Raw genomic sequence first — 53,991 nt, forward strand, 5'->3', positions numbered from 1 at the left:
CGCCGGTACGGACATTCCGATCGGTACGCCGGTGGCGGGGCGTGCGGACGAGGCGTTGGACGAGCTGGTCGGGTTCTTCGTCAACACCCTGGTGCTGCGTACCGATCTGTCGGGGGACCCGGGGTTCACCGAGGTGCTGGCCCGGGTGCGGGAGGCGGACCTGGCCGCGTACGAGCACCAGGACGTGCCCTTCGAGCGCGTGGTGGAGGCGCTCAACCCCGAGCGCTCGCTCGCCCGCCACCCCCTCTTCCAGGTCATGCTCCAACTCCAGAACGGCGCCGACGCCACCCTCGCCCTGCCCGGGCTGGCCGCCAGCGCCCAGCCGGTCGCCTTCGACGCCGCCAAGTTCGACCTCACCCTCGACCTGGCCGAACGCCACGGCAGCGACGGAACCCCGGCCGGCCTGCACGGCGAACTCACCTACGCCACCGAGCTGTTCACCCCGGAGACTGCGCGGCAGCTGGCCGCCGGCCTCGAAACGCTGCTCGGCCGCGTCGCCGCCGAACCCACCCGGCCGCTCAGCACCGTCGACGGACTGCCGTCCCCGCGCCCGGCCGTCCGGGCCGCCGACCGGGCCGCCCCAGCAGCAGCGCCCGGGCCACGACCGGACGGGGCCGGCGGGGCCGCGACCGTGCAGGCCCTGTGCGCGCTCTTCGCCGAGGTCCTCGACGTCGAATCCGTCGCCCCCGACGACAACTTCTTCGTCCTCGGCGGGCACTCCCTGCAGGTCAGCAGGCTCGTCAGCCGGGTCCGGGCGGAGCTCGGCCTGGAGCTGCGCATCCGCCAGGTGTTCGAGAGCGCCACCCCGGCCGGCCTCGCCGCCCGCCTGACCACCGCCCCGAAGGCGCGCCCCGCGCTGCGCCGCTCGTCGGTCTGACCGGACGGTCCGACCCCGACGCCGAGTGCGCGCACCGCCGAGTGCGCGCACCTCTAGGAGATCCCGTGTTCCCCGTGTCATACGCCCAGCGCAGGCTGTGGTTCCTCAACCGCGTGATCGAGACCGGCCCGGCCTACAACTGCCCGCTGGCCGTAAGGCTGCGCGGCCCGCTCGACCGCACCGCCCTCGCGGCGGCGCTGGCCGACGTGGTCGACCGGCACGAGCAGCTGCGGACGGTGTTCCCCGAGGTCGGGGGCGAGCCCGTGCAGCGGCCGCTGGACCCCGGGCCCGGGACGCCGGAGCTGGCGGTCACCGGGATCGGCGAGGGCGAACTCGCCGCCGCCCTGGCCGCGCAGGCCGGACACGTCTTCGACCTGACGGCCGAGGCGCCGCTGCGCGCCGTGCTGTACGCGCTCGGCGAGGACGAGCACGTGCTCAGCCTCGTGGTGCACCACATCGCCTCCGACGGCGGGTCCTGGGCGCCGCTGCTCGGCGACCTGGCGCAGGCCTACGGGGCGCGCCGCACGGGCACGGCCCCGTCGTGGGAGCCGCTTCCGCTGCGCTACGCGGACTACGCGCTGTGGCAGCGCGAGCTGCTGGGTTCGGCGGACGATCCGGACAGTGTGATCGCCGAGGAACTGGGCTTCTGGCGGGAGGAGTTGGCGGGGATCCCGGGGGAGCTGGCGTTGCCCTTCGACCGGCCCCGGCCGGCGGTGGCGAGCTACGCGGGCGGTGCGGTGCCCCTCGCGCTGGACGCCGAACTGCACGCCCGGCTGGCGGGGTTGGCGGCGGAGCGCGGCTGCACGCTGTTCATGGTGCTGCAGGCGGGCCTGGCGGTGCTGCTGCACCGGCTCGGTGCCGGGGAGGACATCCCGCTGGGCACCCCGGTGGCGGGCCGGTCGGAGGAGGCGCTGGACGGGCTGGTTGGTTTCTTCGTGAACACCCTGGTGCTGCGCACCGACGTCTCCGGCGACCCGAGCTTCCTGGACCTGCTCGACCGCGTCCGGGAGGCCGACCTCGCCGCCTACGAGCACCAGGAAGTCCCCTTCGAGCGCGTGGTCGAGGAGCTCAACCCCGAGCGCTCGCTCGCCCGCCACCCCCTCTTCCAGGTCATGCTGACGCTGGAGAGCGGCCGGGCACCGGCCCTGGACCTGCCGGGCCTCGCCTGCGCCGAACACCCGGTCGACTGGGACATCGCGAAGTTCGACCTGACCGCGGACTTCCAGGAACGGCGGGACGCCGCCGGCCGGCCCGCGGGGATCGGCGGCACGCTGGAGTACGCCACGGACCTGTTCGACCGGGAGACGGCCGAGGCCGTCGCCGCCGCCCTGACGCGCGTGCTGGCGCAGCTCGCGGCCGACCCCGCGGCCCCGGTGGGCGCCGTGGACCCGCTGTCCGCCGAGGAGCGCCACCGGGTGCTGGTCGAGTGGAACGACACCGACCGGCCCGCCCCGCGCGGAACCTTCCCCGAGCTGTTCGAGGACCGGGCCGCGCGGACCCCGCGGGAGACGGCGGTGGTCTTCGAGGGCGCCGCGCTGACCTACGCCGAGCTGAACGCCCGCGCCAACCGGCTGGCCCGCCGGCTGCGGGCCCGGGGCGCCGCGCCGGAGCGGCTGGTGGCCCTGGCGCTGCCGAGGTCGGCGGACTCGGTGGTGGCGATGCTGGCCGTCCTCAAGGCCGGGGCGGCGTTCGTCCCCGTCGACGTCACCTATCCGGCCGAACGCGTCACCCGGCTGCTGCGGTCGGCCGACCCCGTCCTGGTGCTCACCGACCGCCCCACCGCGGCCCTGCTGCCGCTGGGCGACCTCCCCCGGGTCCTGGTGGACGAGGACGCGCACGGGGAGTCCGCGGACGACCTCGGCCTGCGGCCGCACCCCGCGAGCACGATGTACGTCATCCACACCTCGGGCTCGACCGGGGAGCCGAAGGGCGTGGTGACCGAGCACGCGGCGATGCGCAACCTCTACGCCTTCCACCGCGACGGCGTCATCGCCCAGGCCGAGGCGGCCGCCGGCGGCCGCCGGTTCCGGGTCGCCCTGACGGCGGCGCTGTCCTTCGACACCTCCTGGGAGGCGCTGCTCTGGATGGTGGCCGGCCACGAACTGCACGTCATCGGCGACGAGGTGCGCCGGGACGCGGGAGCGATGGCCCGGCACGTCGTCGAGGCCGGCATCGACGTGCTCGACGTGACGCCGACGTACGCCGAGCAGCTGGTCGAGGAGGGCATGCTCGACGACCCGGACCGCCGCCCGAGCGTCCTGCTGCTGGGCGGCGAGGCGGCCGGCGCCGCCCTGTGGAGCCGGCTCCGGGCGACGGAGGGTCTGATCTGCCACAACCTGTACGGCCCGACCGAGTGCACCCTGGACGCGCTGTGGTGGGACGCGGCGGACAGCGAGGCCCCGCTGGTCGGCCTGCCGATCGCCAACGCGCGGGCGTTCGTGCTGGACGGCCGGCTGCGGCCGGTGGCCCCCGGCGTCCGGGGCGAGCTGTACGTGGCCGGCGCCGGGCTGGCCCGCGGCTACCTGGACCGCCCGGGCCTGACGGCGCAGCGCTTCGTCGCCTGCCCCTTCGTCCCCGGCGCCCGGATGTACGCGACGGGGGACGTGGTCCGGTGGGACCGCGAGGGGCGGCTGGAGTACCTGGGCCGGGCCGACGACCAGGTGAAGATCCGAGGCTTCCGGGTGGAGCTGGGCGAGGTGGAGGCCGCGCTGGCCCGCTGCCCGGGCGTGGCGCAGGCCGTGGTGGCGGCGCGGGAGGACGGGCCGGGCGGCCGCCGGCTGGTCGGCTACGTGGTGGCGGCCGGCGAGGGCGGCGTCGACGCGGGCGCGCTGCGCCGGCGGCTCGCCGCGGTGCTGCCGGACCACATGGTCCCCTCGGCCTTCGTGGCCGTGGAGTCGTTCCCGGTGACCCGGCACGGGAAGCTGGACCGGGCCGCCCTGCCCCGGCCCGACTACGCGGCGGCGGCGGCGCCGGCCGGGCGCGGACCCCGGGGCCCGCAGGAGGAGATCCTGTGCGGGCTGTTCGCCGAGGTGCTGGACCTGCCGCGGGTCGGTGTCGACGACGACTTCTTCCACCTGGGCGGGCACTCGCTGCTCGCGACCCGGCTGATCTCCCGCATCCGGTCCGTGCTGGGCGTGCAGCTGGGGATCCGTGAGCTGTTCCGGACCCCCACCGTCGCCGGCCTCGCCGCCGGGCTCGGGCCCGCCGCCCGCGCGCTGCGCCCGGCCCTGCGGGCGGCCGCCCGCCCGGAGCTGGTGCCGCTGTCCTCCGCGCAGCGGCGGCTGTGGTTCCTGAGCGAGCTGGGGCAGGGTGCGGACTACAACTGCCCGGTCGCCGTACGGCTGTCCGGCCCGCTCGACCTCGACGCGCTGGCGGCGGCGCTGACCGACCTCGCCGCCCGGCACGAGGTGCTGCGGACGGTGTTCCCCGAGCGGGACGGCGAGCCGTACCAGCTGGTCCTGCCGCCGGAGGCCGCCGCGGTCGGGATCCGCGTCGGCGCCTGCGGACCGGCCGGACCGGCCGAGGCCCTGGCGGCCCTGGGCCGCGAGGAGTTCGACCTCGCCACCGAACCGCCGCTGCGCGTCGCGGTGTTCCCGCTGGGCGAGGACGAGCACGTGCTGGGGCTGGTGCTGCACCACATCGCCTGCGACGGCGGCTCGTGGGCGCCGCTGCTGGGCGACCTGGCGCGGGCGTACGCGGCGCGCCGCGCGGGCGGGGCGCCGCAGTGGCCGGACCTGCCGGTGCAGTACGCGGACTACGCGCTGTGGCAGCGCGAGCTGCTGGGTTCGGCGGACGATCCGGGCAGTGTGATCGCCGAGGAACTGGGCTTCTGGCGAGAGGAGTTGGCGGGGATCCCGGGGGAGCTGGCGCTGCCCTTCGACCGCCCCCGGCCGGCGGTGGCGAGCTACGCGGGTGGTGCGGTGCCCCTCGCGCTGGACGCCGAACTGCACGCCCGGCTGGTGGGGTTGGCGGCGGAGCGCGGCTGCACGCTGTTCATGGTGCTGCAGGCGGGCCTGGCGGTGTTGCTGCACCGGCTCGGTGCCGGGGAGGACATCCCGCTGGGCACCCCGGTGGCGGGCCGGTCGGAGGAGGCGCTGGACGGGCTGGTCGGTTTCTTCGTGAACACCCTGGTGCTGCGCACCGACGTCTCCGGCGACCCGAGCTTCCTGGACCTGCTGGACCGCGTCCGGGAGGCCGACCTCGCCGCCTACGAGCACCAGGAAGTCCCCTTCGAGCGCGTGGTGGAGGAGCTCAATCCGGACCGCTCGCTCGCCCGCCACCCCCTCTTCCAGGTCATGATCCAACTCGACGAGGACGTGGACGACGACCTGCGGCTGGCCGGCCTGGAGGTCCGCGACGAGCCCGTCGCCTTCGACGTGGCCAAGTTCGACCTCCGGCTGGAGCTGACGGACCGGCGGGGCGAGGGCCGGGCCCCGGCCGGGCTGGACGGTGTGCTGGAGTACGCCACCGACCTGTTCGACCGCGCCACCGTCGCCCGGCTCGCCGCCTACCTGTACCGGGTGCTGGAGCAGGTGGCGGCCGAGCCGACCCGGCCCGTCCGCGCCGTCGACCTGCTCTCCGCCGAGGAGACCCACCGGATCCTGGTCGAGTGGAACGCCACCGACACCGAGGTGTCCGAGCGGACGGTGCCCGAGCTCTTCGCGCTGCACGCGGCCCGCAGGCCGGCCGCCGTCGCCGTGGTCTGCGGCGAACTCGCGCTGACCTACAAGGAGTTGGACGAGCAGTCGGACCGCCTGGCACACCGGCTGCGGCAGCTGGGCGCCGGCCCCGAGCGGCTGGTCGCGCTCGCCCTGCCCCGCTCGCCCGCCCTCGTGGTCGCCCTGCTCGCCGTCCTCAAGGCCGGGGCCTGCTACCTGCCGCTGGACCCGGCGCAGCCGTCCGACCGGCTGGCCGGGATCCTGCGCGCCGCCGCCCCGCCCCTGCTGCTGACCGTGGACGCCCTCGCCGACCACCTGCCCCGGGACGTGCCGGGGACGACCACCGTGCTCCTCGACGGCACCTCGGCGGACGAGCCCCCGGCCGACCGGATCGCCCCGCCGCACCCGGGCACCCCCGCCTACGTCATCTACACCTCCGGATCGACCGGCGAGCCCAAGGGCGTGGTCATCGAACACCGCTCGCTCAGCCTCTACCTGGCCTGGGCCCGGCACGCGTACCCGGCGGTCGGCGGGCGGGCGCTGGTCCACTCCCCGGTGGCCTTCGACCTGACCGTCACCGGCATCTGGGCCCCGCTGACCTCGGGCGGCGAGGTGCACCTGGTGTCCCTGACCGACGACCCGGCGGCGGACGGCGCCGCACCCGCCGTCCGGCAGCCCACCTTCGTCAAGGCCACCCCCTCGCACCTCGGCCTGTTCGGCGTGCTGCCGCCCGAGTACGCGCCCACCGGCCAACTCGTCCTGGGCGGCGAGCTGTTGCTCGGCGCCGCACTGGACGAGTGGCGGGCCCGGCACCCCGGCGTCACCGTGGTCAACGAGTACGGCCCGACCGAGACCACGGTCGGCTGCGGCGAGTTCCGCATCGAGCCCGGCGACCGGCTGCCGGCCGGCGGCATCACCATCGGGCGGCCGGTCTGGAACACCCGGTGGTACGTGCTGGACACCGCGCTGCGGCCGGTGCCGCCCGGCGTCACCGGCGAGCTCTACATCGGCGGCGGGCTCCAGGCGCGCGGCTACCTCGGCCGACCGGGACTGACCGCGACGCGGTTCGTCGCCAACCCCTTCGGCACCCCCGGCGCGCGGATGTACCGCACCGGCGACCTGGTGCGCCGGCGCCCGGACGGGCAGGTGGACTTCGTCGCCCGGGTCGACGACCAGGTCAAGGTCCGCGGCTTCCGGGTGGAACTCGGCGAGGTCGAGTCACTGGTCGCCGGGCAGCCGGGCGTCGCGGGCGCGGCCGCGGTGGTGCTCGACGACGGCCGGCTGGTCGCCTACGCGGTACCGGCGGCGGGCCGCCGGCTCGACGGCGCCGACCTGCGCGGCAGGCTCGCCCGGACGGTGCCGGAGTACCTGGTGCCGTCCCGGATCACCGTGCTCGACCGGCTGCCGCTGACCAAGAACGGCAAGGTCGACCGCGCGGCGCTGCCCGCCCCCGAGCCACTGGCCGCCGCGGCCGGCCGCGCCCCCCGGACGGCGCGCGAGGGCGAGCTGTGCGCCCTGTTCGCCGAGATCCTCGGCCTGGAGCGGGTCGGCGTCGACGACGGCTTCTTCGACCTGGGCGGGCACTCGCTGCTGGCCGTGCGCCTGGTCTCCCGGGCGCGGACGGCACTCGGCGCGACGCTCGGCATCCAGGACCTGTTCCAGGCCCCCACCGTCGCCGAACTGGCCGCCCGCCTGGAGTCCGGCACCGAGGGCCAGGACGCCTTCCCGTGCCTGCTCCCGCTGCGCACCGGCGGCTCGCTGGCCCCGCTGTTCTGCGTGCACCCCGGGGCCGGGATCGGCTGGGTGTACTCGGGGCTGCGGGACCGGCTCGACCCGGAACTCCCCCTCTACGCCCTGCAGTCCAGGGGGCTCAACGCCGGGGCGGAGCGGCCGGGGAGCGTCGAGGAGATGGCCCGCGACTACGTCGACCGGATCCGCGAGGTCCAGCCGTCCGGGCCGTACCACCTGCTCGGCTGGTCGTTCGGCGCGGTCGTCGCCCACGCCATGGCGGCGCGCCTCCAGGCGCTCGGCGAGGAGGTCGCCCTGCTCGCCCTGCTGGACGGCTACCCCGTCGAGCCGGACGGCTTCGAGGACCGCCCCGGCCAGGGCGCGGACGACGACGCGGAGATGCTGGCCGAACTGCTGGAATCGCTCGGCTACGAGCCGCCCGGCGAGCCCGGCGACCGGCTGCGGATGGCCGACTTCGTCGCACGGCTGAGCGACGGGGACGGACCGCTGGCGGGCCTCGGCGCGGACACCGTCGAGGCGATGGGCGCGACCTTCGTCGGCAACGTCACCCTGGCGCACCGCCACCGGCCGCCGCGGTACCGGGGCGACGCGCTGTTCCTCACCGCCACCCTCGACACGGCGGACGGCGAATCCGGCCGGAAGGCCTGGGCCCCCTACGTGACGGGCCGGATCGACAACCACGACATCGCCTGCGCGCACGGCGACATGATGAGCGCCGACGCCCTCGCCGCGATCGGCCCGATCCTCGGCGCGGCCCTCGCCGGACCGCCGAGCGCCGGCACGACCGGGACCGTCTGACGCCCACTCGGCCGCGGGCCCCCTCGAACTCCCTTCGCACCCCTGACGAACGACTCCTTATCGAGCCCGGAGGAACCATGCCCCATTCCGTGCGCACCGCGCACCCGACACCAGGAGACGCCGTCTTCTCGATCCCCGAGGACGAGGCGGCGGACATCGGGCGCGTCGCCCGCCGACTGGCGGCCGCGCCGCAGGAGGTGGACAGCGAGGCCTGGGTGCTCGCCGCCCGCGCCGCCTGGGAGGAGCTGCCGGCGGCCCTGCGCCGCCGCGTCCGCGCCTTCCGCCGCGACTCCGGCCCCGGCGGCGCCCTGGTGGTCCGCGGCCTGCCGGTGGACGAGGCGGCCCTGCCGGGGACCCCGTCCGCGGGCGGCTCGGTGCAGCGCGCGGCCAGCGTCCCCGCCGCGCTGCTGCTGATGACGGCCTGCGGTCTCGGCGACCCGACGGCCTTCCTGGCGGAGAAGTCCGGCGCCCTGGTCCAGGACGTCGTACCGGTGCCGGGGCAGGAGGAGTTCCAGGGCAACGCCGGCTCGGTGACCCTGATGCTGCACACCGAGAACGCCTTCCACGAGCACCGCCCGGACTTCGTGCAGCTGCTGTGCCTGCGGCCGGACCACGAAGGCGTGGCCGGATCGGTGACCGCGTCCATCCGGGAGGCGCTGCCGCTGCTGCCCGGGCCGGTCCGCGACGCGCTGGCGACGCGGGACTTCACCACCCACCCGCCGCCCTCCTTCGGCCCCGGCGGCGGCCCGGTGCCCCGGCACGCGGTGCTGACCGGCGACCCGGCCGACCCGGACGTCCGGGTGGACTTCGCCGCCACCCACGGCCTGACGCCGGAGGCGAAGGCCGCGCTCCTCGACCTGGAGGCCGCCCTGCACCAGGTGGCGCGCACCGAGCGACTGCGCGCCGGCGACCTCGCGATCGTCGACAACCGGGTGACGCTGCACGGCCGGACGGCGTTCCGGCCCCGCTACGACGGCCGGGACCGCTGGCTCCAGCGCACCTTCGCCCAGGCCGACCTGCGGCGCTCGCGCGGGCTGCGGCCGCGCGACGGCTACGTCGTCGCCGGCTAGGCGGAGGTGGACATGCTCGGGCGGAGCACCGGCGCGCTGCGCCACCGGGACTTCAGACTGCTGTGGCTGGGCGAGTCCGTCAGCCAGACCGGCAGCGCGGCGACCAAGGTCATGCTCCCGCTGGTCGCGGTGACGACCCTGAACGCGGACTCGTTCACGATGGGCCTGCTGGGCGCGGCGGCCTGGGTGCCCTGGCTGGTGATCGGCCTGCCGGCCGGCGCCTGGATCGACCGGGTGCGCCGCCGCCCGGTGATGATCGGCTGCAACACGGCCTCGGCGGTGCTGCTCTTCTGGACCATGGCGGCGGCCTGGTGGGGCATGCTGACGATCGGTCAACTCCTCGCCGTGGCCCTGCTCTCCGGCGCCGCCAACGTGTTCTTCGTCGCCGCCTACAGCGCCTACATCCCCTCCCTGCTGCCGCCGGCCGACCTGACCGACGGCAACGCCAAGCTCCAGATGAGCGAGGCGGCGGCGGAGGTCGTCGCCCCGAGCGCGGGCGGCGCCCTCGCCCAGGCGGGCGGCGCCGTCCTCGGCTGCCTGGTGGACGGCCTGACCTTCCTGCTGTCGGTGCTGATGCTGACCAGGATCCGCTCGCGGGAGAGCCCGGTCGCCCGGCGCCCCCGGGGCGAGCGGTCCCTGGGCCGGGAGATCCGCGAGGGCATCGGGTTCCTCGCGGGGGACCCGTACCTGCGGACGATCCTGGCCTGCGACGCGGGCATGAACCTGTTCCTGGCCGGGACGCAGGCCGTGGAGATCGTGTTCCTCAGCCGCACGGTCGGGCTGAGCGGCGGCCTCATCGGCGCGCTGATGGCGGCCGTGGGCCTCGGCGGCGTCGCGGGCGCCCTGCTCTCCCCGTGGCTGGCCCGCACCGTGGGCACGGCCAGGGCGGTCCTGCTGTGCGCGTTCTGCGGCGGCCCCTTCGGCCTGCTCATCCCGCTGACCAGCGACGGCCCGGGCCTGCTCGTCTTCCTGGTGGGCCAGTTCTGCCTCACCGCCTGCATCGTCGCCGGGAACGTCGTCATCGTCAGCTTCCGGCAGTCGTACTGCCCGCCCGGGATGCTGGGCCGGGTCAGCGCCGGCATCCGCTTCCTGATGTACGGCACGCTGCCGATCGGCAGCCTGCTCGGCGGCGCGCTGGGCGGGGCCCTCGGCGACCGCGACGCCCTGTGGGTGCTCTACCTGGGCAACGCGCTGTGCGCGCTGCTGCTGCTCCGGGGCCCGCTCCGGACCGAGCGGGCGCTCCCGGTCTCCACCGGCTGAGCACCGGCCCGCATTCCATTCACCCGACGAGGGTCCACCGCGGACCCGTCACGTCCCCTGGAGGACACCACCATGACCACCACCCCCTCCGAGCTCTCGAAGAACGGCTACGACCGCTGGGACCTGGCCGAGCACTTCGGCCTGACCGAGGCGGACGAGAACTACCGGACGCTCCGGGCCGCCTACGACGACCTCCCCGCCGACCCCTACGCCCCCGGCTCCGGCCGCCACCGCCGGTACGCCCGGGGCGTCTTCCTCCCGTGGTCGAAGGAGTTCTTCTGGATGCCGGCCACCGAGAGCCAGGCCCGCGAGGGCATGAACGGCTACTACCAGGGCGACAACAACCCCGAGTACGTCGGCGTGGTGCGCGAACTGCCCGCCATCAGCCAGGAGATCTGCGACAACCCGCTGCTCCTGGACCTGATCCGGTTCGACTTCGAGCAGACCCGCTGGAGCCAGGACGACGCCGTCTGGCCGCTGTACGTGGGCGTCCACCTGATCAAGCTGCACGTCGAGGACGGGGAGGGGGAGGCCGTCTCCTCCCCGAACGAGCTCCACCAGGACGGCGAGCCGTACGTCTTCTGCCACCTGATCTACCGGGACAACGCCGAGGGCGGCCACAACGTCGTCGCGACGCCCGCCCACCGCGGCAAGCAGCCGCAGGACGTCCCGGCGCACGACCTGCTCGCCGAGTTCGAGCTGGAGAAGCCGCTGGAGTCGTACGCCATCGCCGACGAGCTGGTCAGCCACTACGTGGCGCCGATCCGCAACGCCGGCGCCCCGCGCCCGGGCGAGCGGGCGATCATGCTGGCCGACTGGGTGCCGATGCGGCACCGCATCTGAGCGCCGTCCGGGGAGAGCCGCCGGCCGGCGGCTCTCCCGGGCGACGGGCTGCCCTATTCCGTGAGCAGGCCGGTGATCCCGGGGCTGCGGCGGAAGTCCGGGGCGGGGAGGGCCGACCGGTCCAGCTTCCCGTTCGGGGTGAGCGGGAGCCGTTCCAGGAGCAGGTAGCCGGCCGGCACCATGTGCTCGGGGAGCGCGGCGGCCGCCAGTGCCCGCAGGTCGGCCGGGGACGGCCGCGGGCCCGCGGGGTCGGGGACCACGTAGGCGACGAGCCGGCCGGCCTTGCGGCGCCCGGCGGACACCGCCACCGCGACCTGGGCCGCGCCCGGATGGCGGGCGAGGACGGCCTCGATCTCCCCGAGCTCGATCCGGAAGCCGTTCACCTTGACCTGGTCGTCCATCCGGCCGAGGTACTCGAACCCGCCGTCCGGGAGCTGCCGGGCGAGGTCCCCGGACCGGTACATCCAGCTGCCCGGCGCGCCGAACGGGTCGGCGACGAAGCGCTCGGCGGTGGTGTCGGGCCGCCGGGCGTACCCGCGGGCGACTCCGCTGCCCGCGATGCACAGCTCGCCCTCCTGGCCGGGCGCCACCGGGCGCAGCCGCTCGTCCAGCACGTGGATCCGCACCCCCGGGGCCGCCCGGCCGATCGGCACCGGCCCCTCGGCGACCCGGTCGCCGGGGCGGAGCGCGTGCTCCGTGCAGCCCACCGTCGCCTCGGTGGGGCCGTACTCGTTCACGACGGTCACCTGCGGGTGCCGCTGCCGCCACTCGGCCAGCATGCTGCCGAGCAACTGCTCGCCGCCGACCACCAGCTGGCCGGACGGGGAGAACCCGGGCGGGAGCAGGGGCAGCACGGCCAGGTGGCTGGGGGTCACCTTGAGGAAGCCGATCGGTACGCGGGCCAGGTTCTCGCGGGTGGTGAGGTCGTCGGCCAGCGCGGCCACGTGGACGCAGCCGCCGTGCAGCAGCGGGAGGAACAGCGCGGTGACGCTGAGGTCGAAGCTCAGCGAGGAGTGCAGGAGGGACGAGACCCGGGCGGCCGGGTACGCCTGAGCCGCCCAGCCGAGGTAGTGCCGCAGTGAGCGGTGCTCGATCACCACGCCCTTGGGGCGGCCGGTGGAGCCCGAGGTGTAGATGACGTAGGCGCTGTCGCCGGGAGCCGGTTCGCGCCCGCGTTCCGCCGGGGAGACGTCCTCGTGGTCCCGGGCCGTCAGCGGCACGGAGCCGTCGTCCTCGCTCAGCAGCAGGCCGGCGGCGATCGCGGCGCCGCCGGCCCCGTCACCGGTGTCGCGCGGGCCGATCACGCAGACCGGCCCGGCGTCCTGGACCATGAACGCCACCCGGGCGGCGGGGTAGTCCGGGTCGACCGGGACGTACGCCGCACCGGACTTGAGGACGGCGAGCAGGGCCACGATCGCCTCGTGGCCGCGCGGCAGGAGGATCACCACGACCTCCTCCGGCTGCGCGCCCCGGGCGATCAGCCGCCGGGCCAGCCGGTTGGCCCGGGCGTTCAGCTCGCGGTAGCTGAGCTCCACCTTGCCGTCGATCACCGCGACGGCCTCCGGAACCCGGGCGGCGGTGCGCTCGAAGACGCGGACCAGCGGTTCGTGTCCGTCCTCCGCCGTGGCCGTGCCCGCCGGGCGGATGTCCGCCCAGTTCCGCCGGACGTACTCCAGGCACTCCTCCTTGGTCGCCTCGGGAGCCGCCCGGTGCCAGCCGTCCGGAACGGTCGTGCCGGACGGCCAGAGGCAGTGCCGCCCCCGGTCGTTGACCAGAACGGAGAAGCCGGACGCGACGGTGTGGTTCGCCATGGGGTTGCGCTCCTGCCTGGGAGTCGGGTCGATCGGGGGGTACTACGCGCTCACCTGGTCCGGGCTCGCGCCGGGCTCCGGCAGCGCCGGGTCCGGGTGCCTGGTCCGGCGCGCCCAGTCGGTCGCCGCGGGGGCGAGCAGCCCGCAGGCGGCGAAGACCAGCCCCAGGCCGATCCAGCCCGGCCCGCCCACCGTCACGCACCCGGCGATCGCGGCCGGGCCGAGCGCGGTGGCGATGCCCTCGCCGAGGTTGAACACGCCCTGGTACTGCGCCGCGGCGTGCGGCGGGGCGAGGCCCAGGGCGAGCTCGAAGCTGCCGGCCGAGTGCCACATCTCGGCGGCCGTGAACACCAGGAGCGCGAGGAAGAACAGCGGGACGGACACCGCGACCGGGACGGAGTCGGTGGCCGCCAGCGCGGCGCAGGTGAGGAGCAGGGCCAGCCCCGAGCGCACCCAGGCCCGGCCGGCGGCGGCCGGCGAGTCGATCCCCCGGGTCATCCGCACCTGGAACACCACCACGATCACCGTGTTGGCGAGCAGCAGGGCCGCGGACATCCAGCCCGGCGCGGCGTGCCGCGACGCGATCCAGAGCGGGATGCCGAGGGTGAGCACCTGCCCCGACATGAACAGCACCGCGTTCAGGGCGGTGACCGTCAGGTAGGGGGCGTCCTTCAGGGCGACCGACCGGCGCGGTGTCTCCCCGGTCCCCTCGGCCGGGGCCGCCGGGGGCAGGGCCTCGTACGCCGGGAGGGTGGACTGGATGACGGCCACCAGCAGCAGGCAGAGCGCCTTGCCCCAGAGCGCGAGGCTGAAGGCGAGCGTGCTGTCGACCTGGGTCGCGACCCCGGCGAGCACCGACCCCAGCGCCACCCCGATGTTGGTGATCGACCTCAACTGCGCCCGGAAGGTGGCGCGTTGCGGCCCCGCGGTGCGGGCGATCACCGCGTGGCGCACCGCCCGGGAGCCTTCGAAGCAGAAGCTGGTCAGGCCGACGACCGCGGCCGCCGTGCCGAAGGACCGGGCGAACGGCGTCACCGCGGCGACCACGACGTGGAGCAGGTAGGCGCAGACCAGCACCCGGCGCAGCCCCAGGCGGTCGGCGACGTGGCCGACCGGGACCCCGGCCCAGACCCCCACCGCGCCACCGACGCTGAGCACCAGGCCGACCTGGGCGGCCGGCAGTTCGACCACCCGGGCCAGGAAGAACGGCAGGGTCAGCAGGTTGATCCCGAAGCCCACCGAGTCCACGAGCTGGCCGAGCGCCAGCCGCCGGGCCGGGCCGGGCGCGGGCACACCGCCCGTCACGGCGCGCAGCACCCGGGCGGCCGGGGACGGCTTCTCGCCGGCGCCGTCGCCACTCATGCGGGCAGCGCCCGGGTCAGGCGGAGGAAGGCGTCGAAGAGGCCGCGCGCGGTGTCCTCGGGCACCCGGCCCCGGTCGCAGCTGACCGAGACCGTCAGCCGGCCCTCGCCGAGGGGCGTCACCTCGGTGTGCAGCTCGGTGGGGAGGCCGAGGTACGGCTCGACCACGCGGCGGGCCACCAGGTCGCGCATCCGCAGCTCGCCGACCGCGTTGTCCTGGAGCGCGAACATGTTCTGGAAGAGCGGGGCGCGCCCCGTGCGGGGCGGGTTCAGCCACCGGACGACCTCGGGGAAGGAGACGTCGGTCGCGGCGTAGGCGGCCGACAGCCGGGCGGCCGTGGCGCGCAGCGCCTCGCCGAGGTCCACCGTGCCGTAGCGCGTCGCCGGCTCCATCCGCAGGCAGAGCGAGTCGACGCAGCAGTCGATCACGTTGGCGAGGGCCGGGTCCCACCGGCGGGCGACCGGGAACCCGACCCCGTAGTCCCGCTGCCCGGTGGTTTCGGCGAGCGCCCGGTCGTAGACGGTGAGCAGCACCGCGAACCGGGTGACGCCGTGGCGGGCCGCGAGGGCGTCGACGGCGGCGAGTTCGCCGTCGTCGAGGGTGGTGGTGAAGCGGGCCTGCCCGGAGCCGTCCGCGGCGGGGAACACCAGCTCGGGCGTCCCGGCCAGGGTCTGCTTCCAGAAGGCCAGCTGCCGCTCCAACTCGGCCTGCCGTAACCGTTCCTGGCGTTCGCGGAGCCCGGCGCGGACGGCCGCGCCGGCGACCGGCGGCAGCTCGGCCCGCTGCCCCCGCAGCCGGGCGTCGTAGCTGGCGCCGAGGTCGGCGGCCAGGACGGACTCGGACCAGCCGTCGAAGGCGATGTGGTGGGCCAGGACCCGCAGGACGTGGTCGCCGGTGTCGGCCGCGCGGGCCAGCGCGACCCGCCAGACCCGGCCGGCGGCGAGGTCGAGCCCCCCGCTGAGCGCCGTCCGCGTGCTGTCCAGGGCCGCGGCCCCGGTCGTGGCCTCCGGCAGCTCCAGGAGCTCCACCTCGGCCGCCGCACCGGGCTCCGCCACCGCCTGGCGGCGCGCCAGGTAGCGGCTGTTCAGCGGGTCGTGGCGGTGGTGGACGTCCTGCAGGGCGGCCCGCAGGGCCGGCCGGTCGAGCGGGCCGGTGAGGGTCCAGGTGAACAGCAGGTGGGGCGCGTGGTCGGCCGGGTCCATCAGGTGCTGGGTCAGGAAGCTGGTCTGCATCGGGGTGAGCCGGACCGTCGCCGGCCCGGGCTCCGCCGCGGGCTCCGGCACGGCCGGCTGCTCCTCGGCGGCCCGTGCCCGGTCCAGGGCCAGGTCCAGGGTCAGCGCCGTCGCGAAGCCCTGCGCCGTGGGGTGCGAGGCCAGCAGGGAGAGCGGGACGGGGAAGCCCAGCTCGTTGCCGACCCGTGCGCACACCAGCGTGCCGTCCAGGGAGGAGCCGCCCAGGACGGTGAAGGGGACGTCCTCGGGCAGGTCGTCCTCCTCCAGGACGTCCGAGAAGGCCTCCAGCACCAGGGAGAGGACCTCCTGGTCGACCGCCACGTCTTGCCTCGACACGGCCACATCCTTTCCTCGCGCCGTCGCGTTCGGCCGCACCGCGCGAATTCCGCGGTCGGCCATCCGGAGCATACAAGCGTTTCGACGGGCCTGTCCCGGGAATTCCGCGCAAACCGGGTCAAGGTGCGGGAATGGCATGAAAAATCGTATGCGAACTGTAAGTCCGGGAAAAACGGCGCCGCCGCCCGCCCGAAATTCATCGGTCCGGCCCGGCGGGCGGGGTGTTATGTTGGGCGAGTAGGCCGGATTCTTCGACGAGGAGGGGCGATGTCGGTCGATTCTGTGCGGGTGGCGGACGGATCACGGGAAAGCGTGGAGGAGGTTCTCCGGCGGACCTGGGAGGACCTGCTCGACGTCGACTTCGATTCCGGGGACGACTTCTTCGACCTGGGCGGCTACTCCTTCCTGGCGCTCCAGATGGTCAACGGGCTGCGCGAGCACGGCCTCCACCTCACGGTCACGGACGTCTTCGAGAACCGGACGTTCGCGGAGCTCGTCGACTTCCTGGCCGGCGGCCGGCCGAGCGGGCCGGCCGGTGAGCCCTCCTTCGCGTCCCTGTGGGCCGGGGCGGTCAGCCCGTGGAGCGGGCAGCGCCCCGCCGCCGCCGTCCAGCTCGCGGCCGGCGAGCGGGAGCCGTTCTTCTGGGTCCACTGGGGCACCGGAAACATCGGCTACCTCCGGCCGTTGGCCGACCGGATCCGCGCGGGCCGGCCGCTCTACGGCTTCCAGCACCCGGCGCTGGTGCGCCGCGAGCGGGTGCAGACCTCGATCGGCGAGCTCGCCGAGGGCTACCTCGCGGAGCTCCTGGAGATCCAGCCGACCGGCCCGTACCTGCTCGGCGGCCTGTGCAACGGCGGGATGATCGCCCTGGAGATGGCCCGCCGGCTGGCCGCGACGGGCCGGCAGGTCGCCTTCACGGCCTTCGTCAACACCATTCCGTCGACGGTTCCCTCGGACCTTTCGCCCGGCGACGGACTGGAGGACCTCTACCGGTTGCGCATCGCCTACCTCAAGGAGCGGTTCGGCGTGGCGAACCTCGTCGAATCCGCACCGGAAGTGCTGCGGAAACTCCAGGAGCCGGACGTCGCGTACTACGACGACCACGAGGACCCGGCCGATCTGCTGTGGTTCCAGGCGGTGTGGGCGGCCATTGCCTTCGCCCAGGCCAGGAATGAGCCGCGGCCGTTCGACGGGCGCGCGGTGGTGTTCCAGACCAAGACCGGGGAGCCGCATTTCGAGCCGCACTGGAAGGCGCTCCTGCCGAATGCGCAGGCCGAGACCTTCGATGTGCGCAGCACCCTTCCCATCCTGATGCACGAGCCTTTCCAGGAAAGCATCACGCGGCACCTGTCGCAGGATTTCTGAGCCCGGCCCGGCCGGTGGCGGGCGGGCCGGTGGCGGGCGGACCCCGGCCCGCCCGCCACCGCTCCGGTCAGCCCCGGGGTGCGACCACGACCCGGTCGGCGAACCAGGCCGCGGCCTGGTACAGGCAGCGCTCCGTGTCCTGCTCGGTCGGCGCCCCCACCAGGACCCGCCCGCCCCGGATGTGGCTCCCCGTGGTGAGGTCGGCCATCTCCCGGCCCGGTGCGATGTCGACGGTGGCCCGGACGACGCCCTCCAGCTCCAGCAGCTCGGCGGCGGTCGGCGCGCTCTCCACCCGGCCGAGCGGCGCGGGCAGCTGCACCCAGCCGTAGCAGAGCTCGCTGTGCGGCCCGGCTGGCCCGGCGAACGGGAGGCCGGCCAGGGCCCTGGCCCACTCCCGCATCAGCGCCAGGCCGTTCTTGGCCTCCAGCGCCTCGCGGACCAGGCCGCCGCCGGTGCGGCCCCCGCACTCGCTGAACGCCAGCCGGTCGCCCTGGTCGAAGGCCTCCAGGTGGAACACGCCGTCCCGGTGCCCCAGCACGTCGAGGGCGCGGCTCACCAGCGCCTCGGCCTGCGCGTACACGCGCGGGTGCTCGGCCCGGTCCAGGTGGAGCGCCCCGACCAGCGCCCCGTCCTTGAGCGCGATGAGGTTGGCCAGGTAGCGGGACACGGTGAGCGACACGACCTCGCCGTCGCGGACGACACCGTCCATCTCCAGTTCCCGGCCCGGCATGAACTCCTCGACGCACCACGGGCCCCAGCGCCGCTCTCCGCGCTCCTTGAGCAGCGCCTCCACGTCGGCCCGCTCCCGCAGCGCCCAGGTGTCCTGGGTGGAGGCGCCGAGCAGGGGCTTGACCACCACCGGGAACGGCAGCGGCGGTTCGAGCAGCTCGGCCAGGTCGTCGACGACCGCGGCGTCCGCGGCGTGGACACCGGCGGCCCGCAGGGCCTGCTTCTGCGCGTACTTGTCGCGCAGCAGCACGGCCGTGCGCGGGCCGACCCCCCGGACCCCGCTCAGCGCGGTCACGGCCGCCGTGGCCACGAGGGCGAACTCGTGGTCGGTGCCGACGGCGGTGAACGCCTCGGGCGTGAGCCCGTGCCGGGCCAGCGCGGCGAGCAGCTGCTCGACGCTGGTGTGGTCCGTCACCGTGACGATCCGGCCGGTGAAGCCGCTCTGCCGGGCCGCCGCCACCTCGGACGGCTGCATCACCCACGTCACCTCGCACCCGAGTTCCTCCAGGTGCGCGGTGGTGAGCGTGCGCCAGCCGACGACGAGCAGCCGCTCGCCCCCGCCCCCGGCGCGGGTCGCCCGTCCCACTGGGTCGTTCATCGTGTTCCCCTCTGCTCTCGCCCTGTCGTCCGTGGTCGTTCGGCGGGTCGTTCGGCGGTCATTCGGTGGCCAGCCGCACCCGGTCGACCTTGCCCGCCACCGTGCGCGGCAGGGAGTCCCGGACCGTCATCGACCGGGGGTGGTGGCTCGGCGGCAGCTGGTCGCGGAGCCAGCGCCGGAGCTCGCGCCCGTCCACCTCGGCCGTCGTGACCAGGAACGCCGCGACGTGCACCGACGGGAGTCCGCCGTCGCGCAGCACCACGGCGGCCTGGCTCACCGCCGGGTGCCGCTCCAACGCCGCCTCGATCTCGCCGAGTTCGATCCGGTGACCGCGCAGCTTGACCTGGCCGTCGGTGCGGCCAAGGTACTCCAGGGAGCCGTCCGCCCGGTACCGGGCCCGGTCCCCGGTGCGGTAGGCGCGCTGCTCGCCGGCCGGTGTGTCGCGCCACTGGAAGGCCCGCCGGGTGAGGTCGTCCCGGTCGAGGTAGCCGTCCGCCAACCCCGCGCCCAGCAGCAGGACTTCGCCCTCCTGCCCCGGCTCGCGGAGCTCGGCGCCGGGCTCGCCGTCCGGCCCGTCCTCCGCCGCGAGCAGCAGGGACGTGCCGGGCAGCGGATCGCCCAGGGAGACCGCCTCCGGGTCCTTCACCAGGGCCGCGGTCGCCCAGATCGTGGCCTCGGTCGGGCCGTAGAGGTTCCACAGCTCGCGGCCGGCCGGGAGCAGGTCCGCGGCGAGCGCGGGGGAGAGGGCCTCGCCGCCGGACCACAGCCGGCTGGCCGGGGAGCCGGGCCAGCCCCCGGCCAGCGCGAGCCGCCAGAACGAGGGCGTGGCCTGGACGACGTCCGGCCGGTGGCCGGCGAGGAAGGCGATGAAGGCCTCCGGGTCCACCCGGGCCATCGGGGGAGCGACGAGCAGGCGGGCCCCCACCGTCAGCGGCAGCAGGATCTCGGCGAGCGAGATGTCGAACGACAGGGCCGTCATCGAGACGACGGACTCGCCGGCCGCCAGCCCCGGCAGCTGCGCCAGGCCGGCGAGCCGGTCCAGCAGCGCGGCGTGGGAGACGGCGACGCCCTTCGGGGTGCCGGTCGATCCCGAGGTGTACATCACGTAGGCGACCCCGTCCACCGACCTGGGCGGGGCGCCGGGGTCGGGCTCGGGTGCGGCCAGCGTGAAGCCGTGGCCGTCGAGGTGACGGACCGTCAGCGCCGGTCGCGCGTCGCGGAGCACGGCCGCGCGGTGGGCGGCCGGGCTCTCCTGGTTGAGCGGCAGGACGGCGCAGCCGGCCCGGGCCGCGGCCAGGAAGGCCACCGCCCCGGCGAAACCGTCGACCGCGTCCAGGGCCAGCAGGGCGCCCGGGCCGGTCCTGGCCGCGATCGCGTCGCTCAACTCCACGGCGAGGCCGGTCAGTTCCCGGTAGGACGTGAGCTCGTCGCCGCGCTGGACCGCGACCGCGGCCGGGTCCCGCTCGGCCTGGCGGCGTACGACGTCCCAGATAGTCGTCATCTGTCTACTCCACGAAGTGCTGACCACCGGTCCGCGCGGGGCGCCGCCCGGTGGGTGGTGTCGGGTGGTTCGTCGGCCCGGACGCGGCCGGAGCACCGGAGGCCCGGCCCTCCGGCCGCGTCCAGGGGCGGACGGTCAGGCCTCGGCGTCGAGCAGGTCCGACGCCACCGAGCGCAGGAACCCGCCGCGGCGGACGTACTCCAGCTCGCCCGCGGTGTCCACCCGGGCCAGCATCCGCCATTCGGCCACCGGCTCGCCCTCGGCGGAGCGGGCCCGGACGGTCACGGTGCCGCGCGGCACCAGCCCGTCCAGCCCGATCACGTCCAGGGCCTCGTGCCCGGTGAGGCCGAGCGTCCCGGCGTCCTGGTCGGGCAGGAACTCCAGCGGGACGATGCCCATCCCGATCAGGTTGCTGCGGTGGATCCGCTCGAAGCTCTTCGCGAGCACCGCCCGGACGCCCAGCAGCGCCGGGCCCTTGGCGGCCCAGTCCCGGGAGCTGCCGAAGCCGTAGTCCCTGCCGCCGACGACCACGACCGGGACCTGCTCGGCGGCGTAGGCGAGCGCGGCCTCGTGGACGCTCATCCGCTCGCCGGTGGGGACGTGCAGGGTGCTGCTGCCCTGGACGTCGGGGGTGAGCAGGTTGCGGAACTTCGGGTTGGCGAAGGTCCCCCGGACCAGCACCTCGTGGTTGCCGCGCCGGCAGCCGTAGGAGTTGAACAGCGCCGGCTCCACGCCGAGCGCCCGCAGGTAGCGCCCGGCGGGCGAGTCGGCCCCGATGGCGCCGGCCGGGGAGATGTGGTCCGTCGTGGTGGAGTCGCCGGTGAGCACCAGGACGCGGGCCCCGGACAGGTCGGACAGCGGCGCGTGCGTCAGCCCGTCGAAGAACGGGGAGCGCAGCAGGTAGTCGGACTCGGCCGGCCAGTCGTACACCGGGCCGGAGGGGTGCTCCAGGGACGTCCATTCGGGGCCGCCGGTGAACAGCGACTCCTTCTCCGACGCGAAGTGCTCCCGGGCGACGAGCCCGACCGCCGCGTCGATCTCCTCGGGCGTGGGCCACAGGTCCGCGAGGAAGACCTCGGCGCCGTCCGGGTCGGTGCCGACGGGCCGGGCCGTCAGGTCGGTGAGCACCGTCCCGGCGAGGGCGTACGCGACCACCAGGGCCGGCGAGGCCAGGTAGGCCGCCGCGACGTCCGGGTGGATCCGGCCCTCGAAGTTGCGGTTGCCGGAGAGCACCGCCGCCAGCCGGACGCCTTCGGTGCGGGCCCGCTCCTCGGCCTCCGGGGCGAGGCCGCCCGAGTTCCCGATGCAGGTGGTGCACCCGAAACCCGCCACCGAGAAGCCCAGCTTCTCCAGGTCGGGGAGCAGGCCGGCCGCCTCCAGGTAGTGGACGACGGCACGCGAGCCCGGCGCCAGACTGGTCTTCACCCAGGACGGGACGGCCAGGCCGCGCTGCACGGCCTTCCTGGCCACCAGACCGGCGGTCACCATCGAGTGCGGGTTCGCGGTGTTGGTGCAGCTGGTGATCGCCGCGATGGCGACGGCGCCGTCCGCGAGCTCGCGCCGGCCCTCGGCGGCCCCGGCGAGCGCGGCCCCGGACGGCTCGGGGAAGCTGGCCGGGACGGTGCCGAGCGGCAGCCGGTCCTGCGGCCGCCGCGGCCCGGCCGCGCTCGGCTCCACGGCGGACAGGTCGAAGTCGAGCACCCGGGCGAACTCCGGGTCGGCCGACGCGTCGGCGCCCGCGAACAGGCCCTGCTCCTTGCAGTACGCCTCGACCAGCCGGATCTCCTCGGCGCCGCGCCCGGTCAGTTCGAGGTAGCGCAGGGTGGTGTCGTCGACCGGGAAGAAGGCCACCGTGCAGCCGTACTCGGGCGCCATGTTGGACAGGGTGGCCCGGTCGGGGACGGAGAGCGCGCAGACGCCCGGCCCGAAGAACTCGACGAACCGGCCGACCACGCCGACGTTGCGCAGGAACTCGGTCATGGTGAGCGCGAGGTCGGTCGCGGTGCTGCCGACCGGGAGCTCGCCGGTCAGCCGGACCCCGATCACCTGCGGGCTGAGCAGCGAGACCGAGTGGCCCAGCAGCACGGTCTCGGCCTCGATGCCGCCGACGCCCCAGCCGAGCACGCCGAGTGCGCCGACCATCGGCGTGTGGGAGTCGGTGCCGAGGACGGTGTCCGGGGCGATCAGCCCGTCGCCGTCCGGCAGCACGACCCGGGCCAGGTGCTCCAGGTGCATCTGGTGCACGATGCCCCGCCCGGGCGGCACCACCCGCAGGCCGCTGATCTCCTGCTGGGCCCAGCGCAGGAACCGGTAGCGCTCGCCGTTGAGTTCGTACTCACGGCGCATGTTCAGCGAGAGCGCGTCGGGCCGCGCCCAGCTGGCCACCTCCACCGAGTGGTCCACCACCAGGTCGACCGGGAGCGCGGGCCGGGCCAGCCGCGGATCGAGACCGCGGTCCGCCATGATGGACCGCAGCGAGGCCAGATCCGCCAGCACCGGAATTCCCGAATGGTCCTGCAGGACGAGTCGGGTGGGCCGGAATTCGACCTCGCTGACCGGGCCGTTCGCGGTGGCCGCCGCTATCAGGGAGTTCGCCGACAGAACGGCCTGACGAAGCGAATCCCCGGTACTCCCGGCCTTTGCTGCGGCCGCCGCCCGTAGGGTATTCTCCACCAGCACCCGGAGGCTGCGCGGTGCGCTGGATATGCCGACCAGCCCCATTTCTTCCGCGGCCGCCAGACTGACGTAGCGGGCGTTCCGGTCGGGCAGCCGCAGGTCCCGTAACAGGTCGCGCATGTCTGAGTCTCTTTTTCTCTTCGGATCTTCAACGAAATCGAGGGTGAGATGACTGTTTCCCAGTACCCGGACGTCGCCGTCCGGAGCGACTCGCCGCGCCCGGAGGCCAGCGTGCTGCCGGCCGCCCTGGAGCTGCTGGAGTCGGCCGGCCTGACCGCGAACTGGCGGATCGTCGCCGGTCAGGCGCCGGACGGGGACGGAGGGCGGAAGCCGGAGGCAGGCCTGCTGCCGCCCTTCGCCGAGCCGGGGGCGTCGGCGTACGGTCTGGCCCGCGCCGCCCGGCGCGCCTGGGGCGGGACGTTCAGCGTGATCGAGCGCCGCGGCCCCCTGGTGCGTTCCGATGGCACCGTGAACGTCCTCCTGTTCCGCTACGAGCTCGACATGAGCGATACCGGGATGGAATTCGAGAGCAATTCCGGGGAACAGCTCGCGCTGGTCAAGACGGCTGCCGAACTCGGGCCCCGGGAGATACCGGAGCAGGCCGCCCTGGGAATTCAGGCGATCGCTCCGGACCGGGTTTCCGAGTTCGTCCGGACGGCGGTCGGAATGTGCCGCCGACTGGATGTCGACGACCTCGTGGTGGCGCACAAGGGGAATTCGATCAAACACACCGACGGGCTTTTCGCACTGACCGCGGCCGAGACCCTGGAGAGCCTCGCCGGTGCGGCCGGGATCGCCTGGCGGAGCCTGATCATCGATCACATGGCCGCCGAGTTGGTCCGGAACCCGCTCGACTACCGGGCGATCCTCACGCACAGCTCGTTCGCCGATCTGCTCGCCGCCGCGCTGGCCGGCCAGATGACCACCGACCAGCTCGGCGTCTGCACCACCTACGACCCGGCCGGCCGGCCGCTGTTCGGCCACGACCCCGCCCTGGACACCAGTGCCCCGGACGCGGACCCCGAACGGTGGCGGGTCCGCCGGCTCGCCTCGACGCTGGCGGCAGGCGCGGCGCTCGCCGAGCACCTGCGCCTGCCGCCGGCCGGCCGCGCCCTGCGCCGAGCGGCGGCCGAACTCGTGCGCCGGGACGGCGGCCCGATCGGTTGGGACCAGGCGGTGACCACGGCCCGGAAGTCGCTCCGGGCCGAGGGCCCCGCCCGGTCCTGACCGGTCGTCAACAAGGTCAGGCGGCGGCCTTGTTGTAGATCTCGACGAGCTGCTCGTGCGAGACGGCGCCGCCGATCCTGATCGACAGGGCCCGGACCTCCTCCAGGCAGTGCGGCAGCAGCTCCTCGCGCGGGGTGATGCCCTCCTGCTCCAGCGCCCAGGCGACCAGCGCCCGGCCGGAGTGCTTGCCGAGCACGTACCGGCGCTCGCCGCCGACGTGCTCCGGCGGGAAGGGCTCGAAGGAGGAGGTGTCGCGGAACATGCCGTTGGCGTGGATGCCCGACTCGTGCGCGAACACGTTGTCGCCGGTGATCGGCTGCCAGGGGAGGACCTGGTGGCCGGCCGCCTCCGCCACCAGCCGGCTGACCTTCTTCAGCTTGGTCAGGTCGATGCCCAGGTCGCGGTCGTACAGCTTCTTCAGGGCGACCACGACCTGCGCGAGGTCGGCCATGCCGGCCCGCTCGCCGATGGCGTTCACGGTGACGTGGAAGTACCGCGCCCCGGCCTTGAGGCCGGCCAGCGTGTTGGCGGTGGCCAGGCCGAAGTCGTTGTGCGCGTGGCACTGCACGTCGATGTCGGCCGCGCTCAGCACCGCGGCCACCCGCTCGCCGTAGGCCTCCGGGCCGAGCAGGCCCACGGTGTCGGAGAGCCGGAGGCGGTCCGCGCCGGCCTCGGCGACCACCCCGGCATACTCCTGCAGGAAGGAGATCTCGGTCCGGGCGATGTCCTCGGCGCTGATCGAGACGAACGCGCCCCGGTCCTTGGCCATCTTGACCATGTCGCGGGCCGTCGCGAGGAGCCAGGTGCGGTCCTTGCGCACGCTGGCCTTGAGGTGGCCGGCCGAGGTCGGCAGGCCGACGTGGACGGACGTGAAGCCCAGGTCGAGGGAGCGTTCGACGTCCTCGCGGACACCACGGTGCCACACCACCAGGCGGGCTTCGTCCTGCCGGTCGACGACGGACTTGATGAAGTCCAGTTCCTCGCCGCCCATGGCGGGGATGCCGATCTCGATCGACGTCACCCCGGCCTCGATGAGCGCGTTGAGGATCGCCGTCTTCGTTTCCTTCGAGAACGCCACGCCCGGGGTCTGTTCCCCGTCGCGCAGAGTGGTGTCCTCGAGCACTAAGTCGTTGCGCATCTTGCGGAATCCTCCTTGAGGGACAACTTGGATACCGGTGCCGATAGCAAGGCAAGATCAGCGGAATCGGACATAACGGGCCGCGGATGATACAGGGCCGGACTCCGGCCGCCTTCGAATCTCCTTGCCAACCCCTGTGACGGGTGGTTAGCTAGCATAGCTCGTGTGGTCGGTGGCGTACATGGGGTTGACTGTCCCCCGACACCAGGTGAACGGTTAGCGCATCATCCATCTTCGGACTGGGAGATTCCTTGACCAAGCGAACCATGTTACGCAGGGCCATCGCACGCGGCGGAATGTCGATCGCCGCCGGTGTGCACGACGGTCTGAGCGCGCGAATAGCCCAGGACGCGGGATTCGATGTTCTGTGGGCGAGCGGTCTGGGAATTTCCGCCGCACACGCCGTCCCGGACGACAGCATCCTGACGATGACGGAATTCCTGGAAGCGGCCAGGGTCATGAACGACAGCACCGACCTCCCGGTGCTGGCCGACTGCGACACCGGGTTCGGCGACGAACGCAACGTGGCCCGGATGGTCGAGCGGTACGAGCGGGCCGGCATCGCCGGCGTCTGCATCGAGGACAAGGTCTTCCCGAAGCGCAACTCGCTCGGTGACGGGGCCCAGGACCAGGAGACGATCGAGGGCTTCGCCGCCAAGCTCGCGGCGGCCAAGAAGGCCCAGCAGACCGACGACTTCGTGGTCGTGGCGCGGATCGAGACCTTCATCGCCGGCGGCGTCAAGGAGGACGCGATCGCGCGGGCCGACGCCTACGTCGCGGCCGGCGCGGACGCCATCCTGATCCACTCCAAGTCGCGGGACGGCCTGGAGATCCTGGACTTCGGCCGCAGCTGGCAGCGCAAGGACGTGCCGCTGGTCGCCGTCCCGACCACGTACCCCGCGGTGACCGCGGACGACCTCCACGAGGCCGGCTTCTCGCTCGCGATCTACGCCAACCAGGCGCTGCGGGCCTCCATCACCTCGATGCGCGAGAGCCTGCGTCAGATCACGCACGACCGCTCCAGCCTGCGGATCGAGCCGAAGGTCGCGAAGCTCTCCGAGGTCTTCGAGCTCCAGCGCTGAGCCGCCGCCGCCCACCCACGGCGTCGAGAGGTGCGGCGCCGTCCACCCACGGCGTCGAGCGGTGTGGCGCCGCAGACACGAGAAGCCATGCGTAAACACACAGTCACTCTGATCGCGGGAGACGGCAGCGGCCCGGAGCTGGTCGCCGCCGCCCGGACGGTACTGGACACCGCGGCGGGCTCCGCGGGCTTCCACCTCGACTGGGACGTCCGGCCGGCCGGCCAGGGCGCGCTCCGGTCGGTGGGGGAGCTGCTGCCCGCGAGCACGCTCGATTCGATCCGGCGCAACGGGGTGGCCCTGAAGGGGCCGACCACGACGCCGATCGGGGTGGGCCACCGGTCGGTGAACATCACGATCCGCCGGGAGCTCGACCTGTACGCGTGCGTCCGGCCGGTGCGGGTCTGGCCGGGCGCCGGGGCGGTCGATTCCGGCATCGACGTCGTGGTCGTCCGGGAGAACACCGAGGACGTCTATTCCGGGCTGGAGTACCCGGCGGATTCGGACGGGGCGGCGGTGGTTTCGGCCACCCTGTCGGAATTCGGTCACGCCGACCCGGGAATCGCCTTCTCGCTGAAGCCGATCACTCCGGGCGGAAGCCGCCGGATCGTCGCCTTCGCGCTCGACCACGCCCGGAAGAACGGCCGGAGAAAGGTCGAGGTGGGTGCCGACGTCTATCGTTACCCGAGAACCGAGGGGCTTTTCTTCGAGGCGGCCCGGGAACTCGGCCCGGAGTATCCGGACATCGTCACGGCGACCGTTCCGGTCACCGTTCTCTGCGATTCCCTGGTCCGCGATCCGGCGGACCGCGACGTCCTCGTCCTGCCCAATCTGTACGGCGACGTGATCTCCGACGTCACCGCCGCACTGGTCGGCGGACTGGGGATGGCACCGGGCGCCAATATCGGTGACCGGACGGCCGTGTTCGAAGCGACCCACGGTTCCGCCCCGGAATTCGCCGGAAGCAATCGGCTCAATCCCACGGCCCTGATCCTGTCCGGCTGCATGCTGCTGGACCACCTCGGCGAGGCACCGACGGCGGCCCGGATCCGGGCCGCCGTGCGGAGCGTGCTCGAGGAGGGCCGGTCCGTCACCTTCGACCTGCTGCCGCCCGACCGGGCGGCGCGGGCCGTGACCACCACGGCCTACGCCGAAGCCGTCATCGAGCGCCTGCGGGACATCGGATGATCCGTCACATCGACGCGAGGAGGGAAGACTTGGAGCCGGACCGTCAGGACCGGGAGCTCGTCACCAGGGACCGGCTGGCGTCGGACCTGGCCGCACTGGGGGTGCGCCCCGGCGGCGTACTGCTGGTCCACGCGTCGCTGTCCGCACTCGGGTGGGTGTGCGGAGGGGCCCAGGCCGTCGTGCTCGCCCTGCAGGACGCCGTCGGCAAGGAGGGCACGCTGGTCATGCCGACGTTCTCCGGCGACCTGTCGGACCCGTCCACCTGGCGCCGTCCCCCGGTGCCGGAGGACTGGTGGCCGGTCATCCGGGAGCAGATGCCGCCCTTCGACCCCGACCTGACGCCCACCCGGGGCATGGGGGCGGTCGCCGAGTGCTTCCGCCGCGCGGCCGGCGCGGTGCGCAGCGGCCACCCGCAGAACTCCTTCGCCGCCTGGGGCGCGCACGCCGAACAGGTCGTCGCCGAGCACGGCCTGACGGAGCGCCTGGGGAGGGGATCGCCGCTGGAGCAGGTCTACCGGCTCGACGGCCAGGTGCTGCTCCTGGGCTGCGGCTTCGAGAGCAACACCTCCTTCCACCTCGCCGAGTACCGCACCGCGTACCCCGGCCGGCGGAGCCACCGCAGGCGGGTCCCGGTGCCGGAGGGCGACCGGGTGCGCTGGGTCGAGCAGGAGGACATCGTCTACTTCGAGGAGGACTTCCAAACCATGGGGGAGAGCTGCCTCACCCGTACTCCGGGACACTCCCGGGGGACGGTCGGCGAGGCCGCTGCCGTGCTCTACGGCCAGCGCGCCTTCGTCGACCTGGCCTGCGAGTGGATGACGGCGCACCGGGACCTCGCCCGGGCGGTGGGCGCATGACGCACTACGCGACCGTCATCTGCGGCGGTGGCCCCGCGGGCGTCTCCGCGGTGGTGGCCGCCGCGGTCCAGGGGCGGCTGGAGGAGTTCCTCGACCGGGGCGTCCTGCTGGTCGAGGCCACCGGGCGAGCGGGATCGGGCTCCATCCCGCACTACGGGATCCGCGCCAACTCGCTGGGCTCGGCCTTCCTGGAGTGCCTGGACGGCCCCGCCGGGAGCGGCCTGCTGGCCGGGCTGGCGGACAGCGCCGAGGCCCGGGAGCTCAGGGGCTGGGCCGACGAGTACCCGCCGCTGCCGGTGGTCGGCGCCTTCCTGACCCTGGTCGGCGAGCGGGTCGTCGACGCCCTGCGCCGACACCCGCGCTGCGACGCCCTTTTGGGGCACCGGGTGGTCGAGGTCAGGACCGGGCCGGAGCGCGCGACGGTGCTGCTCTCCGGGCCGGACGGCGAGCTCTCGCACACCGGCGACCGGGTCCTGCTGACCATGGGCGGGCGCGAGCGGACCGAGCTGGCCCCGGACGCGCTGGCGGCCCTCGTGGAGCGCCGGCCCGGGCTGCGGGTGCTGTCCTCCGGCGAGGTCATCACCGACCCGTCCTGGCACCCCGACGCCGCATCCCCGCACCGCGCGCTCGGCAGCATCGCCGTCCTCGGCGGCGCCCACAGCGCCTGGGCGGTCGCCGCCCACCTGGCCCGGCTGGCCCGCGCGGGCTGGTTCGCCGGGCCGGTGGAGGTCACGGTGGTCGAGCGCCGGCTGCCGCCGATCTTCTACTTCTCGGCGGCCGAGGCCCGGGCCGAGGGCTACCGCTGGGACGAGGCCGACGTCTGCGGGCCCAGCGGCCGGGTGCACCGGTTCGGCGGGCTCCGCGGGCCGGCCCGGGAACTGGCGCGGCAGGTCATGGGCCTGGCCGCGGAGAAGGCGCCGGACGGCTTCGGCCAGGTCGTCCTGGACGGCCCCTGGACGGCGGAGGCGCTGGAGGCCGCCGTCGGCGACGCGGACCTGGTCATCACCGCGCTCGGCTACGACGCGCGGCTGCCCCGGCTGCTCGGCGCGGACGGCCGGGAGCTCGAACTGGCCCGCCCCCGTGGCGCGGTGGACACCGGCCGGGACGGCCTGCCCGGCCTGGCCGCGGGCGGCCGCGCCGAACGGCTGGTGATGTACGGACTGGGCGCCGGGCTCGTCCCGTCGGAGGAGACCGGCGGCGAGCCGGGGTACCGGGGGCGCCTCGACGGCGTCTGGGTGTACCAGCACGACATCGGCGCCGTGATCCTCCGCGCCCTGCTCGCCAACGATCGTACGGAGGATGGGCGTTGAACGAGAACCGGACCTTCGCCACGCCGGACGCGGTGCCGGTCAGGGCCGTCGTGCTGGCGGCGGGACTCGGGTCGCGGCTGGGGGAGCCCTCCTCCCGGCGGCCCAAGCCGCTCACCCCGGTGGCCGGCCGCCCGATCCTGGCCCACACCCTCGGCCACCTGGCCGGCGTCGGCGTCCAGGAGGTGGTCCTCGTCGTGGGCCACCTGCGGGAGGCCGTACGGGAGCTCGCGGGCGGCGAGTACGCCGGAATGAAGATCCATTACGTGGTCAACCCGGACCCCTCGACGACCAACAACCTCCGATCGGTCCGGCTGGCCCGCGAGTTCCTCGACCAGGACGTCTTCCTGCTGGAGGGCGACGTGGTGTTCGAGCCGGCCGTGCTGGAGCGGCTGGCGGCCGCCCCGGAGGCCAGCGCGGTGGCGGCGAGCCGACCGCTGCGGCCGCTCGCCGGCACCGTGGTCCGGGCCGACGCGGACGGCGTGCTCACCGACTACGTCGACGACCGCCGGCAGGCCGGGGCGTTCGACCACCCCGGCGCGCTCAAGACGGCCAACCTCTACCTGCTGCGCGAGGCCTTCCTGCGGGAGCGGTTCCTGCCCGCCCTGGAGGAGCTCGACCGGCGGTTGGCCGGCCAGGGCTACTACGACTACGCCGTCAGCGACGGCCTGGCCGCCGGGGGCCACGCCTGGCGGGTCGCCGACATCAGCGACCTCGCCTGGTACGAGGTGGACGACCCGGGCGACCAGCGCCAGGCCGACTTCCGGTTCAGCCCGCCGCGCGAGCAGCAGCGGATCCTGGAGTCGCTGCACGGCGGCTACTGGCGCTACGGGGTGACGGACCACGCCCTGCTCTACAACGTGCACTTCCCGCCCGCCGAGATGATGGAGATCCTGCGCTCGGACTTCGACGCGGTGCTGCGCAACTACCCCTCGGCCCACGCGCCGCTCACCGAGCTGGCCGCGACCATCGCCGCCCGGCGGCCGGAGGAGGTCGTGCTGGCCAACGGGAGCTCGGAGATCATCAAGATCCTGGCCCGCCTGCGCGGGAACTGGACCGTCCCGGTCCCCGGCTTCAACGAGTACGAGAACGTCGTCGGCGCCGAACGGGTGCACCGGTACCAGCTCGACGCGCCCGACTTCCGGCTCCCGGTGGAGGACTACGCCGCCTTCGTCCGGCGCAGCGGGGTCGACACGGCGGTCGTGGTGAGCCCCAACAACCCGACCTCGGTCGGCGTCCCGCTGGCCGATCTGCGCCGGCTCGCCGACCTGGTGGGCCCCGACGTGCTGCTGGTGATCGACGAGTCCTTCGTCGACTTCGCGCCCGCGCCGATCGCCTCGATCGGCCCGTTCCTGGACCGGCACCGCAACGTGCTGCTGCTCAAGAGCATCAGCAAGGTCTACGGCGTCGGCGGGATCCGGCTGGGGTACGCGGCCACCGCGGACACCGAGCTCGCCCGGACCCTGCGGGCGGAGCTGCCGATCTGGGACATCAACGGGTTCGCGGAGGAGTTCCTGCGGGTGCTGCCGCACTTCCGCCGGGCCTTCGCGGACAGCTGCCGGCAGATGCGGCAGAACACGCTCGCGCTGGCCGAGGGGCTGGCGGCGCTCCCCGGGATCCGGGTGGTGCCGCCGGACGCGAACTTCGTCTTCGTCGAGCTCACCGGCGGGATCCGGGCGCCCGAGCTGGCCCACGAGCTGTTCCGCCGGTTCCGGATCCTCACCAAGGAGTGCTCCGGGAAGTCCATGCCGGGCGGGGACGCCTACCTGCGGGTCTCCAGCCGCAGCCGCGCGGAGAACGAGGTGGTGGTCGCCGCGGTCGCCGAGATCGTCGGCGGCCCGCGGGGCGCCGCGACGACCGAGGGGGCGGGCCGTGCCGACGGCTGAGGACGGCGCGCAGGTGCGCTGGCTGGGGCGGGGCGAGCGGGTCGTCCACGACAGCCGCTTCCTGACCGTGTCGGTGGCCGACGTCGAGCTGCCGGGCGGCGAGACGGTCGAGCACCACTTCGTCCGGGCGCCGGGCGCGGCGATCATCGTCGTGCAGGACGAGCGGCAGCGGATCCTGATGATGTACCGGCACCGCTTCGTCTCCGACCTGTGGGGCTGGGAGCTGCCCGGCGGCCTGGTCGACGACCGGGAGGATCCGGCGGTGACGGCCGCCCGCGAGGCGGAGGAGGAGACCGGCTACCGCCCCAGGAACGTCCGCCACCTCCTCACCTACCAGCCGATGGCGGGCATGGTCGACAGCCCGCACCACATCTACCTGGCGGACGGCGCGGACCTGGTCGGCGGGCCGACCGAGTGCACCGAGGCGCAGGAGACGCGGTGGATGCCGCTCGACGAGGCTGCCGAACTCCTGCGCTCCGGACGCACCGTGACGTCCGGTACGGCCATCGGCCTTCTGGCGGTGCTGGGGCTCGGCGGGGCGCGGCAGCAGCCCGGCGGGGTGCAGGAGCAGCCCGGCGGGGCGCAGCAGCAGGGAATGAACGAATCGCACTCAGGAAGGACAGTTCGTGGTTGAGATTCTGAAGAAGCCCGTCACCGGCCGCAGCGTCTGGCAGCGTGCGCAGGTCGAGGACGCCTCGCAGTGGACCTACGTCCTCGACGAGGGGATGCGGGCCGAGATCCTGGAGGCCGCCGAGCGGATCAACGAGCAGGGCCTGACGGTCTGGGACCTCGACCGCAAGGCCGTCCCGCTGGAGCGGGCCGGGAAGCTCGTGGCGCAGTGCGTCGAGCAGTTGGAGCACGGCTTCGGCCTGGCCATGCTCAGGGGCGTGCCCACCGAGGGCCTGACCGTGGCCGAGTCGCAGGTGGTGATGGGCGTCGTCGGCCTGCACCTGGGCACCGCGGTGGCCCAGAACGGGCACGGCGACCGGGTCGTGTCGATCCGCGACTACGGCAAGGGCCGGCTGAACTCCAAGACCATCCGCGGCTACCAGACCAACGAGTCGCTGCCCTGGCACAGCGACGCCCCGGACATCGCCGCGCTGCTGTGCCTGACGCAGGCCAAGCACGGCGGCGAGTTCCACGTGGCGAGCGCCATGCACATCTACAACACCCTGCTGCAGGAGGCCCCCGAACTGCTCGGGCTGTACTACGCCGGGGTGTTCTTCGACTACCGCGGCGAGGAGCCGCCCGGTGAGCCGCCGGCCTACCGCAACGCCATCTTCGGCTACCACAACGGCCAGTTGAGCTGCCGCTACTTCCTGCGCAACTTCGCCGACTCCGGCACGGCGAAGCTCGGCTTCGAGCAGCCGGAGGTGGAGAAGCTCGCCCTCGACACCTTCGAGGAGATCGCCTCCCGGCCGGAGAACCACGTCTCGATGCGCCTGGAGCCCGGCGACATGCAGCTCGTGGACGACAACGTCACCGTGCACCGGCGCGGCGCGTACAGCGACGAGGAGGACGGCAGCACCGACAGCTCCCGCCACCTCCTGCGGCTGTGGATCAACGTGGAGAACGGCCGGCAGTTCCCCACCTCGCTGTCCACCCACCGCTGGGGCATGAAGGCGGCGGCGAAGCCGACGCACTGACGGAAGTCCGCGCGAGGCCGGCCCGGGGCGCCCCGGGCCGGCCTCGCGGTGCTGCTCGCGGTCGTGTGCGGAAGGTGCCGATCACCCGGGAGAGTCGGCCGGGTGACGGGCCGTCACGGGATTCGCGATACGCTGACGATCGTGACTTCTCTCTCGAACGACCCTCGCAGCGTCGTCATCCTGGGCTCGACGGGGTCCATCGGAACGCAGGCCATCGACGTCATCCAGCGCAACCGCGCGCGGTTCCGGGTGCGGGCGCTCTCGGCCGGCGGCGGCAACCTGTCCCTGCTGGCCGCCCAGGCGCTCGACCTCGAGGTCGAGCAGGTGGGTCTGGCGGACAGCGGCGCCGTCGAGGACTTCCGGGCCGCCCTGCGCGACGAGGCCGCCAAGCGCGGCCTGAAGTCGGGCGACTTCAAGCTGCCGGACCTGCTCCACGGCCCGGAGGCCTCGACCGAGCTCGCGGCCCTGCCGTGCGACTCGGTGCTGAACGGCATCACCGGCTCGGTCGGCCTGGAGCCGACCCTCGCGGCGCTGAAGTCGGGCAGCAGGCTCATCCTGGCGAACAAGGAGTCGCTGATCGTCGGCGGGCCGCTGGTCAAGAAGGTGGCCGCGCCCGGTCAGATCCTCCCGGTCGACTCCGAGCACTCCGCGCTGTTCCAGTGCCTCCAGGGCGGCAAGGAGCAGGACGTCCGCAAGCTGGTGGTCACCGCGAGCGGCGGCCCGTTCCACGGCCGCGGCCGGGCCGAGATGGCCGCCGTCACGCCGGAGCAGGCCCTGGCCCACCCGGTGTGGAACATGGGGCCGGTCATCACCATCAACTGCGCGAACCTGGTGAACAAGGGCCTGGAGGTGATCGAGGCGCACCTGCTCTTCGACATCCCGTTCAGCCGCATCGAGGTCGTGGTCCACCCGCAGGTGATGGTCCACTCGATGGTCGAGTTCACGGACGGGTCCACCCTGGCGCAGGTGAGTCCGCCGGACATCCGGCTGCCGCTGTCCCTCGGGCTCGGCTGGCCGGACCGGGTGCCGGACGCGGCGCCCTCCTGCGACTGGACCAAGGCGTCGACCTGGGAGTTCTTCCCGGTGGACGGCGACGCGTTCCCGGGCGTCCAGCTCGCCTACGAGGTCGGCGAGGCCGGCGGCACCGTGCCCGCCGTGTTCAACGCCGCCAACGAGGAGCTGGTGGCGGCCTTCGTCGCGGGCCGGCTGCCCTTCCTCGGCATCGTGGACACGCTCGGCAAGATCGTCGGGGAGCACGACCGGGTGCCGAACGAGGCGATGACGCTGGAGGCGATCGCCGAGGCGGACCGCTGGGCGCGGGCCCGGGCGAAGGAGCTCGTCGGCCTGTCCGACTGACGCGAGTGAGTCATGTGAACAAGTGACGCGCGCTGAAGCGGTGTCACCCGTCCCCGGGTCTCCGGGGCGTGGGTGGCACCGCTTCCGTGTGTCGCGGCGCGGGCCCGGGGCGGGCCGGTCGCGTCACTCGCCCGGCAGGTGACCGGGGCGCCCGGAGCCGATGGTGTCGGCGAGGGCGCGGAAGACGAGCGTGGTCGAGGCGGCGCCCGGGTCCTGGTGCCCGATGGTGCGCAACCCCAGGTAGGAGGCCCGGCCCTTCCGGGCCCGCAGCGTGATGGTGGTGTCCAGGGCGGTCTCCGCGGCCTCGGCGGCGGCCCTGGCGGCCGCGAGGAAGCCCCCGTGGGCGAGGACGGTGTCCCGGAACGCGGCGACGGCCGGGGCGTAGGCGTCGACCATGGTCTTGTCCCCGGGATCCGCGGCCCCCAGTTCCTGGAGCACGTCGAGCCCGGCCTGGAGCGCCTCGGCGAAGCGGGCCTCGTCGGTCTCGGCGGTGTCGCCGAGCGCCGTGCCCATGGCCCGGAACGCGCTGCCGTAGAGGGGGCCGGCGGCGCCTCCGACGGTGGAGATCAGCACCCCGCCGGTGAAGTCCAGCAGGCCGCCGACGGTTTCGTCCGAGCGGGGTGCCGCTCCGAGTTCGAGGGCGGCCCGGGTGAAGCCGCGGACCAGGTTGACTCCGTGGTCCCCGTCTCCGATGACTGAATCGAGTTCCGTCAGACGGTCACGGTGTTCTTCGAGGGTCACGCTGATGCCGGTAATCCAGCAGCGAACGAGTGCGACATTCACCGACTCTCTCCTGATGCGACGAGCGAACCGAATCCGAACAGGATGTCCTGAAGAGTGAAGATCTCACGTGTCGGGGGGCGTGATGAGAGGTCTGAAGTGATGGTCGATCATCATCCAAACTCATGGCCCTGGTTACGTCAAGGTCACGACAGGTCCAAGGGGCGGCTGGGGCGGAGGGTGGTTCCAGGTGTGCTCCGGGGGACCTGATGTATTCCTCATGTTCCCCATTGTGGAACGCTGTTCGGTCTATCTATGCTGCAGGCGTCCTACCGCCTGAAGCACGTGAGCAGCCGTCACCTCGCACCGGACCACTTCCGCCGAGACAGGAGAACGGACCGCCATGCCGAGCAAACATCCCGACCGAGGACGGTGGATCGAGGGCTGGGACCCGGAGGACGAGGACCGCTGGGAGAGCTCCGGCCGGCGCATCGCCCACCGCAACCTCTGGCTGTCGGTGCTGTCCGAACACATCGGCTTCTCCGTCTGGAGCATGTGGTCGGTGCTGGTGCTGTTCATGTCCCCCGCCATCGGACTGGGCTTCACCGCGGGGGAGAAGTTCCTCCTCGTGATCACGCCCACGCTGGTCGGAGCCCTGCTACGGCTGCCGTACAGCTACGCGGTGACCCGCTTCGGCGGGCGCAACTGGACGGTGTTCGCCTCCGTCGTGCTCCTCGTGCCGACCGTGCTCGCCGTCGTCTTCGTCCAGCGGCCCGGGACGCCGCTGTGGGTGTTCCTGCTGATCGCCGCGACGGCGGGGGTCGGGGGCGGGAACTTCGCCTCCTCGATGACGAACATCACCGCCTTCTTCCCGCAGCGCCACCAGGGCTGGGCGCTGGGCCTGAACGCCGGCGGCGGCAACCTCGGCGTCGCGGTCGTCCAGCTCCTCGGCCTCCTCGTGATCGCCACCGTCGGTGACACCCACCCCGCCTACGTCGCCGCCGCCTACCTCCCGCTGATCGCGCTGGTCGCGGTGCTCGCCGCCCTGCGGATGGACAACGTCGACGTCGTGCGCGCCGCGCCCGGGGCGCAGCGCGAGGCCGTCCGGCAGCCGCACACCTGGTGGATCTCCCTGCTGTACATCGGCACGTTCGGCTCCTTCATCGGCTACGGCTTCGCGTTCGGCCTGGTGTTGAAGACCCAGTTCGGCTCGACCTCGCTGCAGGCGGCCGAATTCACCTTCCTGGGGCCGCTGTTGGGCTCGCTGTCCCGGCCGGTCGGCGGCCGGCTGGCCGACCGGTGGGGCGGTGCGCGGGTCACCCTGCTGACCTTCCTCGGGATGGCGGCGGGCGCCGGCGAGCTGATCCTCGCCTCCCACACCAAGTCGTTCCCGCTGTTCGTCGCCGGCTTCACCGCGCTCTTCGTGCTGAGCGGCCTCGGCAACGGCTCCACGTACAAGATGATCCCCGCGGTCTTCGCCGCGCAGGCCGAGGCCGCGGTGGCCGCGGGCGAGGACGCCCGGGCCGAGTTCGAGCGGTCGCGGCGCCTCAGCGGTGCGGTGCTCGGCATCGCGGGAGCGATCGGCGCCCTCGGCGGAGTGGCCGTCAACCTGGTCTTCCGCGCCGCCTACGACAGCCCCTCGGGCAGCGGCGTGCTCGCCTTCGTCGCGTTCCTCGGCTACTACGCCCTGTGCGTGGCCGTGGTCCGCACCGTCTACCTGCGCCGCGACCGCGCGGCGCGGGAACCGTCACAGCCGGCTCCGAGGGAGCGGTCCCGCATGACGATCCGTCCGTGAGCCGACCATGCCGCCACGGACGAAGGGAAGGATCAAGCATGGCCGTGATCACCGCCGCCCATGAACCCGTCGAGAGCGATGTCTACATCGACCTGCGCAGCAGTCTCGGCATCCCCCTGGTCCTCAAGTGCGAGGGGTTCAACCTCGCGGGCTCGATCAAGATGCAGCCCGCCGCCCGGATGGTCTCCGCGGCCCAGCAGGACGGAGTCCTGGGGCCGGACTCCGTCCTCATCGAGTCCTCCTCCGGCAACCTCGGGGTCGCGCTGTCGGTGATCGCCGCCTCGCGCGGGCTGCGGTTCGTCTGCGTCACCGACGTCAACTGCAACCCGGCCACGGTCACCCTGATGCGCGCCCTGGGCGCCGAGGTCGTCGTCCTCGACGAACCCGACCCGGTCGACGGCTTCCTCGGCGCGCGCCGCGCCCACGTGCGCGAGCGGTGCGCCGAGGACCCGTCCTACGTCTGGCTCAACCAGTACGAGAACCCGGCCAACTGGGTCTCCCACTACGAGAGCACCGCCGCCGTGATCGCCAAGGACTTCCCGGAGCTCGACACGCTGTTCGTCGGCGTCGGCACCGGGGGCACCCTGATGGGCTGCGCCCGCTACTTCCGGGAGCACCGGCCCGGCGTGCGCATCGTCGCCGTCGACAGCGTCGGCTCGGTCAACTTCGCCGGGGAGCCGGGGAAGCGGCACATCCCCGGGCTCGGCGCCGGCGCCCCGATGCCGCTGATCGCCCCCGAGCTCACCGCCGGCCTCGTGGACGAGGTGATCCGCGTCCACGAGATCGACACCATCCGCACCTGCCGCCAACTCGCCGGCCGCGGCATCCTCCTGGGCGGCTCCTCGGGGACCGTGACCTGTGCCGCCGCGCAGTGGCTCGCCCAGCACGGCGCCTCGGTGGACACCGCCGTCGCGATCGCCCCCGACCTGGGGGAGCGCTACCTCACCACCATCTACGACGACACCTGGGTCACCGACCACTACGGACGGGCCGACTTCGACCAACTCCTGGAGAGCCTGTGAACCCGCCTGCGAACCCGCCCGCGCACCTTCAGCCCGAGAAGCCGAGCTTCGCCGTGATCCCCGGCCGCACGGTGCACCGGATGCTGGACGGCCGGCAGCACGAACTGATCGACCTCGTCGAGCGGACGTACCTGCTGCACGGCGAGGAGCGGACCGTCAACCCGCCCTCGTACTTCCTGCGCTTTCCGGACCGGCCCACCGCCCGCATCATCGCCCTGCCGGCCTCGGTCGGCGGCGAGCGGCCCGTCGACGGCATCAAGTGGATCTCCAGCTTCCCCGAGAACCTGGAGCGCGGCCTGCCCCGCGCCTCCGCCGCCCTGATCCTCAACGACCCGGTGACCGGCTACCCGTACGCCTGCCTGGAGAGCTCCATCATCAGCGCGGTCCGCACGGCCGCGTCCGCGGCGGTGGCCGCCCGCGCGCTCACCGCCGACCGCCCCCGGCCGCGCAGCGTCGGCTTCATCGGCACCGGGCTGATCGCCCGGTACATCCACCAGTACCTCGCCGCGCTCGACTGGAAGCCCGAGGAGCTCGGCGTCCACGACCTGTCGGCGGACTACGCCGGCGCGTTCGCGCAGCACCTGCGGACGGTCGGCGGCGCGGGCCAGGTCCGCGTCCACGGGACCGCCGAGGAGCTGATCCGCGCCAGCGACGTGGTCGTCCTCGCCACCACCGCGGCGACCCCGCACCTGGACGACCCGTCCTGGTTCGCCCACCACCCGCTGGTCCTGCACGTGTCCCTGCGGGACCTCGGCGCCGACGTCGTCCTGGACAGCGTCAACGTCGTCGACGACGTCGAGCACGTCCTCAAGGCGAACACCTCGGTGCACCTGGTGGAACAGCGCACCGGCAACCGGGACTTCCTCGCCGGCACGCTGGCCGACGTGCTCACCGGCCGGGTCGCGGTGCCCGGCGACCGCACCGTCGTCTTCTCGCCCTTCGGGCTGGGCGTCCTCGACCTCGCGGTCGGCGAGCGGGTGTTCACCCGGGCCCGCGACGCCGGCGAACTCGTCGTCGTGGACGGCTTCTTCCACGACCTGGACCGCCACACCGCCCCGACGACGGAGGCCGGCCCCCGATGACGACCGACCAGCGAACGGCCGTCCCCGCCCGGGTGTGGGCCGAACTGCCCCTGGCCCCCGGCGCGGTGGCCCGGGCCGCCGGCCTGGCCCTGCGCAACAGCCGGCAGGAGGACACCCGGACGGCCGTCCTCGACCACGTCGTCCGGTACGCCGAGGCGGACCCGCGGCGCCCCGCCGTCGTCGAGGGCGACCGCACGATCGGCTACCGCGAGCTCCTCGAACAGGTCGCCGCCACCCGCGAGGTGCTGCGCGCGCACGGCGTGCGGCCGGGCGCCGTCGTCGCCGCGGTCGGCCCCCGCAGCGCCCGGACGCCGGTCGTCCTCCTGGCGCTGGAGGCGCTCGGCGCCTCCTACCTGCCCGTCGACCCGGGCTGGCCGGCCGTCCGGGTCCGCGACGTCCTCGGCCAGAGCCGCGCGGCCCTGCTCCTCGACTACACCGGCGCCCGCGACACCGCCCACGCGGCCCGCTCGTCCGCGGTGGCGGAGCGGATCCCCGTCGTCGACCTGCCCGCCGAGCTCCGGGCCGACACGCTCCCGGAACGGGACGGCGGCGACCGGTCGGCGGAGACCCGGTACACCATCTTCACCTCCGGCACCACCGGCCGCCCCAAGGGGGCCACCGTCGAGCACCGGGGGATGCTCAACCACCTCCGGGCCAAGGTCCACGACCTCGCGCTGGGCCCCCGGGACGCGGTCGCCTTCACCGCCCCGCTGGTGTTCGACATCTCGATCTGGCAGATGCTCTGCCCGTTCCTCGTCGGCGGGCGCGTCGTGGTCGTCCCGGACGCCGCCCTGCGCTTCCCGCGCTCGCTCATCGGCACGCTCGACGCCGCGGGCGTGACGGTGGTCGAGCTGGTGCCCACCATGGTCGGCTGGCTGGTCGACGAGGCCAAGCGGCTCGACAACGGATGCCTCGGGACGCTGCGCCACCTGCTGTCCACCGGCGAGGAGCTGCACCCCTCGCTCGCCGCCCGGGTGCTCGACGCCCTCCCCGGGGTGTCCGTCGTCAACGCCTACGGCCCCACCGAGTGCTCCGACGACATCACCCACCACACGGTGACCGCCGCCGACCTGGCGCGGGACCGGATCCCGGTCGGCACCCCCGTCCTCGGGACCACCCTCTACCTGCTGGTGCGGGGCGAGGACGGCACCTGGCGGGCCGGCGAACCCGGCGAGACCGGCGAGCTGTTCGTCGGCGGCACCTGCGTCGGCCTCGGCTACCTCAACGCGCCCGAGACCACCGACCGGGCCTTCTTCCGCGACCCCTTCGACCCGGACTCCCCGACCGGACGGCTCTACCGCACCGGCGACCTCGCGGCCTTCGACGCCGGGGTGGTGCACTACTTCGGCCGCAGCGACCGCCAGGTGAAGGTCGCCGGAGTGCGGATGGAACTCGACGAGATCGAAGCCGTCCTGAGCCGCCACCCGGGCGTCGAGCGGTGCGCCGTCGTGGTCGCCGGGGAGGGCGACCGCGGCGAACTCGTCGCCCACTACAGCCTGCGCGCCCCGGTGCCGTCGGGCGAACTCCACCAGGCCCTGAGCGCGGCCCTGCCGGCGGCGATGGTGCCGAGGCGCTGGCGCGCGTGGGACGCCCTGCCGCTGACCCGCAACGGAAAGATCGACCACCAGGCGCTCCGGGCGGCCGACGCCACCCCTCGAAAGGAGTCGCAGTGAGCACGGACGAGACGAACGGCCCCGGCGGGGACTCGACGGATCTGGCGGACCGCCTCCGGGCCGTCACCCGGGTCGCCGAGGAGCACCTGGCCCGCACCGAGCGGGAAGCGCTCTTCCCGGAGCACGCCCTGGCGGAGCTGCGCCGCACCGGCCTGCTCGGCCTGCTCGTGCCCACGGCGGACGGCGGCCTCGGCGGCACCCTCGCCGACCTGGTCGACGTCACCCTCGCCCTGGGCCGCACCGACATGTCGCTGGCGATGATCTTCGCGATGCACTGCCAGCAGTCGGAGGCCCTCGTGCGGTACGCGCGCCCGCCGCTGCGGGAGAAACTGATGGCCCGCCTGGCCGCCGGCGAGCTCTACCTGGCCTCGGTCACCACCGAGACCGGCAAGGGCGGCCACCTCTTCAAGTCCTACGCCCCGCTGCGCGAGAGCGGCGAGCGGCTGGAGATCGACCGCACCGCGCCGATCGTGACCGGGGGGACCCACGCGGACGGCTTCCTGATCACCATGCGCAGCCCGCACGCCACCGCCGACCACCAGGTCTCGCTGGTCTACGCGGACCGCGCCCAGCTCACGGTGACGGCCTCCGGCCGGTGGGACCCGATGGGCATGCGCGCCAGCCAGAGCCTCCCGATGAAGCTGACCGGCGACGTCCCCGGGGACCAGGTGATCGGCGAACACGGCGCGTTCCACCGGATCGCCCAGTCCGTCTTCGGGCCACTGGCCCACCTGGGGTGGTCCGCCGCGTGGCTGGGCACGGCGAGCGGGGCCATGTCCCGGGTCGTGCGACTGCTGCGCGACCCGGCCGGCCGAGGGCGCTTCGACCTCGGGTCGGAACTGCTGCTGACCCGGCTGTCCCGGGCCCGACAGCGGCTCGACACCGTCCACGCCCTGCTCCGACGCACCCAGGACCTGGTCGAGCGGCAGGCCGACCTGTCCGCGCCGAGCAGTCAACTGCTGCTGAACGCGCTGAAGATCACGGCCGCCGAGGAGTGCCACGCCGCCGTCGACGACCTGGTCGACGCGGTCGGGCTGCGCCACGGCTACCTGAAGGACTCGCCGACCGGGCTGGAGAAGGCCCTGCGGGACCTGCGCTCGGCCGCCCTGAACTACGGCAACGACCGCCTGCACCTGGCCGACGGTCAACTCTGCCTGCTGGACCCCGACGTGACGTTCCGCTGACCGCGAATTCCTTCTTGCTGCGGCCGGGAACGACGGGTATCGTTGAATGGAATTGCCCGCGGGAATCGTCCCGGCGGATGCCCGGCATCGCGAACGTTCTGTTTCGCCCGGAGCCCTTTCGCTCGAATCTTCTCGGCTCGAAGCCCTTTCATTCGGAGCATTTTTCGCTCGAATTCTGCCGACCCAGTCACATCTCAACGCATGCGAGGTCGCACCGTGTCCGGAAACACCGAAAACCCCACCGGGGACTGGACCACCGCCCTGCGGTACATCGCGGGGCGCAAGACCGCGGAGGAGTCCCTGGGGTTCCTCGCCCACGTCAGCGCCACCGTCCGGGACACCCCGGAGCTCGCGGACGTCGTGCCGGCCGCGGCCAGGGCCTGCGTCCCCTTCTTCGCCTCGGCCGTCCTCCTGGAGGCGCCGGCCGTGCACGGCGAGCCCGTCGAGCACGGCCCCGAGCAGTTCGCGCCCGCGCTGCGGGAACTGCTCGGCGCGGCGGCGCGGGACGGCGGACCGCGGCTCGTGGCCAGCAGCCACGAGAGCCTTGCCGGCCAGTCCGATCCGCAGCTGCTGGCGCGGCTGGCGGAGCTGCAGGTCGACTCCGCGGCGGTCCTGCGGCTGGAGTTCCGGGGAGTGCCGGGCGGGCACCTCGTCGCGGTGCGCGGCGCGTCCCACCGCCGGGGCCCGTTCAGCCCGGGGGACCTCGCGCTGCTCGGTGAAGTGGCCGACCGGGTCGCGGCGTTCAACGCGTTCGCGGCCAACCTGACCGGCCGTGCGAGCCGCTGACCCGGAGGAGGCGGCCGCGATGGCAGCGACCTGGACGGACGTCCGCGACTGGATCCTCGCGCGGAACCCCGACGTGACCGAACTCGACGCGGAGACCGACATCATCGACACCCGCGTCATCACCTCCCTGCAGTTCGTGGAGCTCGTCCTCCACGTCGAGGAGCTGCGGGGCCGGATGCTCGAGTCGAGCGAGGTGGACCTCGACGCCTTCCGCACCCTCGGCAGCATCGAACGGACCTTTCTTCGTCAGTGACACCGGCCGGCAGGGGAGTTCCGCATGACCTCTGGACGATCCATCGTGCTGCAGGGCGACATCGAGCGGGCCGAGGAGGCGGTGGTGTTCCTGCCGCCGGCCGGCAGCGTCACCTCGCCGTACTTCCCGCTCGGCGGCCTGCTGCCGCCCGGGCTCCCGGCGGTGCACTGCGAACTGCCCGGCCGCGGAAGGCTCGTGGACGAGCGCCCGGTGGGCTCCGTCCGGGAGGCCGCCGACCGCTGGAGCGGGGAGCTGGCCCGGGCCCTCCCCGGCCGCCGGCTGCACCTGTTCGGGCACAGCCTGGGCTCGCTGTTCGCGTACGAGACGGCCGCCCGGTTCACGGCCGACCCGGTGTGCCGGATCGCCAGCCTGACGGTCTCGGCCGCCCGCGAACCGGGCCACACCCCGCGGGCCGCGATCGGCGCCGCCTTCGCGGCGCTGAGCCGGCAACGGCGCGGCACCGACGCGGACGGCGACGCGGACGGCGACCGGCTCGCGACGGACCTGCGCATCCGGCGCGAGTACCGGCCGCACCGGGAACCGCTCGCGGTCCCGCTCGCGCTGCTGTGCGGACGGGACGACACATTCGTCCGTCCCGAGGAAATGCCGGCCTGGCGGGAATTCGTCACCGGCCGGTTCCTCGGACTCTTCACCTTCGACGGCGGGCACGACTACTACCTCGCCCGGCCGGACCCCGTAGCCTCCGTGATCGAACGAATCACGGAAACCAGTAGGAATTCGACGCGAACTGGGAGTGAGAAATGACCGGCACCACCAACGGATTCCCCACCAACGCGCAGCTGATCGACGTCATCGGCGACAGCTCGGTCGGCATCGCGGTCACCGACGGCGCCGGCGCCGTCGTCCTCCACAACAAGGCGCTCTCCGTCCTGATGGGCGGGGAGGCGAGCCACCTCGGCGGCCGGATCGCCGTCGACGGTGCCGAGGACGGCCTCGCCCACCTGCTGGGCCTCCTCGCCGAGCAGGACCGGATCGAGCACGTCAAGGTGACCCTGCGCAACACCGGGGGCCACGCGCGCACCGCCTACGTCAACGCCGTACGGGTCGGCGAGGGCGACGGCGCCCGGATCCACTGGGTCAGCCGGCCCGAGCTCGGCAAGCGCCTCCCGGTGTCGAGCACCTCCGCCGAGGACCAGAACGCCTCCGACGCCGCGGCCTGGATCCGCTCGGTCGACGAGGCCGCCCACCCCTCCCTCGCACCCAGCGAGGACAAGGTCGACGTGATGCGCGAGTTCTACCAGGTGGCGCCCGTCGCGATCCACCTGATCGGCGTCAACGGCGGCGTCATGCACGCCAACCCGGCCGACATCGCCCTGGTCGAGTACACCGAGACGCCGGGCGAGTACGTGGGCCAGCACATCCGCCGGATCTACGAGGACCAGGGCCTGCTCGACGACTTCCTGGCGCGGTGGGACGAGGACTCCCCGATCATCAACTTCCGCGCCAACTTCGTCACCAAGGACGGCGCGCCGCGCCCGGTGCTGATCTTCTCGACGGCCCAGGCCGCCGGCGGGAGCGTCAACAACACCCGGTGCTTCGTGTTCAACGACCCGGAGCCGGGCCGCGACCGCGACACCGTCAGCGCCTTCGGCTGGCCGGCCTAAGGGCCTGACGGCGGGCAGGCCGGGGTGAGGCCTGCCCGCCGGCCCGGATCCCCGAACGAGGAGCTGTGATGGTCAGAACGCACTGCCCGTACTGCGCCCTGCAGTGCGGCACCCGGCTGGAGGCCTCCCCGTCCGGCGGCGTGACGGTCCTCCCCGACGAGGAGTTCCCGGTCAACGCCGGCCGGCTCTGCGTCAAGGGGTGGACGGCACCCGGCGTTCTGACCGCAGCCGACCGGCTGACCGCGCCGCTGATCCGGCCCCGGCCGGGGGCGGCCCGGCAGCCCGCCTCCTGGGCGGCCGCGCTGGACCACGTCGGCCGGGAGCTGCGGAAGATCACCGCGGCCTCCGGGCCGGACGCGGTCGCCGTCTTCGGCGGCGGCGGGCTCACCAACGAGAAGGCCTACACCCTCGGGAAGTTCGCCCGGGTCGCGCTGGGCACCTCGCAGGTCGACTACAACGGCAGGTTCTGCATGTCCTCCGCCGCGGCGGCCGGCTCGGCCGCCTTCGGCGTGGACCGCGGACTGCCGTTCCCGGTCACGGACCTCGCGCAGGCCGAGGTGGTCCTGCTCGCCGGAGCGAACGTCGCCGAGACGATGCCGCCGCTGATGCGGCACCTGGAGGGCGCCGACCTGATCGTGGTGGACCCCCGCCGCTCGGCCACCGCGGAACACGCCGCGCTGCACCTGAGCCCCGCCCCGGGCACCGACCTGGCGCTCGCGCTGGGCCTGCTGCACACCGCCGTCGCGGACGGCCACCTCGACCGGGAGTACCTGGACCGGCGCACGCACGGCTTCGACGAGACCTGGCGCTGCGCGGCCGAATGGTGGCCCGAGCGGGTCGAACGCGTCACCGGCGTACCGGTCGCCGACCAGCGCGCCGCCGTCCGGCTGCTGGCCTCGGCCCGGCGCCGCTACCTGCTCACCGGCCGGGGCGCGGAACAGCACTCCAAGGGCACGGACACCGTCTCGGCGTACATCAACCTGGCGCTCGCGCTCGGCCTGCCGGGCCGGGCGGGCTCGGGCTACGGCTGCCTGACCGGACAGGGCAACGGGCAGGGCGGCCGGGAACACGGACAGAAGGCCGACCAACTGCCCGGCTACCGGAAGATCACCGACCCGGCGGCCCGCGCGCACGTGGCCCGGGTGTGGGGGGTGGACCCGGACGCACTGCCGGGGCCGGGCCCCAGCGGCTACGAGCTGCTGGACTCGCTCGGCCGCCCGGGCGGCCCCCGCGCGCTGCTGGTGTTCGGGTCCAACCCGGTCGTGTCGGCGCCCGCGGCCCGGCGGATCGCCGACCGGCTGGCCTCCCTGGACCTGCTGGTGGTGGCGGACTTCGTGCCCTCCGAGACGGTGGAACTGGCCGACGTCGTCCTCCCGGTGACCCAGTGGGCGGAGGAGGACGGCACCATGACGAACCTCGAGGGACGCGTCCTGCGCCGCCGGCGCGCCCTCGATCCGCCACCAGGCGTGCGCAGCGACCTGTGGGTCCTGCGGGAGCTGGCCGTCCGCCTGGGCCAGCCCCCCGAGCGCTTCCCCGACGACCCCCGGACGGTCTTCGCGGAGCTCCGGCGCGCCTCGGCCGGCGGCCCCGCGGACTACTCCGGCATCGACTTCGACGCGCTCGACACCCCGGCGCACTGGCCGAGCCGGGCCGAGGGCGAGTCCACCCCCCGGCTGTTCCTGGACCGCTTCGCGCACGACGACGGCCGCGCCCGGTTCCGGCCGGTGACCCACCGCGACGCGGCCGAACTCCCCGACGCCGACTACCCGTTGTACGCCACCACCGGCCGCGTCCTGGCGCAGTACCAGAGCGGCGCCCAGACCCGCCGGGTGCCCGAACTGACGGCGGGCGCGGGGGAGGCCTTCGTCGAGGTCCACCCGGACACCGCCGGGCGCTTCGGGCTGGCGGACGGCGGCCTCGCCCGGGTCGTCAGCCGCCGGGGAGGCACCGTCGCGCGGGTGCGGACGGTGGCGTCGCTGCGCACCGACACGGTGTTCCTGCCGTTCCACTTTCCCGACGCGGGCCGGGCCAACCTGATCACCAATCCGGCGCTCGACCCGGTGTCGCGGATGCCGGAGTTCAAGGTGTGCGCCGCCCGGCTCGAACCGCTGGAGGAGCCGCCCGCCGAGACCGGCGGCGGTCCGTCATGAGCCGGATCGTGATCGTCGGCAACGGCCCGGCGGGCTACCGACTGGCCCAACTCCTCGGCGCCCGCGCCCCGGAGAGCGACATCACCGTCCTGGGCGAGGAGCGCGAACCCGCCTACAACCGGGTGCTGCTCACCGACGTGGTGGCCGGCCGGCTCGCGGCGGAGCGCACCCACCTCACCCCCCTCGACCGGGCGGGCGTGCGGGTGCGCACCGGGGTGGCGGCGGTCGGCATCGACCGGCACCGGCGGGTCGTGCGCGCCGCGGACGGTTCGCTGCACCCGTACGACCACCTGGTGCTGGCCACCGGCGCCCGGAGCTTCCTGCCGCCGGTGTCCGGCCTGGTCGGCGCGGACGGCGCGCTCGCCCCGCGCGCGGTCGCCGTCCGCACCCTCGCCGACGGCCGGCGGCTGGAGCGGCTGCTGCGCGAGGGCGGGCGGGCCGTCGTCCTGGGCGGCGGCGTGCTGGGCGTGGAGATCGCCCGGGCGCTGACCGAACGGGACTGCAAGGTCGACGTCGTCCACCGCGGACCGCACGTGATGGACGGCCAACTCGGGCCGGACGCCGGCCGGGTGCTCTCCTCGGTCCTGGAACGGTTCGGCATCCGGGTCCTCGCCGGGCGCACCGCCACGGCCTGGACGGGTGACCGGCTGGAGCTCGACGACGGCACCGAGCTGCCGGCCGACCTGCTGGTCGTCTCGGCGGGCGCGGTGCCCGAGGTCGAACTGGCCCGGCGCGCCGGCCTGCGGGTCGGCCGGGGGATCGTGGTGGACGCGTACCTGTGCACCGAGGACCCGCGGATCCGGGCGCTGGGCGACTGCGCGGAGGTCGAGGGCCGCGTCAGCGGCCTCGTCGCACCCGCCTGGGAGCAGGCCGAGGTGCTGGCCGAGGTGCTGGCCGGGGTGCTGGCCGAGGCGCCGGCGGGCGGGGACCTGGCCGGCAAGGTCCCGGCCGGCGGGGGTGGCCGCGGCTACGCCGGCACGCCGGCGCTCACCCGGCTCAAGGCGCGCGACGTCGACCTCGTCGTCCTCGGCGAGGGCGACCGCGAGGTGCCCGGGAGCGAGGTCGTCACGGTGGCCGACGCGGCCCGGGGCCGGTACGCCCGGATGTCCGTGCGGGGCGACCGGATCGTGGGCGCCGTCCTGTTGGGGTTCCCCGGGTGCGTGGCCGCCGTCAGCCAGCTGTTCGACGCCGCCGCTCCCGTCCCGGCCGACCGGATCGCGCTGCTGGTCGGGGCCGGGGCCGTCGACGGGACGGCCGACCCGGCGGCCCTGCCCGGGCAGGCCGTGGTCTGCCGCTGCAACAACGTCACCAAGAACGACCTCGTCGCCGCCTGGCGGGCCGGGGCCCGGGAGCGGTCCGCGCTCGTCCGCGCCACCCGGGCCACCACGGGCTGCGGCGGCTGCGGCGACGCCGTGGCGGACCTCTGCCGTTGGCTCGGCGCGGCGGACGGCGAGGCGCGGCCGGAGCCGATGAGACCGGCGCTCGCCCGATGACGACTGTGGCCCGATGACGGCTGCGGCCCGATGACGACTCCGGCCCCGATGACACGAGCGCTCACCCGATGACACCTCAGGAGAAGGACATGCCCAGCATTCTGGTGATCTCCGGCAGTCCGTCACCCGCCTCCAGGACGGAGCGGATCGGCGACATCGCGGCGCGGTGGCTGACCGACGAGGGGTGCCGCACCGAGCACCTGAGAGTCCGCTCGCTGCCCGCCGGCCCCCTGCTGAGCGCGGACGTGTCCCATCCGGCGATCGCCCTGGCGGCCGGACAGGTGGCCCGGGCGGACGGGGTGGTCCTGGCCACGCCGACCTACAAGGCCAGCTTCTCCGGTCTGCTCAAGTCCTTCCTCGACCTGCTTCCGCAGTTCGGGCTGGACGGCAAGGCGGTGCTGCCGCTGGCCACCGGCGGGAGCCTGGCCCATGTGCTGGTCCTGGACTACGCGTTGCGTCCGGTGCTGCACTCGCTGGGCGCCAGGCACGTGGTGCAGGGCCACTTCGTGCTCGACCAGCACGTGGAGCTGAAGGACGGTCGGCCGTGGATCCGGCCGGAGAGCCGGGCCGGGCTCGACGCCGTGCTGGAGCAGTTCCGCGCGGCCCTGCCCGCCGGGCGGTCGGTGACCGGAGCTGTTCACTAGGGCTTGGGATCGCGAGCGCGTCCGTCGAGGCACCCCGAACAGGGGTGCCTCGACGGCGTTTCGGGGGCGTTTCGACGGTTTCCGGCCAGGCCTCGACCGGCCGGTCGCCCGGGCACGGCCGGGCCGTACCGCGGACCGGCCGGAATTGTCCGAGTATCGGGAAGGCCGTATGATGCCGAACCAGCGTTCCCCGAACACAATTCATGGACTCCACAAGGCGTTCAGCAATGGCGTACAGGAGAGGGCCTCATGATCCAGGCGGTGCAGCGAGCGATCCAGGTACTCAAGGAACTGGCCACGGGGACCCAGCGACTTGGCGTCAGCGAACTGGCCGACCGCCTGGGCGTCGCCAAGCCCACCGCCCACGCGCTGCTGCGGACCCTGCAGGCCGAAGGAATGGTCAGCCAGGACCGGGAGACGAGCAAGTACCAGTTGGGGCCCGGCCTGGTCAGTCTGAGCAACGCCTACCTGGACTCGCACAAGCTGCGGACCCGGGCGGTGACCTGGGCCGACATTCTAGCCACCCGCACCGGGTTCGCGGTCTGGGTCGGCGTGATGGTCGACCGTCAGATGCTGGTGATCCACCACGCCCTCCGGCCGGGCGTCACCGTCCAGACGCTGGAGACCGGGGCCGGCCTGCCCTGGAACGCGTGCGCCCTGGGCAAGGCCGTCGCGGCCTTCCTGCCCGCCGAGGAACGGGCCCTGCTGCTGGCCGGGGAGCTGCCCAGACTCACCGGCGCCAGCATCGACGACCCGGCCGAGCTCGAACGCCAGCTGAAGGGCGTGCGCGACATCGGGTACGCGCTGGACGAGCAGGAGTCCACTCTGGGGGACGCCTCCATCGCGGCCCCGGTGTTCGACGACACCGGCAACGTCGCCGGCGCGATCGCGCTGGTCGGGGCGGTCGAGCGGCTCTTCGACGAGTCCGTGCGGCGGGAGTGCGCGATCGCGACCCGCGAGGTCGCCCGGAGCCTGTCCCGCGACCTCGGCGCCCCCCGCAACGCGGGCCTGAGCGCCGACCAGGTGTCGCCCTCCTGACTGCCGTCCTGACCGCCGGACGGGCGGCCCGCCGTCAACTCGGCCGGTGCGCGCCGGGGGTGTGGCCGAAGGCCCGGTGGAACACGTCGATGAAGGCGCTGGGGGAGGCCCAGCCGCACTGGTGCGCCACGGCGGTCACCGGAACGTCCTCCGCCAGCAGCACCAGGGCGCGGTACAGGCGCAGTTGGGTGCGCCATTGCGGGAACGTCATGCCGAGGTCGGCCTTGAAGAGCCGGGACAGGGTCCGGTCGCTCGCCCCGACCTCCTTGCCCAGGTCCGCCAGGGTGCGCCGGTCGGTGGGATCGGCGCGCAGCAGGTCGCAGACCTGCTTGAGCCGCGGGTCCGAGGGCGCCGGAAGGTGGACGGGCTGGTGCTGCGAGGCCGCCAACTGGTCGAGCAGGACGGCCCGCAGGCGCAGCCGTTCGGGGCTCGGGTCGTCCGGGGAGCGGGTGTAGGCGAGTATCAGCTCGCGCAGCAGCGGGCCGACGATGAGCACAGTCGGCGCGTCCAGGCCGAGCGGGTTGTCCGTCGTCGGCAGGCCCACCAGGCGCAGGTCGAGCGCGCCGTGGGCGTGGTGGGCGTGCACCGTCCCGGCCGGCACCCAGATGGCGCGGGTCGCCGGGGCGATCCAGGTGCCGTGGTCGGTGGTGACGGCCAGCACTCCGCGGGCGGCGTAGACGATCTGGTGGTCGTCGTGGCGGTGGGCGCCGATGTCCCGGCCGGGCGGCAGGCGCTGGGTGCGGGTCGGCGCGACCGGCTCGTGGCGGATTTCCTTCATCAGCTGGCAGGATATCGGAAGCGTGACAACCGGCCAGCCGCGACGATGGCCGGGTGTCCAGGAAATACGTGATCACGCTGTTGTCCGTCGGCCATGCCTGCGTCGATGTCTACCAGGGGGCCGTGGCGTCGCTCGTCCCGTTCTTCGTCTCCGAGCGCTCCTACACCTACGCCGCCGCCTCGGGCATCGTGCTGGCGGCCTCCCTGCTGTCCTCGGTGGCGCAGCCGCTGTTCGGAGCCCTCACCGACCGGCACGCGATGCCCTGGCTGCTGCCCTCCAGCACGGTCGTCGGCGGCCTGGGCATCGCTCTGAGCGGCCTCAGCGGGTCCTACGCGCTGACCCTGGTGTTCGTGGCGATCTCGGGGGTGGGCGTCGCGGCCTACCACCCCGAGTCGGCCCGGGTCGCCCGACTGGCGAGCGAGGGCAGCCACGCGGCGATGGGCTGGTTCTCGCTCGGCGGCAACATAGGTTTCGCCCTCGCCCCGGTGCTGGTGGCCGTCGTGGTCGGCACCGGCGGGCTGCACCTGTCGCCGCTGCTCGTGGTGCCCGCCCTCGCCGGCAGCGTGCTGTGCCTGCCGGTGCTGCGCGGCCTGGAGCGCACCCGGGCGGCGGGCGGCGCCTCCGGCGCCGGGCAGCGCGGCGGCGTCGAGGACCGGTCGTCGTTCGTCCGGCTCGCCCTGGCCGTGGTGTGCCGCTCCATCGTCTTCATCGGGCTGAGCACCTTCGTCTCGTTCCACGTGAAGGAGCGGATGGGGGGCAGCACGGCCGCCGGGACGGCCGCGCTCTTCGTGCTCTACCTGGGCGGTGCGGTGGGCACGGTCGTCGGCGGCCGCCTGGCCGAGCGCTGGAACCGGGTCACCGTGGTGCGCTGGTCCTACCTCTGCACGGTCGGCGCGGTGGCGGGCGTGGTGTTCGTGCCCGGCCCGGCCGTCTACCTGTTCGTGGCGCTGGCCTCGGCCGGCCTCTACGTCCCGTTCTCGCTGCAGGTCACCCTGGCGCAGGACTACCTGCCGACCCGGGTCGGCACGGCCAGCGGCATCACCCTGGGCCTGACCGTCAGCATCGGCGGCCTGGCGAGCCCGGTGATCGGACGCCTCGCCGACGTGACCTCGCTGCAGACCGCGCTGACCCCGCTGATCGTGCTGCCCGCCCTGGCCTGGCTGCTGTTCCGCGACCTCCCGGAGCCGGTCGCACCCGAGCGCCCCGCGCCTGAGCCGGCGCGGGCCCCAGAGAAGGTGGAGACGTGATGGCCCTGTCCGACACTTCCACGCAGCCCGCCCCGGCGCCGGAGGCGAGCCCGCTGCCGGACGCGTGCCCGCTGCGGCACCTCGGCTGCCGCGCCCGGCTCACCGACCCCACCTGGCGCCTGGCGTACTCGCGCACGACCGCCGAGGGCGAGGCCGAGTACTGCCGGTGCTCGTGCGGTTCGCTGGTGGTCCTGCGCAACGGAGACTTGTGCGGGTTCATCGACTCCGAATGCGGTTCATGAGGAACGCCCCCGGCGGGCGGTGACGAGCCGTCCCCCGGGGCGGTGCTCCGCTCACATCCGGCCAACCGTCTCCCGGTGCGCCTCGACGGCGACGGCGACCCGCACGGCCGAGTCCGCCCACGCCCGGGCGGCGGCCTCCGGATCACCGGCGCGGACGGCCCGGGCGAGGGCGCGCAGCAGCTCGGCGGTGGCGGCCAGGCCGCCCCGGTGCAGCCGGTCGGCGGTGCGGTCCAGACGGGCGAGGGTCGCGGTGTCCGGGTGGCGCAGGCCCCGGTGGGCGAGCTCGGCGAGGGCGGCGAGCGCCTCGGCGAGGTCGGCGGCGATCGGGTCGGCCACCGGCGGCGCGGCGGGGGCGAGGACGGCGGAGCCGGCGCCGGGGGCGAGGTCGGGGACCACGACGGTGCCGCCCGCGAGCAGCGCGGCGGGCTCCAGGACGGTGCGGCCCGCGGTGCGCCGGACGGTGGCGCTGACATGCGTGACGGTGCCCGTCCCGAGCACCGCGGCGAGCGCGTCGAGGGCGCCGGGGCAAGCCGGGTCGTGGGTGGCGGCGACGGTGGCCGGGTTGCCGACGGCGTCGCGGACCGCGGCCTCCAGGCGCTGCTCGCCCGCGTCGTACCGGACCTCCTCGACGGCGGAGAGCCGCACCACGTGCAGGGACTCGGCGGCGATCCGGGGCCGGATCAGCCGCGGCGGCCGGCCGTCGAGGGTGCGCAGGTGGGCGTCGAGGTCGGTGAGCAGCAGCGGGGCGGGCAGGTCGGTCCACGAGCTGCCGACCGGGGTGACGGTGGTGGCGGCGATCCGGCCCCGCCCGAGGCCGAGTTCGCGGGCGGCGCTGCGGACGGCGCTCTCGCTGACCACGTTGCCGGTGGCGAGGGCGTCGAGGCGGTGGCCGGCGATGCGGCGGGCGGCCAGCGCGTGGCCGGTGGGCGGGCGGCCGTCCGCGGGGACGTCCCAGCTTCGGCGCAGCACCAGCACGGCGCCGGCCGAGGGGTGGGCGAGGAAGAGCTCGGCGGAGCGGGTCGTCGCGGTGCCGCGGATCTGGCAGCCGAGCGCGGTGAGGCGGACCCGGCGCAGCGGCGTCTCGGCGGCCTCCCGGATGCCGAGCACCTCCGACCGCGCGCTGCCCGGGTGGGCGGCGGCCCGCTGCCGGGCGTGCAACTCGGCCAGGAGCAGGGCGAGTTCCTCGGGGCGGTGGTCGGCGGCCCGGGCGGCGTACGCGTCGAGCTGGCCGATCAGGTCGGCGAGCACGCCGGCCGGCCAGTGCAGGGAGCGGTCGGCGAGCTCGCCGCGCACCCGGTGCAGACCGGCGGTGAGCACCGGCCCGGCGTGCACGGCGCCGTCGAGCAGCAGCTCGCGGGCGAGGTCGAGGGCGGTGTCCAGGGCGAGCGGGATGCCCGTGTCGCGCCCGGACGCGCCGCCGAGGGTGACGTCCGGGCGGCCCTCGGCGGCCCGGAAGGCCCAGACCGCGAGGGCGATCACCTCGCCGCGCCGGTCCTGCGAGGCGTCGGTGACCGCGAAGCCCAGCTCGCCGGGGACGGGGAACCGGACGGTGCAGGCGGCGAGTTCGGCGACCGGCTGCGGGTCGTCCGGGCGCGCGTGGTGCAGCCGCGCGCGGTAGCCGCGCTCCAGCGTCCGGCGGGCGGCGGCCACGGCGCGGGCGCCGACGGCGGCGGTCAGCGCCTCGTCGTCCAGCTCGCCGGGGGACCAGAC

The 53,991-nt window shown here is 74.2% G+C and carries 40 protein-coding genes; 30 read left to right on the forward strand and 10 right to left on the reverse strand.

Going from position 1 to position 53,991, the window contains the following annotated elements:
* From VM95_RS41760 to VM95_RS23160, 5 genes are all read left to right on the forward strand, one after another.
* Positions 1–877, forward strand: an 877-nt coding sequence (locus tag VM95_RS41760) for a condensation domain-containing protein (RefSeq protein ID WP_244178906.1), incomplete at its 5' end; no start/stop codon positions are given.
* A gap of 65 nt (positions 878–942) precedes the next feature.
* The gene (locus VM95_RS23145; protein ID WP_052707518.1) at positions 943–8,082 is read left to right on the forward strand and encodes an amino acid adenylation domain-containing protein; all 7,140 of its coding nucleotides are present in this window, start codon (positions 943–945) and stop codon (positions 8,080–8,082) included.
* Between the two features lie 77 nt (positions 8,083–8,159).
* Positions 8,160–9,152, forward strand: a complete 993-nt coding sequence (locus tag VM95_RS23150) for a TauD/TfdA family dioxygenase (protein WP_045699980.1) — start codon at positions 8,160–8,162, stop codon at positions 9,150–9,152.
* Positions 9,153–9,164: 12 nt separating this feature from the next.
* Positions 9,165–10,412: an MFS transporter gene (locus VM95_RS23155; protein ID WP_045699981.1), complete on the forward strand. Its 1,248-nt coding sequence runs from the start codon at positions 9,165–9,167 to the stop codon at positions 10,410–10,412.
* Positions 10,413–10,484: 72 nt separating this feature from the next.
* Positions 10,485–11,255 carry a 2OG-Fe dioxygenase family protein gene (locus VM95_RS23160; RefSeq protein WP_045699982.1) on the forward strand — a complete coding sequence of 257 codons (771 nt, stop codon included), beginning with the start codon at positions 10,485–10,487 and terminating at the stop codon, positions 11,253–11,255.
* Between the two features lie 53 nt (positions 11,256–11,308).
* Here the strand turns inward: VM95_RS23160 and VM95_RS23165 are convergent, their stop codons facing one another.
* From VM95_RS23165 to VM95_RS23175, 3 genes are read right to left on the reverse strand one after another with little or no spacing between them, the layout of a single operon-like run.
* On the reverse strand, positions 11,309–13,066 hold the full coding sequence (locus VM95_RS23165; protein ID WP_045699983.1) for an amino acid adenylation domain-containing protein: 1,758 nt from the start codon (positions 13,064–13,066) through the stop codon (positions 11,309–11,311).
* Between the two features lie 42 nt (positions 13,067–13,108).
* Positions 13,109–14,428, reverse strand: coding sequence for an MFS transporter (locus tag VM95_RS23170; RefSeq protein WP_052707519.1), 1,320 nt, complete (start codon positions 14,426–14,428; stop codon positions 13,109–13,111).
* Positions 14,425–15,996 (reverse strand): condensation domain-containing protein, encoded by a 1,572-nt coding sequence (locus VM95_RS23175; RefSeq protein ID WP_167352949.1) that lies wholly within the window; start codon positions 15,994–15,996, stop codon positions 14,425–14,427. The genes VM95_RS23170 and VM95_RS23175 overlap by 4 nt, the downstream gene beginning before the upstream one ends.
* Before the next feature lie 312 nt (positions 15,997–16,308).
* Between VM95_RS23175 and VM95_RS23180 the strand changes: the two genes are divergently transcribed.
* On the forward strand, positions 16,309–17,361 hold the full coding sequence (locus VM95_RS23180; protein WP_045699985.1) for a thioesterase domain-containing protein: 1,053 nt from the start codon (positions 16,309–16,311) through the stop codon (positions 17,359–17,361).
* A gap of 67 nt (positions 17,362–17,428) precedes the next feature.
* Here VM95_RS23180 and VM95_RS23185 read toward each other — a convergent pair whose 3' ends face one another.
* From VM95_RS23185 to acnA, 3 genes are all read right to left on the reverse strand, one after another.
* On the reverse strand, positions 17,429–18,688 hold the full coding sequence (locus tag VM95_RS23185; protein ID WP_045699986.1) for an ATP-grasp domain-containing protein: 1,260 nt from the start codon (positions 18,686–18,688) through the stop codon (positions 17,429–17,431).
* Between the two features lie 58 nt (positions 18,689–18,746).
* The gene (locus tag VM95_RS23190; RefSeq protein ID WP_045699987.1) at positions 18,747–20,189 is read right to left on the reverse strand and encodes an amino acid adenylation domain-containing protein; all 1,443 of its coding nucleotides are present in this window, start codon (positions 20,187–20,189) and stop codon (positions 18,747–18,749) included.
* 135 nt (positions 20,190–20,324) lie between these two features.
* Entirely contained in the window at positions 20,325–22,985 is a 2,661-nt protein-coding gene (gene acnA / locus VM95_RS23195) for an aconitate hydratase AcnA (protein WP_045699988.1), read from the reverse strand.
* A 48-nt stretch (positions 22,986–23,033) separates the two neighbouring features.
* Here acnA and VM95_RS23200 point away from each other — a divergent pair, with 48 nt between their 5' ends.
* Positions 23,034–24,092 carry an isocitrate/isopropylmalate family dehydrogenase gene (locus tag VM95_RS23200; protein ID WP_045699989.1) on the forward strand — a complete coding sequence of 353 codons (1,059 nt, stop codon included), beginning with the start codon at positions 23,034–23,036 and terminating at the stop codon, positions 24,090–24,092.
* 16 nt (positions 24,093–24,108) lie between these two features.
* Here VM95_RS23200 and VM95_RS23205 read toward each other — a convergent pair whose 3' ends face one another.
* Complete coding sequence (locus VM95_RS23205) at positions 24,109–25,230, reverse strand: homocitrate synthase/isopropylmalate synthase family protein (RefSeq protein WP_045699990.1); 1,122 nt, start codon at positions 25,228–25,230, stop codon at positions 24,109–24,111.
* Positions 25,231–25,526: 296 nt separating this feature from the next.
* On the opposite strand from VM95_RS23205, the gene VM95_RS23210 reads away from it, so the two are divergent.
* From VM95_RS23210 to dxr, 8 genes are all read left to right on the forward strand, one after another.
* The gene (locus VM95_RS23210) at positions 25,527–26,312 is read left to right on the forward strand and encodes an isocitrate lyase/phosphoenolpyruvate mutase family protein (RefSeq protein ID WP_244178910.1); all 786 of its coding nucleotides are present in this window, start codon (positions 25,527–25,529) and stop codon (positions 26,310–26,312) included.
* Between the two features lie 87 nt (positions 26,313–26,399).
* Positions 26,400–27,497: an isocitrate/isopropylmalate dehydrogenase family protein gene (locus VM95_RS23215; protein WP_045699992.1), complete on the forward strand. Its 1,098-nt coding sequence runs from the start codon at positions 26,400–26,402 to the stop codon at positions 27,495–27,497.
* A gap of 29 nt (positions 27,498–27,526) precedes the next feature.
* Positions 27,527–28,354, forward strand: coding sequence for an AAC(3) family N-acetyltransferase (locus VM95_RS23220; RefSeq protein WP_045699993.1), 828 nt, complete (start codon positions 27,527–27,529; stop codon positions 28,352–28,354).
* Positions 28,351–29,664 carry a hypothetical protein gene (locus VM95_RS23225; protein WP_045699994.1) on the forward strand — a complete coding sequence of 438 codons (1,314 nt, stop codon included), beginning with the start codon at positions 28,351–28,353 and terminating at the stop codon, positions 29,662–29,664. The genes VM95_RS23220 and VM95_RS23225 overlap by 4 nt, the downstream gene beginning before the upstream one ends.
* Positions 29,661–31,547 (forward strand): aminotransferase class I/II-fold pyridoxal phosphate-dependent enzyme, encoded by a 1,887-nt coding sequence (locus VM95_RS23230; protein WP_078860415.1) that lies wholly within the window; start codon positions 29,661–29,663, stop codon positions 31,545–31,547. The genes VM95_RS23225 and VM95_RS23230 overlap by 4 nt, the downstream gene beginning before the upstream one ends.
* Positions 31,534–32,181 carry an NUDIX hydrolase gene (locus VM95_RS23235; RefSeq protein WP_063773546.1) on the forward strand — a complete coding sequence of 216 codons (648 nt, stop codon included), beginning with the start codon at positions 31,534–31,536 and terminating at the stop codon, positions 32,179–32,181. The genes VM95_RS23230 and VM95_RS23235 overlap by 14 nt, the downstream gene beginning before the upstream one ends.
* A complete protein-coding gene (locus tag VM95_RS23240; RefSeq protein ID WP_244178907.1) occupies positions 32,174–33,193 on the forward strand; it encodes a TauD/TfdA family dioxygenase in 1,020 nt (339 codons plus the stop codon). The genes VM95_RS23235 and VM95_RS23240 overlap by 8 nt, the downstream gene beginning before the upstream one ends.
* Positions 33,194–33,334: 141 nt before the next feature.
* Entirely contained in the window at positions 33,335–34,549 is a 1,215-nt protein-coding gene (dxr, locus tag VM95_RS23245; protein WP_045699995.1) for a 1-deoxy-D-xylulose-5-phosphate reductoisomerase, read from the forward strand.
* Between the two features lie 123 nt (positions 34,550–34,672).
* On the opposite strand, the gene dhaL is transcribed toward dxr, so the two are convergent.
* The gene (dhaL, locus tag VM95_RS23250; protein ID WP_045699996.1) at positions 34,673–35,332 is read right to left on the reverse strand and encodes a dihydroxyacetone kinase subunit DhaL; all 660 of its coding nucleotides are present in this window, start codon (positions 35,330–35,332) and stop codon (positions 34,673–34,675) included.
* Positions 35,333–35,672: 340 nt separating this feature from the next.
* Between dhaL and VM95_RS23255 the strand changes: the two genes are divergently transcribed.
* From VM95_RS23255 to VM95_RS23315, 13 genes are all read left to right on the forward strand, one after another.
* Complete coding sequence (locus VM95_RS23255) at positions 35,673–37,064, forward strand: nitrate/nitrite transporter (RefSeq protein ID WP_045699997.1); 1,392 nt, start codon at positions 35,673–35,675, stop codon at positions 37,062–37,064.
* Positions 37,065–37,102: 38 nt separating this feature from the next.
* Entirely contained in the window at positions 37,103–38,086 is a 984-nt protein-coding gene (sbnA, locus tag VM95_RS23260; RefSeq protein ID WP_045699998.1) for a 2,3-diaminopropionate biosynthesis protein SbnA, read from the forward strand.
* Positions 38,083–39,168, forward strand: coding sequence for a 2,3-diaminopropionate biosynthesis protein SbnB (gene sbnB / locus VM95_RS23265; RefSeq protein ID WP_045699999.1), 1,086 nt, complete (start codon positions 38,083–38,085; stop codon positions 39,166–39,168). Before sbnA ends, sbnB begins: the two co-directional genes overlap by 4 nt.
* Complete coding sequence (locus VM95_RS23270; RefSeq protein WP_045700000.1) at positions 39,165–40,841, forward strand: amino acid adenylation domain-containing protein; 1,677 nt, start codon at positions 39,165–39,167, stop codon at positions 40,839–40,841. The genes sbnB and VM95_RS23270 overlap by 4 nt, the downstream gene beginning before the upstream one ends.
* Complete coding sequence (locus VM95_RS23275) at positions 40,838–42,025, forward strand: acyl-CoA dehydrogenase family protein (RefSeq protein ID WP_244178909.1); 1,188 nt, start codon at positions 40,838–40,840, stop codon at positions 42,023–42,025. Before VM95_RS23270 ends, VM95_RS23275 begins: the two co-directional genes overlap by 4 nt.
* Before the next feature lie 216 nt (positions 42,026–42,241).
* Positions 42,242–42,811 carry a GAF domain-containing protein gene (locus tag VM95_RS23280; RefSeq protein ID WP_045700001.1) on the forward strand — a complete coding sequence of 190 codons (570 nt, stop codon included), beginning with the start codon at positions 42,242–42,244 and terminating at the stop codon, positions 42,809–42,811.
* Between the two features lie 19 nt (positions 42,812–42,830).
* Complete coding sequence (locus tag VM95_RS23285; protein WP_045700002.1) at positions 42,831–43,064, forward strand: hypothetical protein; 234 nt, start codon at positions 42,831–42,833, stop codon at positions 43,062–43,064.
* A 24-nt stretch (positions 43,065–43,088) separates the two neighbouring features.
* Positions 43,089–43,829, forward strand: a complete 741-nt coding sequence (locus tag VM95_RS23290) for a thioesterase II family protein (protein ID WP_078860417.1) — start codon at positions 43,089–43,091, stop codon at positions 43,827–43,829.
* A complete protein-coding gene (locus VM95_RS23295; protein WP_045700004.1) occupies positions 43,826–44,689 on the forward strand; it encodes a PAS domain-containing protein in 864 nt (287 codons plus the stop codon). Before VM95_RS23290 ends, VM95_RS23295 begins: the two co-directional genes overlap by 4 nt.
* A 68-nt stretch (positions 44,690–44,757) precedes the next feature.
* On the forward strand, positions 44,758–46,839 hold the full coding sequence (locus VM95_RS23300) for a molybdopterin oxidoreductase family protein (RefSeq protein ID WP_045700005.1): 2,082 nt from the start codon (positions 44,758–44,760) through the stop codon (positions 46,837–46,839).
* Positions 46,836–48,332: an FAD-dependent oxidoreductase gene (locus tag VM95_RS23305; protein WP_045700006.1), complete on the forward strand. Its 1,497-nt coding sequence runs from the start codon at positions 46,836–46,838 to the stop codon at positions 48,330–48,332. Before VM95_RS23300 ends, VM95_RS23305 begins: the two co-directional genes overlap by 4 nt.
* An 89-nt stretch (positions 48,333–48,421) precedes the next feature.
* Positions 48,422–48,976, forward strand: a complete 555-nt coding sequence (gene ssuE / locus VM95_RS23310) for an NADPH-dependent FMN reductase (protein ID WP_045700007.1) — start codon at positions 48,422–48,424, stop codon at positions 48,974–48,976.
* A gap of 249 nt (positions 48,977–49,225) precedes the next feature.
* Entirely contained in the window at positions 49,226–50,014 is a 789-nt protein-coding gene (locus VM95_RS23315) for an IclR family transcriptional regulator (protein ID WP_045700008.1), read from the forward strand.
* Between the two features lie 34 nt (positions 50,015–50,048).
* Here VM95_RS23315 and VM95_RS23320 read toward each other — a convergent pair whose 3' ends face one another.
* The gene (locus tag VM95_RS23320) at positions 50,049–50,792 is read right to left on the reverse strand and encodes an AraC family transcriptional regulator (RefSeq protein WP_045700009.1); all 744 of its coding nucleotides are present in this window, start codon (positions 50,790–50,792) and stop codon (positions 50,049–50,051) included.
* 53 nt (positions 50,793–50,845) lie between these two features.
* Here VM95_RS23320 and VM95_RS23325 point away from each other — a divergent pair, with 53 nt between their 5' ends.
* Together VM95_RS23325 and VM95_RS23330 are read left to right on the forward strand one after the other, a co-directional pair.
* Positions 50,846–52,039: an MFS transporter gene (locus VM95_RS23325; protein ID WP_045700010.1), complete on the forward strand. Its 1,194-nt coding sequence runs from the start codon at positions 50,846–50,848 to the stop codon at positions 52,037–52,039.
* Positions 52,039–52,281, forward strand: coding sequence for a hypothetical protein (locus VM95_RS23330; RefSeq protein ID WP_045700011.1), 243 nt, complete (start codon positions 52,039–52,041; stop codon positions 52,279–52,281). The genes VM95_RS23325 and VM95_RS23330 overlap by 1 nt, the downstream gene beginning before the upstream one ends.
* A 51-nt stretch (positions 52,282–52,332) precedes the next feature.
* Here VM95_RS23330 and VM95_RS23335 read toward each other — a convergent pair.
* Positions 52,333–53,991 (reverse strand): hypothetical protein (locus VM95_RS23335; RefSeq protein WP_045700012.1); only part of this gene is annotated, 1,659 nt, incomplete at its 5' end.

The sequence above is a fragment of the Streptomyces rubellomurinus genome (assembly GCF_000961885.1).
Lineage (GTDB): Bacteria > Actinomycetota > Actinomycetes > Streptomycetales > Streptomycetaceae > Kitasatospora > Kitasatospora rubellomurina.

What these genes read in the sequence shown, in the direction of transcription:
- VM95_RS23150 (WP_045699980.1), top strand. Translation starts at nt 8,160, where the DNA reads ATGCCCCATTCCGTGCGCACCGCGCACCCGACACCAGGAGACGCCGTC.
- VM95_RS23255 (WP_045699997.1), top strand. Translation starts at nt 35,673, where the DNA reads ATGCCGAGCAAACATCCCGACCGAGGACGGTGGATCGAGGGCTGGGAC.
- VM95_RS23215 (WP_045699992.1), top strand. Translation starts at nt 26,400, where the DNA reads ATGCGTAAACACACAGTCACTCTGATCGCGGGAGACGGCAGCGGCCCG.
- VM95_RS23165 (WP_045699983.1), bottom strand. Translation starts at nt 13,066, where the DNA reads ATGGCGAACCACACCGTCGCGTCCGGCTTCTCCGTTCTGGTCAACGAC.
- VM95_RS23300 (WP_045700005.1), top strand. Translation starts at nt 44,758, where the DNA reads ATGGTCAGAACGCACTGCCCGTACTGCGCCCTGCAGTGCGGCACCCGG.
- sbnA (WP_045699998.1), top strand. Translation starts at nt 37,103, where the DNA reads ATGGCCGTGATCACCGCCGCCCATGAACCCGTCGAGAGCGATGTCTAC.
- VM95_RS23295 (WP_045700004.1), top strand. Translation starts at nt 43,826, where the DNA reads ATGACCGGCACCACCAACGGATTCCCCACCAACGCGCAGCTGATCGAC.
- VM95_RS23315 (WP_045700008.1), top strand. Translation starts at nt 49,226, where the DNA reads ATGATCCAGGCGGTGCAGCGAGCGATCCAGGTACTCAAGGAACTGGCC.
- VM95_RS23330 (WP_045700011.1), top strand. Translation starts at nt 52,039, where the DNA reads ATGGCCCTGTCCGACACTTCCACGCAGCCCGCCCCGGCGCCGGAGGCG.
- VM95_RS23225 (WP_045699994.1), top strand. Translation starts at nt 28,351, where the DNA reads ATGACGCACTACGCGACCGTCATCTGCGGCGGTGGCCCCGCGGGCGTC.
- VM95_RS23200 (WP_045699989.1), top strand. Translation starts at nt 23,034, where the DNA reads ATGACTGTTTCCCAGTACCCGGACGTCGCCGTCCGGAGCGACTCGCCG.
- VM95_RS23160 (WP_045699982.1), top strand. Translation starts at nt 10,485, where the DNA reads ATGACCACCACCCCCTCCGAGCTCTCGAAGAACGGCTACGACCGCTGG.
- VM95_RS23185 (WP_045699986.1), bottom strand. Translation starts at nt 18,688, where the DNA reads ATGAACGACCCAGTGGGACGGGCGACCCGCGCCGGGGGCGGGGGCGAG.
- VM95_RS23205 (WP_045699990.1), bottom strand. Translation starts at nt 25,230, where the DNA reads ATGCGCAACGACTTAGTGCTCGAGGACACCACTCTGCGCGACGGGGAA.
- VM95_RS23155 (WP_045699981.1), top strand. Translation starts at nt 9,165, where the DNA reads ATGCTCGGGCGGAGCACCGGCGCGCTGCGCCACCGGGACTTCAGACTG.
- VM95_RS23270 (WP_045700000.1), top strand. Translation starts at nt 39,165, where the DNA reads ATGACGACCGACCAGCGAACGGCCGTCCCCGCCCGGGTGTGGGCCGAA.
- VM95_RS23170 (WP_052707519.1), bottom strand. Translation starts at nt 14,428, where the DNA reads ATGAGTGGCGACGGCGCCGGCGAGAAGCCGTCCCCGGCCGCCCGGGTG.
- VM95_RS23305 (WP_045700006.1), top strand. Translation starts at nt 46,836, where the DNA reads ATGAGCCGGATCGTGATCGTCGGCAACGGCCCGGCGGGCTACCGACTG.
- VM95_RS23285 (WP_045700002.1), top strand. Translation starts at nt 42,831, where the DNA reads ATGGCAGCGACCTGGACGGACGTCCGCGACTGGATCCTCGCGCGGAAC.
- VM95_RS23210 (WP_244178910.1), top strand. Translation starts at nt 25,527, where the DNA reads ATGTCGATCGCCGCCGGTGTGCACGACGGTCTGAGCGCGCGAATAGCC.
- VM95_RS23320 (WP_045700009.1), bottom strand. Translation starts at nt 50,792, where the DNA reads ATGAAGGAAATCCGCCACGAGCCGGTCGCGCCGACCCGCACCCAGCGC.
- VM95_RS23290 (WP_078860417.1), top strand. Translation starts at nt 43,089, where the DNA reads ATGACCTCTGGACGATCCATCGTGCTGCAGGGCGACATCGAGCGGGCC.
- acnA (WP_045699988.1), bottom strand. Translation starts at nt 22,985, where the DNA reads ATGCGCGACCTGTTACGGGACCTGCGGCTGCCCGACCGGAACGCCCGC.
- ssuE (WP_045700007.1), top strand. Translation starts at nt 48,422, where the DNA reads ATGCCCAGCATTCTGGTGATCTCCGGCAGTCCGTCACCCGCCTCCAGG.
- VM95_RS23190 (WP_045699987.1), bottom strand. Translation starts at nt 20,189, where the DNA reads ATGACGACTATCTGGGACGTCGTACGCCGCCAGGCCGAGCGGGACCCG.